46 protein-coding genes (2 of these 46 running past the window's edge) are annotated in these 57,671 nt (G+C 42.5%); 19 read left to right on the forward strand and 27 right to left on the reverse strand.

Features of this window, described 5'->3' with window-relative positions; genetic code table 11:
- Nucleotides 1–100, forward strand: the 3' end of a protein-coding gene (gene yfbR, locus Q4561_RS11385) for a 5'-deoxynucleotidase (protein WP_303460431.1). The gene continues 557 nt to the left of window position 1, outside the view; the window shows 100 of its 657 coding nt (coding positions 558–657); its start codon lies beyond the left edge, outside the window; its stop codon occupies nucleotides 98–100.
- Nucleotides 101–189: 89 nt separating this feature from the next.
- Here yfbR and Q4561_RS11390 read toward each other — a convergent pair whose 3' ends face one another.
- From Q4561_RS11390 to Q4561_RS11430, 9 genes are all read right to left on the reverse strand, one after another.
- Nucleotides 190–741, reverse strand: a complete 552-nt coding sequence (locus tag Q4561_RS11390; RefSeq protein ID WP_303460433.1) for a hypothetical protein — start codon at nucleotides 739–741, stop codon at nucleotides 190–192.
- 79 nt (nucleotides 742–820) lie between these two features.
- Nucleotides 821–1,078 (reverse strand): hypothetical protein, encoded by a 258-nt coding sequence (locus Q4561_RS11395; protein ID WP_303460434.1) that lies wholly within the window; start codon nucleotides 1,076–1,078, stop codon nucleotides 821–823.
- A gap of 58 nt (nucleotides 1,079–1,136) precedes the next feature.
- Nucleotides 1,137–1,625, reverse strand: coding sequence for a hypothetical protein (locus tag Q4561_RS11400; RefSeq protein ID WP_303460436.1), 489 nt, complete (start codon nucleotides 1,623–1,625; stop codon nucleotides 1,137–1,139).
- 2 nt (nucleotides 1,626–1,627) lie between these two features.
- Complete coding sequence (locus tag Q4561_RS11405; protein ID WP_303460439.1) at nucleotides 1,628–1,945, reverse strand: DUF883 domain-containing protein; 318 nt, start codon at nucleotides 1,943–1,945, stop codon at nucleotides 1,628–1,630.
- Between the two features lie 300 nt (nucleotides 1,946–2,245).
- On the reverse strand, nucleotides 2,246–4,231 hold the full coding sequence (locus Q4561_RS11410; RefSeq protein WP_303460440.1) for a response regulator: 1,986 nt from the start codon (nucleotides 4,229–4,231) through the stop codon (nucleotides 2,246–2,248).
- Between the two features lie 245 nt (nucleotides 4,232–4,476).
- The gene (locus tag Q4561_RS11415) at nucleotides 4,477–4,929 is read right to left on the reverse strand and encodes a response regulator (protein WP_013783668.1); all 453 of its coding nucleotides are present in this window, start codon (nucleotides 4,927–4,929) and stop codon (nucleotides 4,477–4,479) included.
- Nucleotides 4,919–6,433, reverse strand: coding sequence for an ATP-binding protein (locus Q4561_RS11420; protein ID WP_303460442.1), 1,515 nt, complete (start codon nucleotides 6,431–6,433; stop codon nucleotides 4,919–4,921). The genes Q4561_RS11415 and Q4561_RS11420 overlap by 11 nt, the downstream gene beginning before the upstream one ends.
- 4 nt (nucleotides 6,434–6,437) lie before the next feature.
- On the reverse strand, nucleotides 6,438–6,662 hold the full coding sequence (locus Q4561_RS11425; RefSeq protein ID WP_303460444.1) for a hypothetical protein: 225 nt from the start codon (nucleotides 6,660–6,662) through the stop codon (nucleotides 6,438–6,440).
- A 17-nt stretch (nucleotides 6,663–6,679) separates the two neighbouring features.
- Nucleotides 6,680–8,011 carry a sigma-54 dependent transcriptional regulator gene (locus Q4561_RS11430; protein ID WP_303460446.1) on the reverse strand — a complete coding sequence of 444 codons (1,332 nt, stop codon included), beginning with the start codon at nucleotides 8,009–8,011 and terminating at the stop codon, nucleotides 6,680–6,682.
- 686 nt (nucleotides 8,012–8,697) lie between these two features.
- Between Q4561_RS11430 and Q4561_RS11435 the strand changes: the two genes are divergently transcribed.
- Nucleotides 8,698–9,303: an exopolysaccharide biosynthesis protein gene (locus tag Q4561_RS11435; RefSeq protein ID WP_303460447.1), complete on the forward strand. Its 606-nt coding sequence runs from the start codon at nucleotides 8,698–8,700 to the stop codon at nucleotides 9,301–9,303.
- On the opposite strand, the gene Q4561_RS11440 is transcribed toward Q4561_RS11435, so the two are convergent.
- Together Q4561_RS11440 and Q4561_RS11445 are read right to left on the reverse strand one after the other, a co-directional pair.
- The gene (locus tag Q4561_RS11440; RefSeq protein WP_303460449.1) at nucleotides 9,300–10,235 is read right to left on the reverse strand and encodes a LysR family transcriptional regulator; all 936 of its coding nucleotides are present in this window, start codon (nucleotides 10,233–10,235) and stop codon (nucleotides 9,300–9,302) included. The genes Q4561_RS11435 and Q4561_RS11440 overlap by 4 nt on opposite strands.
- A gap of 127 nt (nucleotides 10,236–10,362) precedes the next feature.
- Nucleotides 10,363–10,713 carry a rhodanese-like domain-containing protein gene (locus tag Q4561_RS11445; RefSeq protein WP_303460451.1) on the reverse strand — a complete coding sequence of 117 codons (351 nt, stop codon included), beginning with the start codon at nucleotides 10,711–10,713 and terminating at the stop codon, nucleotides 10,363–10,365.
- Nucleotides 10,714–10,900: 187 nt separating this feature from the next.
- On the opposite strand from Q4561_RS11445, the gene Q4561_RS11450 reads away from it, so the two are divergent.
- The gene (locus Q4561_RS11450; RefSeq protein ID WP_303460453.1) at nucleotides 10,901–11,236 is read left to right on the forward strand and encodes a metalloregulator ArsR/SmtB family transcription factor; all 336 of its coding nucleotides are present in this window, start codon (nucleotides 10,901–10,903) and stop codon (nucleotides 11,234–11,236) included.
- Nucleotides 11,237–11,308: 72 nt separating this feature from the next.
- Here the strand turns inward: Q4561_RS11450 and Q4561_RS11455 are convergent, their stop codons facing one another.
- Nucleotides 11,309–12,052 carry a PRC-barrel domain-containing protein gene (locus tag Q4561_RS11455; RefSeq protein WP_303460454.1) on the reverse strand — a complete coding sequence of 248 codons (744 nt, stop codon included), beginning with the start codon at nucleotides 12,050–12,052 and terminating at the stop codon, nucleotides 11,309–11,311.
- Nucleotides 12,053–12,353: 301 nt separating this feature from the next.
- Nucleotides 12,354–12,713, reverse strand: a complete 360-nt coding sequence (gene maoP / locus Q4561_RS11460; RefSeq protein ID WP_303460455.1) for a DUF413 domain-containing protein — start codon at nucleotides 12,711–12,713, stop codon at nucleotides 12,354–12,356.
- 389 nt (nucleotides 12,714–13,102) lie between these two features.
- On the opposite strand from maoP, the gene Q4561_RS11465 reads away from it, so the two are divergent.
- The 4 genes from Q4561_RS11465 to Q4561_RS11480 all read left to right on the forward strand — a co-directional run bounded on the left by Q4561_RS11465 (nucleotide 13,103) and on the right by Q4561_RS11480 (nucleotide 14,898).
- Nucleotides 13,103–13,270: a hypothetical protein gene (locus Q4561_RS11465; RefSeq protein ID WP_303460458.1), complete on the forward strand. Its 168-nt coding sequence runs from the start codon at nucleotides 13,103–13,105 to the stop codon at nucleotides 13,268–13,270.
- A gap of 128 nt (nucleotides 13,271–13,398) precedes the next feature.
- Complete coding sequence (locus Q4561_RS11470) at nucleotides 13,399–14,235, forward strand: LysR family transcriptional regulator (RefSeq protein WP_303460460.1); 837 nt, start codon at nucleotides 13,399–13,401, stop codon at nucleotides 14,233–14,235.
- Between the two features lie 16 nt (nucleotides 14,236–14,251).
- Entirely contained in the window at nucleotides 14,252–14,602 is a 351-nt protein-coding gene (locus Q4561_RS11475; protein ID WP_303460462.1) for a DUF2750 domain-containing protein, read from the forward strand.
- Nucleotides 14,603–14,667: 65 nt separating this feature from the next.
- On the forward strand, nucleotides 14,668–14,898 hold the full coding sequence (locus tag Q4561_RS11480) for a DUF2789 domain-containing protein (RefSeq protein WP_303460465.1): 231 nt from the start codon (nucleotides 14,668–14,670) through the stop codon (nucleotides 14,896–14,898).
- Here the strand turns inward: Q4561_RS11480 and Q4561_RS11485 are convergent.
- The gene (locus tag Q4561_RS11485) at nucleotides 14,895–15,542 is read right to left on the reverse strand and encodes a YceH family protein (RefSeq protein WP_303460467.1); all 648 of its coding nucleotides are present in this window, start codon (nucleotides 15,540–15,542) and stop codon (nucleotides 14,895–14,897) included. The two genes, Q4561_RS11480 and Q4561_RS11485, sit on opposite strands and share 4 nt — an antisense overlap.
- A 103-nt stretch (nucleotides 15,543–15,645) precedes the next feature.
- Between Q4561_RS11485 and Q4561_RS11490 the strand changes: the two genes are divergently transcribed.
- The 3 genes from Q4561_RS11490 (at nucleotide 15,646) to Q4561_RS11500 (ending at nucleotide 23,316) form a co-directional block, all read left to right on the forward strand.
- Nucleotides 15,646–17,019 (forward strand): ribonuclease J, encoded by a 1,374-nt coding sequence (locus Q4561_RS11490; protein ID WP_303460469.1) that lies wholly within the window; start codon nucleotides 15,646–15,648, stop codon nucleotides 17,017–17,019.
- 165 nt (nucleotides 17,020–17,184) lie between these two features.
- The gene (locus Q4561_RS11495) at nucleotides 17,185–21,366 is read left to right on the forward strand and encodes an EAL domain-containing protein (RefSeq protein ID WP_303460471.1); all 4,182 of its coding nucleotides are present in this window, start codon (nucleotides 17,185–17,187) and stop codon (nucleotides 21,364–21,366) included.
- A gap of 270 nt (nucleotides 21,367–21,636) precedes the next feature.
- On the forward strand, nucleotides 21,637–23,316 hold the full coding sequence (locus Q4561_RS11500) for an AMP-binding protein (RefSeq protein ID WP_303460473.1): 1,680 nt from the start codon (nucleotides 21,637–21,639) through the stop codon (nucleotides 23,314–23,316).
- Nucleotides 23,317–23,423: 107 nt separating this feature from the next.
- Here the strand turns inward: Q4561_RS11500 and Q4561_RS11505 are convergent, their stop codons facing one another.
- Entirely contained in the window at nucleotides 23,424–24,077 is a 654-nt protein-coding gene (locus Q4561_RS11505) for a dUTP diphosphatase (RefSeq protein ID WP_063456924.1), read from the reverse strand.
- A gap of 608 nt (nucleotides 24,078–24,685) precedes the next feature.
- Here Q4561_RS11505 and recC point away from each other — a divergent pair.
- Genes recC through recD form a run of 3 tightly spaced genes read left to right on the forward strand, consistent with a single transcriptional unit; the run spans nucleotide 24,686 to nucleotide 34,499 of the window.
- Nucleotides 24,686–28,246 carry an exodeoxyribonuclease V subunit gamma gene (gene recC / locus Q4561_RS11510; RefSeq protein ID WP_303460477.1) on the forward strand — a complete coding sequence of 1,187 codons (3,561 nt, stop codon included), beginning with the start codon at nucleotides 24,686–24,688 and terminating at the stop codon, nucleotides 28,244–28,246.
- On the forward strand, nucleotides 28,243–32,397 hold the full coding sequence (locus tag Q4561_RS11515) for a UvrD-helicase domain-containing protein (protein ID WP_303460479.1): 4,155 nt from the start codon (nucleotides 28,243–28,245) through the stop codon (nucleotides 32,395–32,397). The genes recC and Q4561_RS11515 overlap by 4 nt, the downstream gene beginning before the upstream one ends.
- On the forward strand, nucleotides 32,394–34,499 hold the full coding sequence (recD, locus tag Q4561_RS11520) for an exodeoxyribonuclease V subunit alpha (RefSeq protein ID WP_303460480.1): 2,106 nt from the start codon (nucleotides 32,394–32,396) through the stop codon (nucleotides 34,497–34,499). The genes Q4561_RS11515 and recD overlap by 4 nt, the downstream gene beginning before the upstream one ends.
- On the opposite strand, the gene Q4561_RS11525 is transcribed toward recD, so the two are convergent.
- Complete coding sequence (locus Q4561_RS11525; RefSeq protein WP_303460482.1) at nucleotides 34,500–35,003, reverse strand: hypothetical protein; 504 nt, start codon at nucleotides 35,001–35,003, stop codon at nucleotides 34,500–34,502.
- A gap of 190 nt (nucleotides 35,004–35,193) precedes the next feature.
- Between Q4561_RS11525 and Q4561_RS11530 the strand changes: the two genes are divergently transcribed.
- The 4 genes from Q4561_RS11530 (at nucleotide 35,194) to Q4561_RS11545 (ending at nucleotide 42,082) form a co-directional block, all read left to right on the forward strand.
- Nucleotides 35,194–39,675, forward strand: a complete 4,482-nt coding sequence (locus Q4561_RS11530; RefSeq protein WP_303460484.1) for a hypothetical protein — start codon at nucleotides 35,194–35,196, stop codon at nucleotides 39,673–39,675.
- A 121-nt stretch (nucleotides 39,676–39,796) separates the two neighbouring features.
- Nucleotides 39,797–39,961, forward strand: a complete 165-nt coding sequence (locus tag Q4561_RS11535; protein WP_303460486.1) for a hypothetical protein — start codon at nucleotides 39,797–39,799, stop codon at nucleotides 39,959–39,961.
- 77 nt (nucleotides 39,962–40,038) lie between these two features.
- Nucleotides 40,039–40,560: a hypothetical protein gene (locus Q4561_RS11540; RefSeq protein WP_303460488.1), complete on the forward strand. Its 522-nt coding sequence runs from the start codon at nucleotides 40,039–40,041 to the stop codon at nucleotides 40,558–40,560.
- A gap of 325 nt (nucleotides 40,561–40,885) precedes the next feature.
- Entirely contained in the window at nucleotides 40,886–42,082 is a 1,197-nt protein-coding gene (locus Q4561_RS11545) for a histidinol-phosphate transaminase (RefSeq protein WP_303460489.1), read from the forward strand.
- Between the two features lie 210 nt (nucleotides 42,083–42,292).
- Here Q4561_RS11545 and Q4561_RS11550 read toward each other — a convergent pair whose 3' ends face one another.
- The 4 genes from Q4561_RS11550 to Q4561_RS11565 form a co-directional block, all read right to left on the reverse strand.
- Entirely contained in the window at nucleotides 42,293–42,556 is a 264-nt protein-coding gene (locus tag Q4561_RS11550; RefSeq protein ID WP_303460490.1) for a Rho termination factor N-terminal domain-containing protein, read from the reverse strand.
- Between the two features lie 293 nt (nucleotides 42,557–42,849).
- Nucleotides 42,850–44,718 (reverse strand): peroxidase family protein, encoded by a 1,869-nt coding sequence (locus Q4561_RS11555; RefSeq protein WP_303460493.1) that lies wholly within the window; start codon nucleotides 44,716–44,718, stop codon nucleotides 42,850–42,852.
- A 402-nt stretch (nucleotides 44,719–45,120) separates the two neighbouring features.
- Entirely contained in the window at nucleotides 45,121–46,296 is a 1,176-nt protein-coding gene (locus Q4561_RS11560; RefSeq protein WP_303460495.1) for a trans-acting enoyl reductase family protein, read from the reverse strand.
- 145 nt (nucleotides 46,297–46,441) lie between these two features.
- Nucleotides 46,442–47,674, reverse strand: a complete 1,233-nt coding sequence (locus Q4561_RS11565) for an aminotransferase class I/II-fold pyridoxal phosphate-dependent enzyme (protein WP_303460497.1) — start codon at nucleotides 47,672–47,674, stop codon at nucleotides 46,442–46,444.
- Between the two features lie 273 nt (nucleotides 47,675–47,947).
- Between Q4561_RS11565 and Q4561_RS11570 the strand changes: the two genes are divergently transcribed.
- Nucleotides 47,948–50,413 carry a zinc-dependent metalloprotease gene (locus tag Q4561_RS11570; protein ID WP_303460500.1) on the forward strand — a complete coding sequence of 822 codons (2,466 nt, stop codon included), beginning with the start codon at nucleotides 47,948–47,950 and terminating at the stop codon, nucleotides 50,411–50,413.
- Between the two features lie 78 nt (nucleotides 50,414–50,491).
- Here the strand turns inward: Q4561_RS11570 and Q4561_RS11575 are convergent, their stop codons facing one another.
- The 3 genes from Q4561_RS11575 to Q4561_RS11585 are packed head-to-tail and all read right to left on the reverse strand — an operon-like array spanning nucleotide 50,492 to nucleotide 54,382.
- Nucleotides 50,492–53,290, reverse strand: coding sequence for a response regulator (locus tag Q4561_RS11575; RefSeq protein WP_303460502.1), 2,799 nt, complete (start codon nucleotides 53,288–53,290; stop codon nucleotides 50,492–50,494).
- Nucleotides 53,291–53,319: 29 nt separating this feature from the next.
- Nucleotides 53,320–53,529, reverse strand: coding sequence for a hypothetical protein (locus tag Q4561_RS11580; protein ID WP_303460504.1), 210 nt, complete (start codon nucleotides 53,527–53,529; stop codon nucleotides 53,320–53,322).
- Nucleotides 53,530–53,572: 43 nt separating this feature from the next.
- Nucleotides 53,573–54,382 carry an SAM-dependent methyltransferase gene (locus tag Q4561_RS11585; protein WP_303460505.1) on the reverse strand — a complete coding sequence of 270 codons (810 nt, stop codon included), beginning with the start codon at nucleotides 54,380–54,382 and terminating at the stop codon, nucleotides 53,573–53,575.
- Between the two features lie 314 nt (nucleotides 54,383–54,696).
- Here Q4561_RS11585 and Q4561_RS11590 point away from each other — a divergent pair, with 314 nt between their 5' ends.
- On the forward strand, nucleotides 54,697–54,981 hold the full coding sequence (locus Q4561_RS11590) for a hypothetical protein (protein WP_303460507.1): 285 nt from the start codon (nucleotides 54,697–54,699) through the stop codon (nucleotides 54,979–54,981).
- A 76-nt stretch (nucleotides 54,982–55,057) separates the two neighbouring features.
- Here Q4561_RS11590 and Q4561_RS11595 read toward each other — a convergent pair whose 3' ends face one another.
- The 4 genes from Q4561_RS11595 to Q4561_RS11610 all read right to left on the reverse strand — a co-directional run.
- Entirely contained in the window at nucleotides 55,058–55,522 is a 465-nt protein-coding gene (locus tag Q4561_RS11595) for a hypothetical protein (RefSeq protein WP_303460509.1), read from the reverse strand.
- Between the two features lie 720 nt (nucleotides 55,523–56,242).
- Nucleotides 56,243–56,710 (reverse strand): 2TM domain-containing protein, encoded by a 468-nt coding sequence (locus Q4561_RS11600; RefSeq protein WP_303460511.1) that lies wholly within the window; start codon nucleotides 56,708–56,710, stop codon nucleotides 56,243–56,245.
- Nucleotides 56,711–56,903: 193 nt separating this feature from the next.
- Nucleotides 56,904–57,164, reverse strand: coding sequence for a hypothetical protein (locus Q4561_RS11605; RefSeq protein WP_303460514.1), 261 nt, complete (start codon nucleotides 57,162–57,164; stop codon nucleotides 56,904–56,906).
- 478 nt (nucleotides 57,165–57,642) lie between these two features.
- Nucleotides 57,643–57,671, reverse strand: the 3' end of a protein-coding gene (locus Q4561_RS11610) for a Fe2+-dependent dioxygenase (RefSeq protein WP_303460517.1). It continues 652 nt past the right edge of the window; only the last 29 of its 681 coding nucleotides appear in the window; its start codon lies off the right edge, out of view — the gene reads right to left on this strand; it ends in the stop codon at nucleotides 57,643–57,645.

Consider the following 57,671-nt stretch of genomic DNA (forward strand, 5'->3'; position numbering starts at 1 on the left):
TCTAGAAGACGCCAAAGGCACGTTAGATGAACAGACTAGAGATCTCGATTGGGTAGAGCGGGCTAATACTCTACATTTAGATTCTGAAAAAAGCGAATAGCTTAAACGGGTTTATAAACCAAACGACCGCCTAATGGCGGTCGCTTTGTTTGTATTGCTTAAAAGTCGTTAGCCTAGTGCACACAACCGTTACTTTACGTTGTCTGCCTGCTCAGCAAGAATTTTATCAACAGATAATTCATTTTTACCCAAACTGCCTTGGGTATTGCTCATTCTTACCATAATAGAAAAATACACATCATTTATTTGAGTTTCGGTTACCGTGTTTTGGCCCTGGATTGGCATAGGTTGCGCAACCTCTGAACATCCTGACATGGTGCATTGTTGATTAGTAGGAAAAGGTTTTGGCTTTTCGGTACCGTGTGAAACCGCTCTGGCCATCACTGGCCTTTTATCTACGTCAGTTTTCACTATGGCCAACCAATTGTAATTTTGCTTCTTCGCGATTTCAGCAGCGCGTTGTAGGGCATATTGCTGAATAATATCGGCAGGCGTGCGATCAGTAGCTTTAAAAAGTACTCGATATTCATTGTCGGTAAGTTGAACGCTTGAATATCCATAGCCTTCTGTGGTTACTGCCGATTTATAGGGCGTTGGGGTGGCGGTTGGTGTGGTAGAACAAGCAGTGATGAATAAACTACAAGCTACGGCAGCTATTGTCATTTTTATTGGTAAGCGCATGGTAATTCCCAGTATGAATGTAAGTACTATTCTCATTGAAAATGAGAGCTATCTTACAAGGTCGCTGTATTAAAAAGCGCTATCTTAAGAACGACAGCACAGTGGTACGAATGATGGTCATGATAGCCTGGTTTCTTTTACTTTTAGGGGCGTTGGTATTAATACCCTTATAAGCACCAGCGGCAATTATACCCAATAATACTTCAGGCTTGCCCATAAGTAAGCGACATTCTTGCTTTGCCTCTTCAAAAGATGTTTCTGCATGGTGTTTTTGTGCTAAATAATTATGCTGGCATTGCCTAATTTCTTCTAAGTTCTTCTTAAGAAATATATTCATGATAATGAGTCCTTAGTGAACAATCAGTGCTAATTAATCCGCAAGTAAAAGTAATTGGCTACTTGGTAAGTGAATGCATCAGCGTAATTAAGCGCTTAAAATTGATAAATCGAAATGCACTATTGGCGTACATAAAAGCAACCACACTCAGTACACTGTTCGCCAACAGTAATATCACCATAATCGCAAGGGTAGGGAGGCCTGCATGGTGCAACACCATACCAAAACACGCATTAAGCAATATCCAACTAAACCCGCCTAAGGCAAATGCCGTCAGTGCGCCGAAAATGCTCACGAAAACAGATTTTTTAATGAGTTCAAGCTCTGCATTAATTAAATCTAAAAGTGCAAAACCTTGGTATTTTTTCTGAGTAAATAGTGACTTTAATGAAGATAAAGCGTCTTCAAAACTAGTGTCTGGATGGGGGGAAGGCGCTGATTGGTTATTGGAGCGAAATGTCGCCTGACTTCTCGGAGAAGTCAGGCGAAACGGATTTTCGCTGCTCAGCGTGTATGTGGCACTACGAAAATCTGGTATCGGCATCATTTTTATTTCTTACGAAATAATGAAGTTACTAGCATGCCAGCGGCGAATGCCATACCTGCTGTAGCAAGTGGGTTCTCAATCGCGTAATTACGTACGCTAGATGCTTGCCATTTTTGCTCAGCTAAACGTTTACGCTCTGACATGTTATCTGCAGAGCGGCTAGCCGTGGTGCGAATATTGTCTTCAGCAACGGCTGCACTATCTGCCAGTTTATCAACTGACGAATGAAGTGTTTCTTTTAACTGATCCGTGACTGGATGACTAGGCTCGGTTACGCTATTCACTTTCGCTGTTTTTGGCGTAGTAGTTTGTGTTGCCATAGTACTCTCTCCTTAATTTGCTAGATTGCATATAAAGAGGTGCAACGGCTGTACCAAGATTTTAATTATATATAACATATTGAAAATAAACGATTATTTTTAAATTCAAATATTTTTGTAGATTTCGGAATTTGAATTTACGTAAGAGTTTCAAGATAGGCCGTGTAAGAATTTCGTAATATTTTCTACGAAACTAACACGGTTCGTGAAAATCAAGACTTACACCTAAGCCTGAGGAGCTTGCACGTAAATGTGAGGAAATAGGGGGGAGGTAAAGGTGGGCGTAAATAACGGCTGTATTTACGACACCACACTAATTAAATCATCTTTACTCACGGGCTTTAACAGCGACTGACTCACACCTAAATGCTTCATTGTGTCTTTGTCAGGTTCACTACCGCTTACAATAACGAGTTTAGCTTTAGGTTGAATCTGGTTCAATTCTGCGGCCAAATCATACCCATGGTAATCGGGAAGGGTTAAGTCCATTAGAACGTGGTCAAACACCACTTCATTCATGCGATCGATAGCATCAGCGCCAGTATTTGCCGTTATCACATCATGCCCTTGGTGCACTAAGAATAACTGCAATAACTCTGCCGCATCTTCGTCGTCTTCAATAACCAAAACTTTTTTCGTAGTGGGGATAGGCTGAGTGCTTTGCGTTACTGTTTTAACGCTTTGGGTTTTAGAAACCCCTGGGCCTTGAGAACGTACTAAGTATTTGTCGAGCACTTCTGTAAGTGCCGCTCGCTCAATAGGTTTGCCGATTACATTGTTAAAACCATCATCCATTAACGATTGTTTTAAACCTTTACGGCTTGCCGCCGTTACTGCAACAACGGGTACGTTGCTATGGTGTCTTCTTATTGCGTGAAGCGCTTCAATGCCATTCATCACTGGCATGTGAATGTCCATTAGCACTAAATGAAACGGATCGTTATCTTCTTCGGCTTGTAGTACTGCCTCTAGCGCTTTAACTCCGTTTTCAGCATAGGCCACTGTGGCATGGCATTGACTGACTAAATGCCCAGTCAAACGACGAATCTCACGAATATCATCAACAATGAGTACTTTACCAGTCACTTGTAAATCTAAATTATTAGACTCAGTCTTACTTGGTGGCTTGAGCACTAGGTGGGTACGATTTTGATGGCTAATATCGCCAGGATCGACAGAAAATGAAAAGCGACTGCCTTTGCCGAAGACAGAATCAACAGTAATGCTACCACCCAGCTTAGCCACAAGTTCTCGGCTTATCGCTAAACCCAAACCAGCACCACCATGGTTGGCACGCATAATATCTTCAATTTGTTCAAACGGTTGGAATATTTTTTCTAACTTATCAGGTGGCATTCCAATACCGGTATCTTCAACAATGAAATGCAGTCTTTCGTTGTCTTTTCCCGGCGCAGGAGGACGTACTTCTACGGTGACAGTAATTGTCCCTGTGTCGGTAAACTTCACTGCATTGCTGACTAAATTAATTAATACCTGACGTAGACGTGTTGGGTCGGTATTAATGACCTCTGGAATTTTTGTTTCAGCAAGTACATTAAAACTTAAGTCTTTGTCTTTGGCTGCTAACCGCATCAATGAGTGTATATCGGTAAGAAACGGGCTTAAATGAACCTCTTTAACATTAAGCTCTAATTTGTCAGCCATAATGCGAGACATATCAAGCAAGTCATTTAACAGACTTAATAAATGCTTCCCGTTAGAGTAAATAATAGAAAGTTCTTGTTCTAGCGGATCGTTGCCTTTGTCGTCTAACAGCAGTTCGGTATAGCCCAAAATAGAGGTAAGCGGGGTACGTAATTCATGGCCTAAATGGGCTAAGAACTTATCTTTGGCTTTGTTCTGCTGTTCTACTTTGTGTCTTTCTAACCGCTCGTTTTCGATTTCTCTACGCACCATGGCGTAGCGAATCGTTCGCATGAAACGAGGGGATTCAATTTCGGTCTTTTGCAAGTAGTCAGCGGCACCAGCACGCATCACCAACTCATCAACTTGGGAGTCTGATTGCCCGGTTAAAATAACTACAGGTAAATTGAACTGGTTCGATTTTAGAACTTCTAAAACATCTACCGCGTTTTCGGCACCAAGAAGATAGTCTAGTAAGCACAAATCAAAATTTCGTCGCTGTAACGCATCGACGGCATCTGCACTGTTGGTTACCCAGGTAAGCTGGAAACGGGGCTCTTCACATTGAAGTAAATAATCTGACGTTAAAAAATAATCGTCTTCGTCGTCTTCAATCAGCAAAACCCGGATAACTTCGGTCACTGCGCGCTCCATAAAACATTTGGCCGAAAAACTGGCGCTGTGAAATTTAGCGCCTTGACTATAGCGGCCCTAATAACAAGTACCGTATAACGTTAAGTCAGTAAACTTTGATGCTCAAAGCACTCACTCATATAAGTGTGTTGACCAAAGCTCTGTATAACAAAAATTTGTTTAACAAAGCTCTGTTAACAAAAATATCTCTCGTAAAGCGTTAACCAAACCCGTTACGATGAATAAACAAGAATTTAATCGTGAGGTAATTCTACAAACTCAATCCAGTAACGACCCAAGGCACGCATGAGTTCTACTAACCCTTCGAAATTCACAGGTTTAGTAATATACGATGCACAACCTAAATCGTAGCCGCGAAGCATGTCTTCTTCTTCTTTAGAAGTAGTAAGAATGACCACGGGGATACCACGTAATTTAGGGTCGGTTTTTAACTCTTGTAGAGCTTCTCTGCCGTCTTTACGTGGCATGTTAAGGTCTAACAGAATCAGGCTAGGGCGAGGCGCTTTGCTTGCATCAGTATATTTACCTTCATGGCGTAAAAACTCTAATAATTCTACACCGTCTTCTACGCAGAAAAGGTTATTCAATACACGGCTTTCTTTGAGCGCATCTACGGTTAATAAACGATCATCTTCATCGTCATCTGCCATAAGAATATTAATTGGTTGGGTTTGTTTACGCGTCATGTGACGTATCTCCACTATTATTTATAGAGCCAAAAGGCTCACTATTTGTTGGCAGAAGGATAGTAAAGGTTGCGCCTTCTCCTGGCGAGCTTTTTGCCGAAATTTGGCCGTTATGACGTTCAACAATACGTCTGCATACTGCTAGACCAATACCCGTTCCTTTATATTCGCTTCTTCCATGCAAGCGCTGAAACGGAGCAAATATCTTCTCTGCAAATCCTTGTTCGAAACCTATACCATTATCTGACACTTGAATCTTAATCCACTCATATTCATCAGCTAAAAGAATACCTTCCATGTCAGCTTCATCAGGGGTTGTTGCTTTAATTTCTATCAGCGGTTCTTGGTCTACGGTTTGAAACTTAAGGGCATTAGATAACAAGTTTAGAAACAGCTGATCAATTTGTGACTTATCTGCACGAATAGTAGGAATTTCTTGCACGCTAACATTAGCGCCTTTTTCCTCTATGGCTATTTCTAAGTCGCCTAAAACACCGTTAATCACTTCGCTAACATTAACATCTTCAAAGTCTTTGCCTCGTGTTGAAACCCGAGAAAAAGAAAGTAGGTCAGAGATTAACATAGACATACGTTCTGCTGCATTGAGCATTCGGGCAAGGAAGTCTTGTCCGCGCTCATCCATCACATCTTTGTAACCTGAATCTAGACGGTTACCAAAGGCACGGATTTTTCTAAGCGGCTCTTGCAGGTCATGGGAAGCAACGAAAGCAAAATCTTCTAACTCTCGGTTACTTCGAGCAAGTTCATCTGAATAAACTCGCAATTCTTGAGTTCGCTCTGAGATTTTATGTTCTAAATCTTCATTTACGTCCACAAGGGTGTCTTTGTGTTTCTCGTTTTCTCGAATGTTTACTTTCAACAACAAGAAAATTGAAATAATGAGAAATAGTGTGGTGCCTGAGGATATTAAAAGGGTATTCACCGAGTCTCGTCTAAGTTTCATTAAGCTGGCTAGATGAGTGCCTTGAATGTCTCTTTCTGAGGAATCGATAACTTCAAACATATCTTCGAAATCGTTGTACAAATTAAGCCCGCGGTCGCTCTCAAGTAGCGTGTATGCCTGCTCAACATCTCCCACTTTAACGAACTCGACTATACGCACCATAACATTTATTTTTACGCGAGTAAGGGCCAGCAACTTATCAATTCGTTGCGATTGTTCGGGTAGGTCAGACGCTAATGCACTCACTTCAACTTCATCTGCTAGGGAAGTGAAGTTGTTTAGGGTTTGGGTGTATTCCTCTAGGTAGGCTTCATCTTCGGTAAGTAGAAATCCTCTTTGGCCAGATTCAGCACGCAATACAGCAACATGCAATTTATTTACTGCGCTAATAACGCGGCTAGTGGTAAATAAACGGGCTTCTAAGGCCGACAAATCATCTAGGGTTTGAACCACATAAAAAGAATTCGCAGTGATAATGGCAATCACGAATACCACCATGATCACCCAACTGTATAGCGAAGACACAACTTTGTTTAGCATTACTTCAATCCAATAAAGTGTCGCCAAAATCTGATGTCATATCAGATAGGGAGTCACTGCAGTCTTTAGCACTGGTTATTATTTTATCCAGTGCAGCCATTGCTTTTTGGGCGGGGACTTCGCCATTAAGCGCCATTTTTACCAATTCAGCTTGCATAGAAATGCGATTTAGCGGTTTGCGAGCATCGTGTACATAGGTGCTCAAGCGGGCAAACTCATCTTCAGTCATAAATTTTGTCCTGCATTTTAGTCTTCTTTGACCAAGTCGCCATACGCATGAAGCCGGTTGTATAGCGTTTTAGTGCTTATTCCCAACATGTCAGCAGCCATGGTTTTGTTTCCGTTAACCTTTTCAAGGGTGGCGTAAATAAGTTCTTTTTCAACGTCCTCAATTGTACGGCCTGCTTGAAGTGCAGGGGCAGTACTCTGCTTCTTGGCAAAAGGGGATTCTATAGTTTTGGGTAACTCTATAACTTGTTTTGTTGGGTCGCTCATAATAGCGGCGCGGTGAACAAAATGTCGCAATTCACGCACGTTGCCCGGCCAGTCATAGGCCTGTAAGGTATTCAACTGGCTTTCTTGCCAGCTAAATTTAGATCCATTGTCTTTATTAAATTCTTCAATAAAGGTCTTTGCTAATAAAGGAATGTCTTCTTTGCGTTCGCGTAGAGTAGGTATGGTGATAGGGAATACTGCAAGCCTGAAGTAAATATCTTCACGAAGCACCTTGCTTTGTGCAATTTCTTCCATGGTTCTGTTGGTGGCAGATACCACGCGACAGTTCACTGGAATTGTTTTCGTTCCACCTACACGGATCACGACTTTGTTTTCTAAAACGCGTAGCAGGTTAGGCTGCATGTCGATAGGCATTTCTGTAATTTCATCTAAGAATAAGCATCCGCCTTCGGCTTGCTCAAAAACACCTTCTTTTCGACCGACTGCGCCGGTAAATGCGCCTTTTTCATGGCCAAATAATTCGCTACCAATTAGCTCTTTAGAAAACGCACCACAGTTAGTCACTACGTACGGGCCTTCGCTTTGCGAAGCACGGTGAATGGCTGCAGCTACTACTTCTTTACCTACACCACTTTCACCTAATAGCATTACGTTGGCACTGGTTCTGCTAACCCGCTCAATGAGTTTATATAACTCTCGCATGGGTGCAGACTCACCAATAAGTAGGTCAAAGTGCTTTTCAATTTTTTCGCTAGTATCTTCAACTACTTTGGGCTTTCCGGTTAAAACCGCTTCTATGTCTTCACGCTGAATAGGTTTAACAAGATAATCGATATTAGGACCGCATAAGCCTTTAATTACACCTTTAACCGAAGGATGTCCGGTAATCAAAGTAATACGAGGGCGCTTTGGAAGGGCGTTTAATTCGTCGAATAAGTGGGCTCCACTGCCATCGGGCAACATGAAATCCAGTAATACATGGTCGAAAGTTTCTTTCTTTAACCAGTCTCGCGCTTCTTCTAACGTGGCTGCCGTTAGTACTTCGTGACCGAGAAACTCAATAATAGTGCAAGCAACCTCGGTAAACTCGGCATCATCATCTACAAGTAAAACTGTTAACACTTGGATATCCCTTTTTTATTGATTAACTGCTACCCATACGTTGGCATGTTGCCAAAGGTACACAGCTGACCAGATTTATAATTATTTATGCATTATTACATTCAAACGTAGATCTTGTCTTGTTCATAGCCAATCAAAGTTAACCATGAAAACAAAGCCTAACATGTTAGCCCGAATGCGTTCCTCGCATTGTTAAATAGAGCTAAATTTCACAGTAATCGGTAATAATGACGCTAGGGTTACTTAATTCTATACATAAATTTATAAGTAAAATAATAACTAACCCATACCGAATTTACGGTAATAGTAACTTGTTAAAGCACATACTGTGCCGATTGATACGAAAATGTGACTCAATCATTTCATGTTTAACATCAGTGGCACATATATCGCATTGTTTTCTACTAACACCGCCTTCGATTTGGTAAAAATTACAGCAACATTACTGGTTAACGTGGCATCAAAGCAACGAATTCTGCCAATAGTGACACGCTGAAATAAGCAAGATATCAATCATTTGCAACCGGATTTTGTGCAAATAATCCACAATTTGGTAGGTGTCGATTTGGGTAAGCTAAGGATAGATTTCGATATTTAACCCGTGAAATTTATCGTTAGGGCTTGCCACATATAGGGTTTAATGGATTTAAGGACTTTGTCTTTAACCATATTTAGGGAATGAAGAAATGTTCAAGGAAACTGGCGCAAGATCAATGACACTCTATGAGTTATTGGGCAAGATGCAGCCTAAAAATACCACCGACGTGATGGCGTTCTCTGAATTTTGGAATGCGATGGAAAAACGGGGCTTCGGGCCCATGTTAGCCCTACCTGCATTCATTGCTGCAACACCTATTGGCGCCATCCCAGGTGTACCCACTATTACTGGTGTGACAATTTTACTTATCGCAATGCAAATATTACTCGGTCGTCGTCACCCTTGGCTTCCAGCTACCATCATGAATATAGAACTTGATGCTGAGCGAATTGAATTTTTAGTTAATAAAATGAAACCCGTGGCTGTAAGGTTCGACCGGTTTCTAATGCCCCGTTGGTTTTTTATGCGAAACTCGGTTTTCCGTTCGTTAATCGCAATGAGTTGTGCCGCGTGCGGGTTGCTAATGGTGCCGCTAGAGCTGGTCCCTTTCATGGGGCTTATACCTGCTTTTGCAGTATTAATAATGGCGATTGGAATGGCTACCGATGATGGTGCGGTGGCATTATTTGGGCTTTCTATTGCAATGTTTGGTTTTCTATATGGGGGGCAGCAAATCGCGCTAGGCATTGGTTAACGCTGCAAGCACTCTTCGGTTTGTACCAGCATCCCATCTGCTGAAGGTAGCTGCATAGACTGATATCTAAGTTCACCAATAAAGCTTCTCGCGGCAGGGCCTAGGCCGTCGCCATCTTCAAAGGTTAAATACAGCATGGCTCGGCGTAAGCCGCTGTTACTGTCTAGCGGCAGTGGCAACAAGGTGCCATTTTCCAATTCTTTTTTAATAATGGCGATAGGAAGCCATGCAAAGCCCAACCCTTGGGAAATCATATCCACTGATGTTCTAATATGACTGACGGTCCAGCGCTGCTCGGCGCCAAGCCAGCCCGCATCAACTTTGCGTTCTGCAGAAGAATCTCTTACTACAATTTGCCGATGAGACTTTAAATCTTCAAGGGTTAATGGTCTATCAAGAGCATGCAGGGGATGATCGGCATGAGCCACGGCAGCAAAATCGATTTCACATAAATCTTCACAAAACCCACCAGGGTAGGGAAAGGGTGAAATAGCAATATCAACATTACCACCATCAAGCAGAGAGTTAGCGCCACTTAAAACCGTTTCTTCAATTTCAATGCGTAGCAAAGGAAATTCATCCGAAACTTTACTCAGTACATTGTAGAGCAGGTCGGAAGGAAAAATAATATCCACAGCAATGCGAAGAAGGGTTTCGGTACCTGCTTGTAAGCTGGCTGCGACAGCCTCTAATTTTTGCGCCTCGTTTAAAACAAATGCAGCGCGGCGATACATGAGCTCACCTTGAGGAGATAGCTTTACCTTACGACCACTGTTTTCAAACAGCGTTACACCAATAGCATTTTCTAGCTTTTGCACAGCATGATGTACACTAGATTGGCTTTTGTGAACCAATGCCGAAGCTTGATTAAAGCCGCCAGCATCAACTACTGCTTTAAACATACGCCATTGTTCTAATGTAGACTTTAACATCTCAAGCTCGAATAAATAATGTGGTCATGGTATGGCGCAATTTATATCACAATTAGCCAAATACTGTCAGCGATTATGGCGCATGGGTAACTCGTCAGGGCTGGCGGGCTGCGGCTATAGTAAAAATTTAAGCCTCAGCAGCTACATTGATGTCGCTGATTGAGCAAGTCACCACACTAATATTTTCATACCCCATACTCATCAATTGCTCTGCAGCTAACTTAGCGCGAATACCTGACGCGCAATGAATGTATATCGGGAATTTAGCATCCTTACATTTCTCAAGCACTTTCATCTCTAATACGCCACGAGGAATATTAATTGCAGCGGGTACGGGGCTTGAAGTTGCTTCAGCGGGTTCTCGAACATCAATAAGCAAGCCGTGGTTAGATGATATTTCCTGTGTCGCCTCTTTAGCGGTAATACAACGAAGGGGAAAAGCAATATTTGCAAGTCTAGTGGGTATGTCAATTAACATTAAAGCACCTTAAAAAGAAATATAATCACACTATATAAGGAAATGGCTATATTTTCTAGCACCTACTTTCACTATATATTTTCTAAAAAAGTATCATTGAGTTTTGGCGTTCGTCGCTATAGTAGTATACTTTAGTATAAGGTGGCAGGTTAGTAACCTGTTAACGTAAATTTATAAGTGAGTTGTTATGACTGATAATCTAGCCGTTGATAATCTTTTTGTTGATACTAGCGAAATGGCTCAATATACAATGGAAGCCGAGCTTTATTTGAAACAGTTGGCTAATAAAACCCGTTTGATGGTTTTATGTTCATTAGTTGATAAAGAGTTATCTGTTACACAAATGTTAGACCATGTTGATGTTTCTCAGCCGGTAATTTCACAGCATTTGGCATTGTTAAGAGAGTCTAAAATGGTGGCTACCCGTCGTGATGGGCAAACGATTTACTATCGCTTAGCAGATGAACGAGTGAAGCAAACTATAGGCTTACTTCACAAGTTTTTCTGTGCTCAAAACGACTAACCACTTACCTTCACACTCTCGTTAGCTGAAAAGTAACGTTAGCTGAAAAGTAACGTTAGCTGAAAAGTAACATTAGGTGAGCTTTGCATTTGCCACTAGCGCTTCAATATAAGTAGCATCACCTAGCTTCTCAAGATCAACCTCGGGTCTACCCATTAGCGTCTCTTGTGTCAAATCAACGGTGACATTGTGAGATGACCAATCGATATTCTTTATATCAGAGGGAAGTACAACCAGTTTTTTCCCTCCTGGTAACCAGTTGTTTGTGTCCACTACCATAAGTTGAATGTTCCAACCTTCAGTATCAAATATAAAATCGCTGATATGACCCACATTGCTATCAGAGGTCTTTACTTCGTACCCGTTTACTTCACCACAGGCTCTTAGGTGGTTATCTGGTTTATTCTCTAATTCTTCCCTACCCATCGCAGTAAGTTCAGGATCGGCAAGTTGATTCGGATGGGCGAAGTCTCCCCAAGCGCCGGGTCCAATCCAATAATAGCCATAACCAAAATAGCGGAACAAGGTTTCTTCGAATTCTCTCGACACCGGCTTGTGTTCATCGATAGATGGGCTGTTTTTAAGCGTATCTGCACTCATGGCCACATCAACTGTTTCTTCCTCTTGATTAACAGCTGTCACCGATATAGGCGATATAACCACTTTTCTGCTTAATGGAAGCCATGTATTGGTGTCTGCAACCACATATCTAACAACAAAGCTTTTATCATCAAATAGAATATCTTTCACGCCACCAATGTCCTTATCGGTAGCATGTATGGAAAAATGTTTAATCTGTTTATATGACACCATCATGGTTGCGCCTCCTTTGCCTGTAGGCTTGGGTTATTCAATAGATGTTGCTCTACAAATATTCATCAGCGTAATTGGCATTAAATAGCAATATCAAAACGCTACGTTATTAATATAGAGCCAACTATTTGAACATTACAAATAAGTAAATATTTGTTCGCGCGTCAACTAGATATGGATCAATAAAAGACTGGAAAGAAAGCGTAATAACAGGAAATACACAAAAAGGTAGAAAACCTTAATAGACAGGATTGTTAAAATAAAAAGCAACCAGCCCGAATTTAATCGAGCTGGCTGGAATAGGTTAGGCTACGTCAAATTCCTCATCGCTATAATCTTCATCGTAATCTGATTGATTACTTGCAGCAGTGCTATGAAGTGTATAGAAGTGCTTTTTACCACGAGACAAACGAACGTATTTTGCCCATGTACGCTCGATAGTGTTAGCAGCTTCAACTTGTCCGTTAACGAAACTAACAAAATGATGCTCATCGTCGGTTTCTGGTGATAGCTCACCACTTTCTAATGCAAGCAACGTTTTTCCATACCCGGCTAGGATATCGGCCTCACCAATACTGAAATCTCCAGATTTGCGAAAGCCATAAGGGAATTTTTGTCTATCTATAAATGGTTTTTGAGATGCGCGAATCGATAAGTTATTCATGGTTATACCCAGCATTGAGTTGTCTTCAAACGAACTTTTAAGACAAAACAGGATGAACATAAAACAAAAGATTTTTTCCTTATCAATAAAAAATTTTGTTGGTAAAGAAATTGACGAAAAACACATAAAAATTACGTTATTCAGCTATGAAAGAAGGTTTGTTGGATAAGGTGCTTGGAGGGTTTAAGTGGATGATTTTAATTTGGTTTTTTGGGTTTCGTTGTAGGGGTGATAGCAAGGTGAAGATTTACCGGTCGTATCCTATTCGAGCTTGGTCACGATGACGAACACACTGATAAAAAATTATTGTCGCAACGATGATAAAAATTCGTTTTCTATTTTCGGTGCTAAGACAATAATGACGAAGTGGCAATAACCTAGAGATAGACATGAGTAAAGACTATCGTTACCAAAGTGAAGAATTGGACTCGGTAGAAGAGGAAGACTTTCACACCAAGAAGGTGGGCGCTAAGCGTCACCAAAGCGTAAAAACTAAACAAGATCGTGACTTACAACGACGAGAGAAACAGCGACGTTTAATGCATGAAGGCAGTTAATACGCTTCTTAGTTGAAAATAAATACAGCGCACTGCTTTTATAGCAGTGCGTTGCTGTGCTTTTGTGTTTACATGCCGTATCATCTGTGACAGTTTACATTCACTTATTTATCGGTTTTGTAAGAAGCATGGATATACGCTTTCTCACCACATTTATTGAAGTTGCTAAAACGCGCCATTTTGGCAAAGCAGCTGAAAATTTATATCTAACGCAATCTGCGGTAAGTGCGCGGATCAAGCTGTTAGAGGAATACTTCCACACCACGCTTTTCATTCGACAGCGCAATAGTATTCAGCTAACTCAGTCAGGCGAAAAGTTGCTACCTTACGCTCGCCAGCTATGCAGCACCCTTAATGAAGCCAAGCAAGAACTACAAATTCAGTCTTCAGAATATGTGGTGTGCGGCGCAACTCAACTCGCCAGCGAATTAATGTTGCCAACAACCTTAAGCCACCTACACAACACGTTTCCTGATTGGTCGGTAAAAGCTGAAGTGCTTTCACTCGATGGCTTGTCTCGTCAATTGCACGAACGGGTCACCGATTTAGCTTTTTCTACAGAGCCTTTAAAATCAGAAGAAGTGAAAAGTGAAGTGCTTTTGGAAAACCAATTAGGTTTGTATCGCATTGGCGAAGGTAGTAACGAGGTCGATGCCGCAGAGTTTGTTGCTATCGATTGGGGCAGTAAGGCTCGCGATTTATTACTTACCTTATACCCACAACTAAGAGACGCGAAACTGCGGACAAATTCACTGAATTTAGCACTTAATAACCTACAATATGAAGGTGGTGTTGCGGTACTTCCTGAAGGAACAGTGAATCAACTTGATCCAACGACGCCTATTTCGCTAATACAGCCTTTAGAAGGTATAACGATGAAAGTGTATCTTCACACCATGAAACAAGTCAGGCGTGTAGGGCTTGAAGCGTTAATTACTAGCGTATCTTCTTTACATCCAGCCTAACAGCAAAGAGAAAATTATGACGATACAACACCCATTATTACAAATGAACGCCTTTGAACGTTTAGAAGCCAGCGTTGAATTAATTAAAACCTCGGGCAAACTTTTCATTCTTAAAGATGAACATGGTTGCGTGATGTTAACGACAGACGATGAAGATGGCATTCCTGTTTGGCCAGAATCATCTCTAGCTTTGCTATGGGCAACTGAAGATTGGTCAGACTGTGAAGCGATGGAAATCTCTACCAAAGACTTTCTTACTAAATGGGTGGGCGGCATGACACAAGATAACCTTACGGTTATGGTTTGTCCGGTACCAGGAGAGGAAGGTGAAGTGATGGAACCAGAGGAATTTGCACAGCAAATTTAATGATCCCATCATTTGCTTTTAGCGTTTCAATATTAACGGATTATCATGATTGAAGAGGAGCTACCATGTTTACTGAACAACCGACTATGAGCAGTTTGTTTGAACAGTTAGGGCTAGACAGTAGCGATGAAGCGATAGACAGTTTTATTGAAACGCACAAAGGTTTAAATAAGAGCCAACATATTTTTGAAGCGCCCTTTTGGTCTGAAAGCCAAGCGACTTTCTTGAAAACGGCCATCGAAGATGATGCTGATTGGGCCGAAATTATCGACCAACTCAATGTACGTTTGCATTAGTCGCCATTTTCGAGTTTATTAATTCTGGTTTCTAAAACAGCTACTGCGGATTTCACTTCTTGCAAAGACGTTCTAAGTGCTTCGACGGTGTCAGTTTTTTGCGGCTCACTGTTATGCTCTTCCTGCTTTCCATCAAAATCGCAGAAGGTGTGGTTGTAACGTATTTCCCTTTTACCAGCTTCTCTGGGTAAAGCGTAAATTAACGGATCGGGTTGGTAGGCAAGTAAACTGCTAATAGTGGCTTCTACATCACTTATATCAGCAAATTGTGCTAATCGTTGACAGCGACCTCGTAGTTCCCCCGGTGTTTGTGCACCGCGCAGCAATAGCTCGGTAATAATAGCTTGTTGATGATCACTGAGTTTAATGTCACCAAATTCAGTGTTACAAAAACGATGAGAGTATTTATCTACTCGACTACCATAGCCTGAAGAGGCTTGAACAATACGCTTGCTTTTTAATCCATCGAGTAAAGCTATTACCTCATCCTCGGTAAATTGAGTGATGGGAAATCGGTTACTTTTTTGATTGCATCCATTGGTGAGTGCATTTAGCGACAAAGGGTATTGCTCAGGTGTGGTGACAGACTTTTCGAGCAATACGCCAATAACCCGTGCTTCCATATCAGATAACGTCGTGGCCATATTAGAAATTCGGTCTTTATGTATTTGCGTATGAAAGTATAGTAACAACTCTAATGGAAGTTTTATATTCTAACCTGTAAGTAGTTTAAGGAGTGGTTAAGGTTTGATAACGCCCAAAAAAGAGGAGCTTTGGTTTTTACCGTTAGGTGGAACTGGAGAAATAGGCATGAACTTAAACCTTTATGGGCATGACGGGAAGTGGTTAATGGTCGATTGCGGTGTATCGTTCGACGAACCGCTTATCCCTCCATATCGCTACCATGGAACCGGCAAGCAAACTCATCACAGAGTCGTTGCGCCAGATCCCACCTTCATTGCCGCACAAAAAGAAAATATTGCAGGCATTGTTATCACTCATGCTCATGAAGATCACGTGGGTGCGCTACCTTATATTTGGGCGCGGTTTCAATGCCCAATTTATACCACGCCTTTTACTGCCGAAGTGCTACGCCGTAAACTTGCGCAAACCAATTTAGTGAATAAAGTGCCTATTGTAGAAATAGCCACAGAGCAAACTCTAACACTAGGGCCTTTTGACGTTAGTTGGCTTTCGGTTACTCATTCTCTACCCGAACCCTATGCATTGAGAATAACAACCTCGGCGGGCACGGTTTTGCACACTGCTGACTGGAAAATAGACGCCCAACCCATAACCGGTAAGCCCTTTGACAGCAACACTTACCGTTCACTTGGCAGCGAAAATATTCTGGCCATGGTTGGAGACTCGACCAATGCCACAAAGCCGGGGTTTTCTATTTCAGAACGAAACTGCTATGACGGGTTATTGAGCACGATAAAACCGCAACAGGGCAGGGTAATCGTTACCTGTTTTGGGAGTAATATCGCCCGGCTTATTACCCTTGCGCGGGTGGCCCAAAAAACCGGGCGCTATATGGCTTTATACGGGCGTTCACTTATCAATATGTACAGTATTGCCCGCCAACAGGGCATTTGGCCTATCGATTTACCGGTTACTGATCCGTTTCATTTAGGCTATTTACCCCCTAATGAAGTGTTAGCGGTAGCAACGGGCAGCCAAGGTGAGAAAAACACCGCGCTTTCTCGTATGGCCAATGACAGCCACCCTCATCTACAATTAGATAAAGGCGATACTGTTATTTATTCCGCTATTGCCATTCCAGGCAATGAAGATAGCATTAAGCGGATAAACAGTGTGCTAAGTGCTCGCGGGGTTAAGGTGATCATGAGCGAAGATAGCCAGTTGCCTATCCACGCAAGCGGGCACCCATGCGCCGAAGAACTTAAACTCATGTATCACTGGGTTAAACCACAAATTGCTATTCCGGTACATGGCGAGGAGGTACACCTTAAAGCCCACGCCATGATTGCAAAAGAATGCGGTGTGAAAAAACATTATGTGGGCCAAAATGGTGATTTGTACCGGTTAGCACCACAACCCAGTATTCGCAGGCAAGTGGTCAAAACAGGGCGCATTCCAGTTCAACAAGACCGCTAATCTATAAGTTGAGTAAATTAAGACGAATAGAGAGATTACAGCAAGCAGAGGTGAATTGAGGCAAAATGAGACGACGCTTATCTTACGGCAACTGGCTGCAATTTGTGCAAACATTCTGATACACTATAAAAAATAATAATAACGCATCATTTACGACGAGCTACCATGCGCTGGTTTCTAATTTCGGTTTTATTTACAGCTTTTTTTATTAGTACTGGTAGCTACGCTGAGCCTCCCCGTCTTTCTAATCCAGTGTTTCAATCACTCTCCACTAAAAATGGCCTGCCGCAAGATGTGGTTAATGATATTGCTATCGACGAAGATGGCTTTGTTTGGATAGCCACAGACGGTGGCGTAGTGCGCTGGGATGGGGTTCACACCAAAGTGATTAAAGGCCCGAATGATCTTTTCGTTAACGCTGCAATCAATAAAATTAGCGTGGAAAGTGACAAGGCGTTGTGGATAAGCACATACGCATCGGGTATCTACCGCCTCGATTTTGAAACTCAAGCCATTAGCATAGAAGTTGCCCTACCTTACTCAACGCAGCCAGATTGGTTTCAAGAAGTCAGTCAGTTTTTTTGGCAAGACGACACTACCTTGTTTATCGCCATGCCAGAGCGAGTCATTCGTTTTGATACTCAAAGCATGGGTTACAAGCAGGTATTTACGTTAGATGAAGCGCTGATTGCCCAAAGAATTTTCATTCGAGATATTATTATCTTGGATAATTGGCTTTTACTGGCCACTAGTAATGGGCTGAACGCCCTTGATTTATCAAACCCCAATGGGGAAGCGATACCAGTTGATTACCTTAACAATATTCAACCAGATGATGACAACCTGAATGCTAAATTCTTGATGCAAGATGGTCAAAATAGAATTTGGGTAGGAACGGTAAATGGTTTATTTCAAACCACAAAAAGCGAATTATTCTCTCACCTTTTAAATGAAAAACCGTCAGGGTTTCAACGAGTGGTGAAAAGCCGCAATGTTTGGACGATGAGACAGCGAGACGACAACGCATTTTGGTTTGGCACTAATGAAGGTTTGTTCGAGCTGCAACTGCAACAAAATACGTGGGTCAATGAGCATATACTTGAACCCCACAATGGGAGAACTGAACTCTCAGACAAGCAAATCGTAGATATTGAAACCGACCATTCAGGTAACCTTTGGTTAAGCTCTGTTTACGCGGGCGCACTTTACTTTGGGGTTAAAAGCGCTGAAATATATGCTATTCAAAATAACCGTAATGATACCAGCACAACGTTAAGCGACAGTGTAGTGTGGTCGTTAGCGCAAACTGACAAAGACACCCTGTGGATTGGCACAGAAGATGGGCTAAATCGATTCAACCTTAATACCAAAACATCGCAGCAGTTTATTACTTCTGATGATGAGTTTGTGGCCGAACGAGAGTGGCTAGTTGAAAAGTTAGTGCCCACCGGTGATGGTAGGCTGTTTGTTCAAACGTATATGGGAATTCGATTGTTCGATCCTAGTACTGGAAGGCTAACTGTTCCGCCACTTACAGCACCGGCCGAAGATGATGTGTTCGATGCATGGAATTCAAGTATTGCATTAAGCTCAGATGGCTATTTGTATTTTGTCGGAAACCACTATTACCGCTATAGCCTAGAAGCGCAAAAGTTAGATATTATTCAATTGGATGAAAGCATATTTGATATTAATTTCGCTATTGGCTTTCTTGGCGCATCGTCATATCACGACAACCGGTTGTTTCTTGCGATGGCGGGTGGGTTGTGGCTTGTAGATCCTAATACCTTAGAACACGAGCTTGTATATCGATTTACAGAAAAACAACGGGCCAACGAACGTTCAATCACGTCTTGGGTTATCGATGATGCAGGGGTACTCTGGCTGGCATTTAGTGGGTATGGCTTGTTTGGCGTAGATGCCGACACGTTCGAACCCATCTATAAGCTGAACGAAAGTAATTTATTGCTTTCGAATATCGTCTACGGCCTACAAAAAGACAGTAATGGGGATATTTGGTTTAGCTCCCACTCGGGTTTGCACCGGTATTCGCCAGCCTCAAAAAAAGTACAAAATTTTATCTATGGCCGAGAGCTATCGGTATCCGAGTTTAATGAAGGCGCATCTGCCGAACTCTTTGATGGGCGATTAGCCTACGGCTCTACTTCCGGCGTTGTGGTGTTTTCACCCGCGTTGCTGAAACAGATAGGCAATAATTCCAATCTCATTTCCAGACAAACCGCCATTACTGACGTTAGTGTTGACTCTCGGGAATTACCGCTGCGATTAGGCAATTTGAATGGGCAACATATTGACCTTGATTATCTAGATTATGGAATGACCATTAACTTTTCATCATTATCGATGAATGGCGTGGGAAACCCTAAATATCACTACACATTATTACGCAATAACCAAGTGGTGAGTGAAGGGGTATCAGAAGATGACAAGCTAACATTAACCAACTTAGAGCCCGGTAAATACCGTTTTACAGTGGGGCCGTTGGCCAGCAGTGTTGAATATACAATATTGCCTGCTACGTTAACCTTCGATATGCCTTACGTTCCTTGGCGCTCTCCCTTCGCTTATGCCAGTTACGTGATAATCATACTATTATTCATTATTGCTTACGTTGTCTCTCGCCAACGTCAGCTATTTCGTTTGGAAAAAGCACAGCAACAGGCATTGCTGTTTAACGATGCGTTTCGGCAAACCCGCGATTGGGTGTTAATTTTCGATAAAGAGAAATCGCCCGTGGCAGCCAATCCAGCCTTTGAGAGTGTATTTCGTTTCAACGCCAAAGAGCCGTTAGCAAAGCAAATTGAACGGCTTTTCACTCAGTACCCCACTCTTGAATCGCAACTATGCGGAAAACTGTGTGACCTAAAAGGCGGCGAGTTTTGGAAAGACGAAGCGGTTATCGAAGGCGCGGATGGTAAAAAATACGATGTACTGATAGACGTTAGTGCTGTAGAAGGCGATAGCGAAGGTGAGCAAGCGGCACATTATTTAATTGTTGTGTCTGACATCACTGAACAAAAAACGGCAGAACGTAAACTATTAAAACTCGCGAATTACGACAGCTTAACAGGGCTAGTTAACCGTAGTTTACTGTTAGATAGGTTAGAGCATGCGATTGCGGGCGCACGCAAACAAAACACGTACGTGGCAGTATTATTTGTTGATTTAGACCGCTTCAAAGGTATTAACGATTCACTCGGCCACGACTATGGCGACAAACTGCTAAAAGTCGTAGCAAATCGTATGCGCAATTTAGCATCTGATGCTGGCACTGTGGCCCGTTTAGGCGGCGATGAATTTGTTATAGTGCTTGAAGATATGCAGTCTACAGATGGGCTGAATTCATTTGTGACACAGTTGATAGAGTCGGTTGAAACACCTATTTCGTTGGCAAACGAAGTATTAAGAGTCTCGTGTAGTGTGGGGATAGCGTTTTACCCAGATGATGCAACAGAGCCTGCCGAGCTGATCAAACAAGCTGATGTTGCTATGTATTCTGCAAAGAAAGACACGTTAAGTGGCTTCACCTATTTTACAAAAGACATGAACGACAGAGCAAAACAACGGTTGGTGACAGAGAACCTCATTAAGCGAGCATACTCTGAAGGTAACTTTTTCAACCATTATCAGCCCATTATCAATACCCAAATAAGCAAAACCATAGGGGTAGAGCTCTTACTGCGGGGTGAACTAGACGGCAACCCTATTTACCCTGATGTGTTTATTCCTGTCTTAGAAGAGCTTAGGTATATCATCGATGTAACTCGCGCCGCAATGCGTCGAGCGGCCTACGATCTTTCCACTTGGTATGATGAAGGGTTCAGAGGGTTTGTTTCAGTTAATTTGTCGGCACTTCACTTTAAAACCGAATTTGATTTAGACAGTGTGTTTGCACTGCTAGAAGAATTTAACTTACCTAAAGAAGCGTTTCGATTCGAGATAACCGAAGGCGTATTAATGGATGACAGTGACAATGCGTTACGTCAGATTAAACGGTTTGTCGACGCCGGGTTCATTTTGGCATTAGATGACTTTGGTACAGGCTATTCGTCATTAAGCTATTTAAAACGTTATCCGCTTTCGGTACTTAAAATAGACAAGAGCTTCGTGAATGATATGGCACCAGGCAATGCAAATGATGCCCTAGTGACGACCACCATAACCCTCGCCAGTAGTTTAAAAATGTTAAGCGTGGCAGAGGGAGTAGAAACCCAAGAGCAAGCATTGAGCTTAATCAGTAAGGGGTGCGTGTTACATCAGGGGTACTTATACGCTAAGGCTGTGCCCGCGAGCGAAATTTCACCCTATTTGTTTAAAGAATGGTGAAGGCCTAACACGTATTTTCGCTAATAATTAGGCATTAGTTTTCCTGCAAAAATGGCGTATTTGCCCAAAATTTCTGCGTATTAGATCATCATAGAAGTTAAGTCTAAACTATAAGAAATATAAATTTCAGCCTCTACGCCCCGCCATTCATCGCATCAAATGTAAACGTGCGTTTAAAAAGCTTGTCATTCACCAGAAAATAAGGCTTATTAGGGCATCTGTGAAATGATTGTAAATATAAGCTACATTATAACAACATATGAGTGACCTATGCCGCTAGACATGACAGCAAATGCAAACAGCACTGAAGTGATAAAATCGCCATTAAGTATGTTGTACCACTGGGAGCAAACCAGTGGGGACGACGTTTTCCTTACTCAGCCCATTAATGGCGAATATCAAGATTATTCGTGGAAGCAGGTGGGCAACCTAGCTCGCCGCGTGGCAAAACGCCTTGAAGAAATGGCATTGCCTGCGGGCAGCCGCATCGGTATATTTTCTAAGAACTGCGCCGAATGGTTTATTGCCGATTTAGGTATTATGATGGCAGGGCACGTTTCAGTGCCAATTTTCTCTACTGCCGGGCCAGACACCATTCAGTATGTGCTTAAACATGCTGATGTTCAGTTATTGTTTGTGGGTAAATTAGACAATACTGCTGAGCAAGTCGCCTCTATCCCATCAGAATATAATACGGTTGCCTTTCCTTATCCGAACATTGATACCAAGCAACAATGGAAAGAGTTTATCGATTGTTCACCTATAGATGGTTCGCCAGTTCAAGATATGAACAGCATTATGACAATCATCTATACCTCGGGAAGCACGGGCCAACCAAAAGGGGTAGTACATAGTTATTACACTATTTGTTGGGCTGCACAGCAATCGTTAGAGCAACTTAGCGTTAACCGTGACGATAGACTGTTAAGTTATCTTCCTCTCGCGCACATTACCGAGCGTGTACTGGTTGAATTAGCCAGCTATTACAGTGGTGGTAAAATTCATTTTGTTGAAACGCTATCGTCGTTCCAACGTGATGTACTTCATTGTGAGCCTACTTTGTTTATTTCTGTGCCTCGTCTTTGGACAAAGTTCCAGATGGGCGTATTGGCTAAAATGCCACAGAAGAAACTAGATACCTTATTGAAGATCCCAATTATCAATAAATTGGTGGCGAAGAAAGTACGTAAAGGAATTGGTATCGACAGTGCGCGATTATGGGCCAGTGGTTCAGCGCCGTTAGCGCCAGCTGTTATTGAGTGGTTCGCGAAAATTGGTGTTAATATCTCAGAAGGTTGGGGTATGACAGAAAACAGTGCCTACGGTACTAGCAGCGTGCCTTTCCGCCACGACAAAATTGGTTGTATCGGTAAAGCGTATCAGGGCGTTGATGTTCGTATTTCAGAAGAAGGCGAAATTCAAGTGAAAGCGCCTTGTAACATGCTGGAATACTATCTTGAGCCAGACAAAACAGCAGAAGTTTTTACTGAAGATAAGTACCTTCGCACGGGCGATAAAGGTGTTATTGATGCAGACGGTTACGTTAAGATTACCGGCCGATTGAAAGATATTTTCAAAACAGCCAAGGGTAAATACGTAGCACCAGCGCCTATTGAAGCTAAATTCATGGAAAACCCAATTGTAGAGCAGGTATGTGTTACGGGGAATAACTTGCCTCAACCTGTCGCCTTGTTGGTATTAAGTGAAGAAGCGCAGAAACATGATAAGGCAAGTGTTGAAGCTAGCCTTAAAAAGACCTTTGAACAAATCAATGCGAAGCTAGAGAGCCACCAAGTGATGGATCGTGTGGTTATCATGAAAAATGAGTGGAGTATTGAGAACGACTTACTTACCCCTACACTCAAAGTAAAACGTCATGTGCTTGAAGAGCGTTTTGACATTGTAATTCAAGGTGAATACAAAGAAAAATTAGTATGGGTAGACGCTTAACTTAATAGGTTAGCAGCGTGAATAATGATAAAGCCGAGCATAGTAATATGCTCGGCTTTTTTGTAGTTACAGCTAGTTAAAAAGCAACTAGCGCAATGTCAGTTAAATTACGCGGTGTATCTTGCTTGAAGCCCTTTATACACGTTATCACTGAAACTAGCGTCTGACAGGTTCAAGTCATTCATGACTTCCACTAAATGTTCGTTGTCTTCACGACCTTGCCACTCTTTTTTGTAGGTGCCTTCTTTATAACCGTTGTCTTGACGAAAGAAGTTTAAAACATTCTTACCCACGTATTGACGATAAAGTTCGTCGGCATGCATATCGCACTGTTCAACTATTTCCATGAAAAGCGGCACACTAAAACGTTTAGCGGCACAGAGCCCTGTCATTAATTCTAAGTTGTCTAACAGCGATTGCTGCTTTGGTTGGTAGTCTCTACCGTCGAAAGTGACGATAACATCACCTAAAGCTAATTGTGCGGCAATACTTTCAGCAGCAGTACTGACTTCACCTTCAGAATCGATGATGCAAGCAGATAGGGCAAAGTGCCAAATATCGACCAATTCCATTTGAAGCTGTGGCAAATCTTTTTGCTGAGCTTTCCACCACTTCCAACCGTGGTGCTCAATCGCTTCAACGGATTCCACCATGGCTGCTCGCAAATAACCATATCCAGCGTTAATCCAATCGGGATTAACTTTTGTGTTCATTTTGTCTTGCAGCGCAAGCATAGTGGCAAGTTGTTGTTGTGTAAGCATTTACATTCCTAAAAAGGTGTCTTTATTACATTAAGCATTGGGTTGCCGAACACTTAACTTCTTATAGGGGAAATTGTACTGCAATGTGCAGATGCAGTGAATGCCTAATAAATACTTATTTAGCATTATGTATTTGTAGTTGAGTTGTAGGATGTCAGTTGCAGGTTTAGTATGTGAAAGTGATTAATTTTGCAGTGCATAAATGGTGCATCTGCACCATGAACAACCTAAGGAAAGACTTATATAAAATACAGGTTTAGCTAAGTTGTTGTATTCATTATATATAAAAGTTGGCATCTTATCTGCAAAATAAAAATTGTTAACTGTGTTATGCAGTAGCGCTAACGTGAATGAGCGCCAGGCAACGCTTATTCACGTTGCTACTGGGTAGCCCGTAAACCTTACCCATACAGGTTTTTCGTGTCCTGAGGCCTGTATGGGTTTTTTTTCTTTTATTCTCCACTCCTTTCAAGAAACAACCCAAACGCTCAGCTCTTTCGCGCCAAAATATTATCCCTAAAATCTATTTAATTTCAGCTTACCTAAGCATTGAATTACGATACACTCATTATCATAATGCCCGCTGAATACGACAAAGGATTTTCCGATTGCTCGCGCTTTATCCATCGAACAAACTTGAACACCTCAGCTTCCTTCTTACTACGCTAATCAAGCATCAACCTAATGGCGTTTTCACTCCTGAAACCATACTGGTAGAAAGCCCAGGCATGCAGCATTGGGTAAGTATGCAACTTGCTAAAGAGCAAGGCGTGGCGATGAACCTTGATTTTCCTTTACCGGTTCGCTTTATGTGGAACACGGCAAGGTTAGTGTTGGGTAAAGATAAAGTGCCTAAGCAGTCGCCTTACCGACGTGAAGTGCTTGCATGGCGTATTGATGCCATATTACTAGAGGCGGCGGGACAGGAACCATCTCTACAATCTACAGCAGCGTTCGAGCAGGTAAATAAGTACTGGTTACAAGCGGGAAGTGAGCAAGAGCAGGGCGTACAGCGATTGCAATTGGCAACCGCATTAGCCGATGTGTTCGAGCAGTACTTGTTATATCGTCCAGATTGGTTGTTTGCATGGGAAGAAAACCAGCGCAAAACCAATGATGAGTCTGAAATTTGGCAAAGTGAAATATGGCGTCATCTCGCCAAGCAAGAACCTTTGCACCCAGCAAGGCTGCACCAACTTACCCTTACCGCGTTAAATAACGACGGTCATCTTGAAAGCGGCGTTAGCGAATTACCCAACCGTATTGTGGTGTTTGCTATTAACACCATGGCGCCGCAGTTGATTGCCTTTTTCGATGCGCTAGCGGCGCACATTGATATTCATATTTTTCATTTGAATCCCAGTGTTAATTACTGGGGCGATGCGAAAAGCGATAGCGAACTCGCAAGGCAGCTGCGCATGGACGGGCTAGAGAAATGGATGCAGACGGATCAAAGTAACCCGTTATTAGGTAATTTGGGCCAACAGGGTAGAGAGCTTTTTAATTTGCTCACCGATTTAGACACGTTTGAAGTCAGTGCCTTCGATGCCCCCATTCCAGCTGATAGTGAAAGCGGTGAAATCTTATTACTGAACCAAATTCATAACGATATACTAGAAGCGTTACCGGCAACGCCTTTCGCAAGTATAGAGAGCGCAAAAGCAGACGCCTGTGAAAACAATGATGACAGTGTCACCATTATGTGTACCCATTCAGCGCTACGTGAAGTTCAGGTGCTGCACGATCATTTACTGCACTGGTTATCGCAAGATGCATCAAGAACGCCATCAGATGTACTGGTGATGTGCCCCGCGATAGAAAACTATGCCCCGTTTGTAGACACGGTATTTCATCGTGTGGGAACCAAACCGCTAGGGGGCAATGGGCCAGTGCGCTTGCCATGTTCTATTGCCGATAGAAGCCCCATGGATGCTGAGCCTCTTATTGCCGCTTACATGACACTCCTTCATTTGCCAGATAGCCGCTTTGGCGTATCAGATATTGTCGATTACTTGCAACTAGATGCGGTACAAAAGCGCTTTAGTATTGCACAAGACGATATAGATCAAATGACAGTGTGGCTTAAGCAAGCTCATATTCACTGGGGGTTAGACGGCAGCCACAAAGCCAATGTATCGGCAGGGGCCACCCATGAAAACACCTACAGCTGGTGGTGGGGAATTAGGCGTTTATTGTTAGGCATGTTAGCGCCTGATAGCGAAGGCATTATCGATGACATGCTAACCATTCCCGATGTGGAGGGGCAGTCGACGGTAACTCTAGGTAAGCTTATCCATGTTATTGAGCTACTTGGCAGATTTGCCACTGAGCTTAATACGCCGCGAAGCCCTAATGCGTGGGGTGCCGATTTATTAGCACTGCGTGATACCTGCTTTACCCCAACCAAAGAGCAAGAGCACAGCTGGGATCTTATTGCTAAAGTGGCCGCTGATTTGGCTGCTCGATGTGAAGAAGCAGGTTATACCTACGAGTTAAGTTTACGTCAGGTGAGGGAATTACTGCTAAGTCGTTTTTCATCTCCTGATGCAGGTAACCACTTTATGACGGGGCAAGTCACGGTGTGTTCCATGCTGCCAATGCGTAGTATCCCGTTTAAAAAAGTGTGCATATTAGGGCTTAACGACAGCGAGTTTCCTCGTAAATCTACGCCGTTAGGTCTCGATTTAATGGCGGGGCCTGATAGAAGAGTGGGCGACCGTTCCCGTCGTTTAGAAGACCGTTATCTGTTTTTAGAAGCGATTATCTCGGCCAGAGAAAGCCTGTATTTAAGCTACCAAGGTAACGATGTAAAAAATAACAGTGAGCGTCAGCCTAGCTTGGTGTTAGGTGAATTTCTGGATATGTTAGACACGGGCTATCAGGTAAACATTGGTCAATATTTAAAGTATGCGCCATTGCACCCGTTCAGTGAAAGTGCGTTTACCGGCACACTTCCTAGTTATGAAACGGGTTGGTTGCGCTTAGCCCAATCACTGCGTGATGCTGTTTCGACTGCCGCCGAAACCGTAAGCTCCGACAAAAAAAGCCCTGAAGTAGAAAGTTCACTCACGCCAATAGCGGTAGACAGCACACCTGAAAACACCAGCTTTCAGTGTATGCAGGTGGCACGGGCGTTTCGCGACCCACTAGAATTCTTTTCTCAGCAGCGATTAGGGGTAAACTTATCCCAGTCATTCACCTTGCTAGACAATAGCGAACCTTTTGAAACAAATGCGCTAGTACGATACCAAGTACTCGATGCTATGTTTTCTTCCAGTGCTTCATTTGATGATGCGAATGCGGCAACCCTTCAGCACAGCGATAAAGTAGTGCAATTCGCCGCGCTTCGTGGTGACATTCCCAATAATCCTGTGGCTCAAGAGGAGCTAGAGCTGTGGAAGGAAAGCGCGGTAGCCCTTACCCAAGCGATGGGGCCTCATGATGCCGAACCGAAAAGAGCGCAATTTGCAGGCAACCATTTTACCTTTACTGCCAGTGCGCTTGAAGGCGGAAAAAGCTTAATGCAGCCGTGCGCAGGTAAGGTGAATGATATAAGAGCCTTAGGGTACTTTATGACCCAGCTTGTGTTTAGCGCAAGCGATGAAGTAACACCCCACACTCAATACCCGCTAGATATCTTTTACTGCGATTGGGTAAAAGGTGAAACTAAGCTAATGAAACGCACGTTTCCAGCAGTTGACAAAAACACTGCCCGCCAAATTTTGTTAAGTATTGAATCATTATTCGTTGGCATATTAAGCGCCCCTACGCCTGTGTATAGCTCATTAATGAGTTCTGTAGTAAATGGCACCAAGAAATCACCTGGCACCCTTTTGGCAAACAAAGTCACCTTACCCACATTTCTTGCTAACCTTGAAGCCCAAGGTACACAAGATATTGGTGATCTAGGCAGTGTTGATACTGAAGACACGGAAGAACTTGGCAAGTCGCTCATACCTGATATACGCGCATTTTTTGCCAGTGATGATGCCCAGCGCATACTTAAAAATTGGCTACAGTCATCAGGGCAATTTACCGCTGATATCGCGAGTAACCCTTATGTTAAATGGTTATTTCCTGATGGCGTGAGTTGGGAAAATGTGCCAACCACACCCGCTTTTTTATTGTTTGCGTTGGTCGTTAACATTTCATCAGAGGAGCAGTTATGAGCTTTTCTAACAGTGAAGCATCCACAAGAGCTTCGTCCACAAAAGCTTCGTCCACAAGAGCCTCGTCCACAAGAGAAGCTAAATTGCTAAACGTGCCAGCCATGCCGTTAAAAGGAAGGCATTTAATTGAAGCCAGTGCGGGCACGGGCAAAACCTATAACATCACGCGTTTATACTTACGCTTATTGTTAGAGAAAAAACTTAACGTAAAAGAGATATTGGTGATGACCTTCACCAAAGCGGCCACCGAAGAAATTAAAGGCCGTGTGGCCAAAACGCTACGAGAAGCCACCGCGTTTTGGGAAGCGTGCCTGCAAGTCGATAACTCTGAACCAGGTGACAGCAGTACAACTGATGAGAATGACAATAGCGCTGGAATAGGTGATAGCGGTTCAAATGAAAACGCTGACTTAGCTGCGCTATTAAACAGTACCGATCCCGTCTATGCCCATTTATATCGGGCCTGTTCACCTAAAGACAGTTTGGCTCTGCTAAAAGCCGCTCAATTAGAACTCGATGATGCATCTGTCTTTACTATTCATGGTTTTTGCCAGCATGTAATTGGGCAACTCGCGTTTAATAGTGGTTTTGCAATGGCGCTGAACTTAAGCAAAGACACTAGCGACCTTTATTTGCAAGCGGCGCAAGATTGGATAAGAAAAGTCTCACAGAATGAAGCCGACTTCTTGTTGTTGGCTGAACAAGGCTGGCATGTGCCAGACAGCCTATTAAATGAATTTTCTTCAAGTGTAAGAAGCGCGCTTACACCGGTTTTGTTAGATGAAGAAACCATAGAAAAGGCGTTTACCGCTAGCCTGCACGAAAACGAGAGTACTGCGCCTGCACAGTTTACGTTCCATTTTAATAATATTGTGGATAACGAAACGCTCATACATGAGCAATTACTTAAAAAGCCTGATCACAAGGCAGTGCGCACACCTGAACTCGCTGCGCTCAAGTCTTGGCTTGAAAGCGCTGAATATGAGCCGTTACAGCCAGAGGGCGCCGCGTTTCTTGATGGCCGCCGGTTTGGTCGAAACAAGTCTGGGGTAAAAGAAATTCTTGCGCCTATTAAAGGCTTTGCCGATGCCATATTAGCGGCATGCAAAGAAAAGCAAGATAACCTAGATAAAATTCCCGTTTTTACTCTGGTTAACGACGCCATTAGCTTTATTAAAGCCAATGTGGCGGCGCAAAAGCAGCAACTTGGGGTTATCGATTTTGACGACCTTATTCGTATGCTCGCCGATGAAGTGGTTAAGCCTAATAACAGCTTAGTGCCCGAGCTTAGAAAGAAATTCCCCGTTGCCTTAATTGATGAATTTCAAGATACCGATGCCAAGCAATACGCCATTTTAGATGCGGTCTACCCCAAAGCGGACGCCAATGGCGGCGATGTGAATGCTACAGAAGACATAGGCTTCGAGTCCAGCCTGTCTTTCGAAGAGACTGCTAGTGTTGAATCAGGCTCTGGCGTTGAATCAGGTGCTAGCAAGCGAAACAGTGACAACGCGCTACTTATGATTGGTGACCCCAAACAAGCGATTTACCGCTTCAGGGGCGGCGACATTTTTACTTATTTAAAAGCAGGGCAGCAGGCGGATTATCGCTGGGTAATGAATACCAACTGGCGTTCGGTGGCCGGTATGGTGAAGGCCTATAACCGGTTGTTTTACGGTGCGCCGGTTCCGCAATCGTCCGAAGTACAAGCGCCTAGCGCTAGCCCTAGAAATGTGTTCGGCTTTAATATTCAATACAATCCAGTGGAATTTACACCCAAAGCCGCGGCAGCAACTCACCCACTTCACGATCCTAATGATGAACGTGATGCAATGAATTACGTGAGTTTTAGTTTAGATGAAAAAAGTGATGCGAATACGCTACGTCGTGGGTTAGCGCAGTGGATAGCTCAAGAGATTTACCGTTTGTTTAATGAGGTGACTTTTGTAGATGAAAAGTCACCCGCTAGGCCAGTAAAACCTGCCGATATTGCCATATTGGTAAAAAACCGTAACGAAGCCTCGGTAATTAAATATGTATTACAGCAACAGGGTTTAGCCTGCGTTTATTTAAGCGATAGAAGTAATTTATTTGCTACCCCCGAGGCCAAAGATGTATTGCGGTTACTTAATGGTGTGTGGCACAACACTGATACTAGTAAGGTGGCCTCTAGTTTGGCTTCACCTTTATGGGGATACACTCCGCAAACCCTCGTTAACTTGTTGTATCACGAAGACGATGCGCTATGGGATGAGGCTTACGACAAGGTCACCTCATTACGTGATATGTGGCTGCAAAAAGGCTGTATGAGTGTATTGCTGCACCTGATGCAAGAAAACTACACGCCATATGGTGCTGAAGTAGAGCGCGCTCTTACTAATTACCAGCATTTAGCGGAAACCTTAGAAAAAGCGGGGGCAACTCATCAGCGCCCCGAGCAGTTGCTTGATTGGCTACACAAGCAAATTCATCAGCCTGAAAGCGATGAAGAAATGACCCTTAGACTAGAAAGTGACAGCCAGTTAATACGCTTGGTGACTCAGCATGGCTCTAAGGGCCTAGAGTATCCCATTGTGTTTGTGCCCTTTGCTACAGGTTATCGAGATCCAGCGAAAAGCGGAAAGTCTTACTCGCAAATATTCACCTATTACGACGAACAGAGCCAAGAATTGCAGCTGCAATTGGGCCGCACTAATACGGCAATTGAACGGGTACGCAAAGAGGGCGCCGCAGAAGAAATGCGATTAGCCTATGTTGCCGTTACTCGTGCTGCTCATCGGTGTTATATGGGCGTATTGCCATTAGACGGGCATGAAAAAAGCGCTCTTGCCCATGCACTTAACATCAATGACGATGAAGGGCGTGATTGGGGCACTATGCTAGACGCCATTGCTAGTGAACCCGATGCTCACGCCACTCATATTAGTGCCGATTCACTAGCGCAAAAGTACTCAAGCTTTGACAGCACAGAAACGGTTGTCCCCTTAAGTACGTTGACCTTTGAAGGGACAAGTAGCGAAGATTGGCGATTGTATTCTTTCTCGGCCATTAGCCGCATGACGGTGATGTCAGCAAGCCAAGCAGCAAAAGAGGTTAGCCAAACAGTTCCTAGTATTCCTGTTATGCAAACAGTGCGAGACGAGGAGATAACATCAGATGATGGTTTTGAGGTTGTCTCTGGTGAAGTCGTTTCTGAGAACCAAATACGCTTTACCTTACAAAAAGGGGCGAGCGCCGGTAATTTACTACATGACCTACTTGAGCTTAACGACTTTTCAGCGCCCAATTGGGATGAAAATGGTGCTGAACTCGCCGTTAGATTTGGGTTAGAAGCATCGCGTACTGAAGATTTATATACCTGGTTAGACGAAGTACTGGCTACGCCATTGGGTACAAAGCAGTCGCCAAGTTATTTAACCCTGTCAGACCTTTCACTGGGGCAAACCCTTCGGGAAGCAGAGTTTTACTTTCCCATGAACGACAGTAAATGGAGTGAACTAAAGCACATATTGTTTGAACATAGAAAGTCTGTGGCAAAGCAGCTTGTATTAGATAACGGTGGCCAATCCGCAACCAGTTTATCTATGGCAGAGCCTATTCAGGCCGAGCCTGTTCAGGCCGAGCCTGTTCCTTCTTTAATGATGTCGGCTCTTGAAGGCATGATGCACGGGTTTATCGACTTAATATTCACCCATGAAGGTAAGTACTATGTTGCCGATTATAAATCTACGTGGCTGGGCGATAGCGTATCGCACTATATGCCTCAAGCATTAAACGCCAATAATCAGCATCATTTGTACGACTTACAGTATTTAATCTATTGCTTAGCACTGCACAGATATCTTAAGAATGCGATTGTTGACTATACACCCGAAGCGCATTTTGGCGGCGTATATTACTTGTATTTACGGGGCATGCATCCAAGCAATACGAACGGGGAGGGCGTCTTTTTCACGCCGATAGATTCCATAACACTGCAAGCTCTAGATACCTTATTTTTAGGCCAAGAGATTGTGGAAGACGAGGCTTCAGGGCAAGAACCCTCAGCCCAGAAGTCTTTAAATAACGAAGCTTCAAGCGAAGCGCTTTCAGACGAGCAAGCCTCAAATGACCCATCGCCCGATGCAGTACAAGGGGAGTTGGACCTATGATAAATAGTAACGAGTATTTAGAACAACTTTTCGGTATTGAAGCAATCGATCGTTTTGTAGCCCTGGAGTTCGCGCATTGCGAAAAACTAACCGACGCTGAGCAGGTCGTCTGGTTACATTTGCTGGTGACATTGTCATTTATGCAGCGAAGCGGCCACAGTTGCTTGTTACTGACTGAAATCGCAGGGACTCGACTGTTTGTTGAGCCCGAGAGCCACACAGAGAGCCACATAGAGAGTGACCCAGAGGGCGAGCCCGAACTTGAACCCAGCACTGTTAATCAGTCACAAGCAGAACCTGAACCTGCTCCTACAGAATCAAGTACAGATACATCATCTCGCAAATTAGGTTACGTATTTCCGAGCCTGACCGAAATGATCAGTGTGATTAAAAAAGCACTGGGTAGTGAAAAAGATGACAAGAATAACAAGCTATTCCCGCTATTTGTTTATCAATCAGGCAAATTGTACAGCCGCCGCTACTATAACTTTGAACAAGAAATTGCTGCCAGTATTGCAAGTCGAACGCATGTAACAGCGCTAAGCGAAGACGGGCTATCTCGGGTTAAAGCGTTATGGCCAGCTATGTTTCCAATCAACACCACTGATGAGCAAGACTGGCAACAAGTCGCGGTGGCGAAAAGTTTAGTGCAACAATTTAGCGTAATTAACGGTGGCCCTGGCACAGGAAAAACCTATACCGTACTCAGGCTGCTATTAGCGCTGCAAGCATGTAACCAGAATGAGCGCATAGTACTGGCTGCGCCAACCGGAAAAGCGCAGCAGCGCATGACCGAATCTATTGTGGGTAATTTGGAAACCTTACGGGGTAAGGTAGATGACAAGCTGTTAAACAGTGTACCTACCGATGCGGTTACGCTTCATAGATTGTTAGGACTGCGGGAACACACCATCGCCACGCGCTACAATCAGCAAAGCCCGCTTATGCTGGATGTGCTTATTGTGGATGAAGCGTCCATGGTCGACTTGGCGCTAATGGCTAGAATTATTCGCGCTTTACCGCCTCATGCCCGTTTGTATTTTATCGGTGATGCCGATCAGCTGCCTGCTGTAGAGCTAGGTAACGTACTTGAGCAACTTGTACACGATAGTGACGAAGCAGAGTTTGCCGAAACAGGTGTACATGACAATAGCCATAGCTTAGGCGCAGTCACTAGCGAGCTACGCCAGCATATCGCCACCCTTTGCCCACATCTGCCTTTGCTGCCCGTGAACGAGAATGCTAAAACCTGGGTACATACCCTGCAAGCGCCTCAGCGATTTAAAGGGCAGGTGGCTGAAGTTGCTACCGCTATTCAGGCCGGAAAAAGTAAACAGGCGCTTGATGCTATGCATTCAGAGGCTTTGACAGATAAGCTTCCCACGGTCAAATCTAGAGTCGCAAGCGAGAAAAACCACTGGCTACAAGATGGTGTATTTATCCAACCCGAAAGCCGGTTCACAACCAGCGCGTTAAAAAAACTGGCACAAGAAAGCTACGAACCTGTGTTTAAAGCGCAAAGCGCCAAAGAAGCGCTCAGTTTACTCAATCGCGTGCGATGGTTAACCCCAGTTCGAAAAGGCGACATGGGTGTAGAAGGTTTAAATACATTGGTGTTCGATGCAATCAAACACAACATTAAACGTCGAGAAGGTTTTTTCTACCAAGGCCAACCCATTATGATTGTCAAAAACAATCATCCACAGCGCTTATCGAACGGTGAGGTGGGGATTATCTGGCCTGATCTTAACGGTAAACTATTGGCTTGGTTTGAAACTCAAGATGGTGGCCTACGTTCAATTTCGTTATCTCGGGTTCCTGCGTTTGAAACGGTATTTGCAATGACAATACATAAATCGCAGGGCTCAGAGTTCAAATATGTGGTGTTATTGCTGCCTAGGCCGGAAAGCGAAAAAGCGGCGGGCTTGTTTCATCGTGGGTTAGTCTACACCGGCCTAACCCGAGCGAAAGATGGGTGTTTGGTTATAGCGAACACCACAACATTTAGCAAAATGGTAGAGCGGCGCGATAAGCGTTTTTCAGGCTTGTCAGAGGCAATTAAGTCAGAAGCAATTAAGAATAATGCGTTGCATGATGAATAATTACACTGGCGTGAAGTAACACAATCCATATTGATGAATGTCTTTCGGCGTTTTCGCTAGCAGGTATATGCGAAGCGCCGATGTAAAACGCAGTATGCCATTTTCAACAGTAATAAATTGTGAAGGCAGCGTTGTAGATGCCTTGTTTCCTATCTCACTACTTCTGTATGAATTTGTTTCCGAGATTTCACCTTTACTAGTTCTTGAATTAGCATTTGAACTAGCATGGGAGTGCCCATTCGCGCCTAGTTCAAAAGAGTGTTGGCCTGAGCAAACACTAAAATAACTAAGCCCTCTCATATCTACCCAACCTATTATATTTTCAGGCTTGGCAATAAAGCTCTCATAAGTAAGTAATTCAGAATGAAAGGTGATACTCGCACCAAAAACTGGCTTACTCGCAACCGCAATATTAGCGCTTCGTTTTACATCAAGTTTATACAAACCATGGCTTTCAGGGCGAATATCTTGATTTGTATTGCTGTTACTAATTAACGAAAGCATACACATTGTCACTGTGGTTTCAGGATATGGGTAGTGTGGTTTAACTCGCGTATTTACGCGTTGATATGGATCAAAATGGGGTAATGTTCCTTCAAACTTAAGCTACCTTGAAATAATTGTTTAATAAATGTACAAATATGGTTGGTTGTTCCATACTTATTCATCTTAATTCGACACGGATGTATGGATTATGCCCGCAAGTAAACATGAAGCCCTTAAACGCTACACCCTTTTTTTATTCATTATTGTTTTAGTGGGGGCAGCCTACTACTTTCTTCGTATTCAGCAGAATGAAATACAACAAAATCATAGTTATCTTCGACAATTAAATGAGGCCGGTAAAAGCTTACAGCAATCTATTAATATGCTTCTAACAAGCGTGAAAGAAGAAATTAAGCCTCGAGAAACTAAAACTAAAACTAAAACTAAAAATGAAAGTGATTTTAAAAAGCGTATCAGTTCGAACGAAAACTTTAAACACCTTGGAATAGTAGATACGCCTGAAAGTGAAAAGAAGAATGGTGTCAGTACTGAAGGTGTCACTAGGAACGAAGGAAGTATAACCAATGTGGAATTCGATGCTAAGTCTCGCACTTTTAAAATTCAAGTAAGGTCTGAAGCAAAGGATAAAACAGTAACAGTACCCATCGCTGACCTTATTTCAAAACACTTGAGCCCGTTTCCATTATTGGTTATCAGTGATGATAAAGGGGAGGTAATAGCGGAAAAAAGGCATAGAAATTTAGCTAAAGCGCTGTCTGATCTTCGCTTTTCAAACGTAGGAGAATTACTGGGAGAAAACGAAGAAAGCGGCGAAGCGACCGGCCAAGATGAAAAAGTTAGAGGGCGGGGGGTAAAGGCGAGTGATTCTGTTGATAGGAAAATCGCCGGGCTCTATCTTCGAGTTTATCGGCAACCCATTACAATTACTGACCTAAACGCTGGAGGTAAAGATGATTCGAAGACCCTCTATCTGCTAGCCTTCGTAGAAAAAAAAGAGGTGGTTCTCAATAACCTTAAAATTGGAAACAATACCGCACTATGGATAGTGCTTTTTTTAACGCTATTAGTTGCAACGCTCCCTATTCTCAAAATTCAATATTGTGCACCAACCTATAGCTATACACGTTCTGATGTTACTCAATGTATCTTGGGATTATTTATATTATTAGGCGTTGCCACAATAGCGATAAGTGACCAACTGTTTTTTCGATATTGGCTCCAACAAAAAGCGGTTGATACAGAAAATATACATAGAGCAATCAGTACCGATTTTTCCATAGAGTTAGCACAACTTCTTAAGTTAGATCATCGTTATTTTGACAAAGCTTCAAAGGGAGATAATTCAGGGTGTACATCTTTTGAGGCAATTTCCAAAAGCAACGAAACTACTGATTTACTCAATTGTCGATTAATCAACGAACAAAAAGAAGCCAACGGTCAAGCATACTTTATTGAAAACTGGTTTTTATTAAATAACAAGGGGTTTGTGACAGGTTATGAAGACACGTCGCCGCCCATGATTGTTCGTCCCCACGAGAATTTGTATAGCGCCAAAAAAACGAACTTACAAACACGAGAATATTATCAGCGTGCATGGCATGGCTCGATGTGGCGCTTAGACACATACCTAATTGGTGAGTTTTATAAAAAAAATTACCCAATAATTTCATTATTCGAGAAAAGCGCTAATTTAGTAGGCAAGGGCGAAGTGTTCAAAGGTTGCTGTGAAAAGCTTCTAATAGACGCTATTACAATGCCCCAGCAATTTTTCATTGAACGTATACGTAATATTGATGATGCGAGATTCAATAGCCAATTGGTGTTCAAACGTACATTTAACGGCGACAAAGAAGGAGGGGGAGAAGGGGAAAAAGAAGCTAAAGTGCATGTCAGTTCAATCGGAACATTATTAACTAGCTTGAACCGCAGAATATTACCAAAAAATATCGGCTACGCGGTGATTGATACTACAGGAAAAGTGCTTTATCACAGTAATGAAGAGCGAAGCTTAGTAGAAAATTTTGTAGCGGAAAGCGGTCATGATTTACAACTATTGACCACAATATCTAACCTAAAAAATATCAATGTAGATGAACCCGCTCGGCTATTTTTAGATTATCGAGGGGCAGAACACAGTATGGTGATTGGACCGTTACATAGTGCAATACCAGAATGGGCGCTTGTGGTGTTTTATAATCAAGAGGAAGCATCGCAAGTCAATATGTTACTTGTCTTCCTTGCGGTCATACTCTACCTGACCATATTAATCCCTTTGCTATTAATATGCCGGTATGTGAGCTCTCAGGGGGTATGGGCAAGATTGTTTCATTATCAAAATGATGACAATGACACGATTAAAAGCTCTCAAAACGCTAATACATCAATTGTAAGTCGAACCACCTACCGTTGGTTGGCGCTGTGGATTTGGTCTGCTTGTACTATGCAACTTTTCACCATTGGAGTTATTAACTCGGTTTTACCACGGTTAGCATTTTTGTTTCTTATGCTTACAGTCATACTAATTTTTCTACAATTCATATTTGTGCCCGTTGAAGCTCAGGGTAAAAAGGTGTCATTTACTGCGTTGACTTGCCGGTATTTATTTAGGCCTAGCACCTTAATAAAAATGCCTTTCTTCATACCTTTTGTATGTTTCCTTATGTTGACAGCCTTGTCTGTTTTTTCTGGAGGGGAAAATACTTCACATAGTCACGTCCCCCACGCAAATGAGCATTCGTTAATTTTTCCATGCATTGGCATAGGGCTATTCGTTGTTTTCACTATCTTGATGTGGATGAAGTCTGTTGCTGGAGGAGTTGATGATACGCTATCAAATAAAAAGCCCCGTAGTTTGTCTGAATTGAGTCGTCGAGTCCCAAGTAGCTATATTTGGTACTTAGCGGGAAGTATTTATATTGTCACCGTTGTACCTGCCGTTATTTTAGTTAACAGCGTGAATAGTTATATGCTAGAGGGGCAAGCAACTTTTCAAAATCAGCATTTATTAGAGATGCACCAAAAAGTTTCGGCAGCGAACCAGCAATATCGAGCTTTGATGCACCAAGATCTAACGAGCTACAGAGAAGGCCTGGCAAGCACAACCTCCGCGATCCCTTTTAAAACCATATTTCCTGCTTTGAAGAGGGAGGAATGGGTGACCCTTGATAGTGCTACAGCATTTTCGTCCGTACTTAACAACAACACAGATAATTTTATCAACGCTATTATCAGTAGTTTAAATTTACAAACGAATTCTGCTGCCGAGTATCGATTTAAAGCGGGCACGGAGTTAACCACAACAAGTGACAAGATGCTTCATTACTCTGCTCAAAAGTTCATGCGAGCATCTAGCGCCAGCTATTTTTATCAGTTGGTGTTAATCACCACGGTGTTCATTTTCAGTGTCTTTTGTGCTGCGCTATTGCTCATAAGCCGTAAATTGCTTGGAGAACATTTATTTGATAGTTACCGGTTGCGGCCTCCATCTGAAGCAGAAGAAAGCGAATATATTTGGAAGCAATTGTCACCCCTCCAATCAAAGAATATGCAGATACAATTTATTAGCCAACTGAGTCAAACTGACTTAGAAAAAGCTTTTAAAAAACAAAATCATACTATCTTCAAAAATAGAGTGGACGACATTCAAGGTTGGCTTACTCGAGAAAAAGAAATAAATTTTCGAGAAATAGCAAAGATTGATAGCCATAAAGATACGCCTACTATAGTTCTAAAAGGTTTAAACAAAGCGCTACTTGATCTCACCGAACGTGAAGCCGCATTCACTTTAATTCAGTCCTTGCAGCAGCGTAAATGTCATCTGATTTTGGTATCAGAAATGTCGCCCATGCAGTTACTCAGCCATGCGGCACACTTTCCTGCCTTCGAGGCGGAACACCTACCGAGTAAAAACGAGTTGTGGCAGTGGAGTAAGTTGCTTCGAAGTTTTTCTATTCATTATCATTGGGTGGCAAGTAAGAAAAATACCCTCACCACATCGCCCACCGCGTTTTCTGTGCTGTCGCACGAGTCCACACATTGGCATGACCTACAATCGGTGCAAAAGTCATTTTTAATTTATCACTTAGAAATAAAGCAAAAACGTAAAGGTGAAGATATTGATGAATTACTCAATAGGCTAAACCATACGAATATCACCGAACAAAAAATGGCGCGACTAGCATTGGAATTAGACAAATACTGGTCACCTCAGCAAATCGTTGAGTATTTTGTTCATCATGCGCGCCCATCTTACCGGTTACGCTGGGAGCAATGTACAACTAACGAGCGGCTCATTTTGTTGCAACTTGCGCAAGGCGCCAAGCTTAACCCTGCAAGCGCTGAAATTATTGGCCATTTACAGCGACGGGGCCTCATTTATCGGGATTGTGGATGGCATTTGATCAATGAGAGCTTCAGGCAGTTTGTGTTAACCGCAGAGCCCGCTAAGCAAATACAGGAATGGCTTGCGGAAACTCGTTCTAGTATTTGGCACAATTTGCGACCTCCTTTGTTTATGTTAGTGGGGCTATTGTTCTTATTAGTGATTTTTAGTGCCAACATCGCCTTCGATTCAATAATCACGACCTTAGCCGCGGTTTTAGGTGTGTTACCTATGTTAATTACAAATTTAACGAGCCTAAGAACCTTAGAGATCCTGCCAAAAGACTAATTATTACAGCAACTACATTCAGACACATCGTACAGTTATTAAAAGGAAGCAAGCAGAGTAGTCTGAAGTCCTCAATATCAATTGAGAATAACAATTTTTAATTTATATAAGGATTATGAAAATGAAAACGTTAAATGCAGATGAAATAAATGCTGTTAGTGGTGGCAGTTTAGATAGATTGATTACTGTTGCGGAAATTATGTATCAAACATTAAAGTGGTCAAGCAGTGGTTATAGTAGATATGTAGAAAGCGGCCGAAGAATTGAGCATTCAATGGTGTGGTAATTACTTAGGATGATAAGTCATGCATACGGACTGCAGAGCCTGTGTGCATTTTCGTAAAAAAAAGATAGGACGAAACTATGATAGGCGCACTTAGCAAAACACATGAAAATCCACTGAATTACCTATATAGGTATATTACAAAATGTTGCTTTCAATATTCACAAAGTCCTATTTTAAGAGTTTTCCAACTCTTTCTAATTATACAAGTTCCCGCCATTGTTTTCGTAGCAATTATAAATATCATATTCAGCGATCGTGTAGCGAGCACTATTGAAAACGGTACCGCCGAACTCATCATGATTACGATTGTTAGCCCAGCTATTGAAACTTTGATGATTGCACTAGGTTATGGGATTTGCCATTCTTTTAGTGTAAGTAAAAGAAGGACGTTAGCAATTAATGCGATATTTTTTGCACTAATTCACGGCTTTTTAAATCCTGTTCGTTTTATCCCCGCCCTCTGGGCCTTTCTATTTTTCTGTTCTGCATATCAAATAGGTAATACACAAAGTTTTGCAAGAGGGTTTTTCTTATCCTTTACATTACATGCAACGTGCAATTCTTTAGTGATTGCAATTTATTTATGCACTATTAGGTAGCAAAAGATAAGGCTGACCTTTTATTGAAGTAAGGCGTTATATTTGCCATAAAAAAAGTATTGTTGTTCATTGTAGATACTGATTTTAGTAGTGTTTTACGTGGTTTATTAAATCAAACCATTGTGGTTTCGCCTTCAATTCGCTTTTAGAAATATCGCCCAAAATTGTAGAGTAAGTGCATAGGTGTATATTTTTGAGCATTTCTGGGTCTTCCTTGCACCAAAAAAGAACAGTAAGTTCAATGGGTTAGTTGAAAATTGGTTCTTGCGCCAAAGAGAATTACCATTTAGTCTAAAAATACTATAGGTATCGGATAAAGTGGCAAATGAAACAAGAAATCAAAAAAGAAGTCAAAGCTAGTCCTTCAGTTAACTCTTCTCGTCGCAGCTGGTTAAAGTCAGTTGGTTTAGGAGCTGGCGCAGTTGCGCTAACGGCTTGTGTAGATTCTAGCGTTAAAGAACTTAGCGCTGCTGGTATGAAAACGGATCATTTCCCTACCGCTACACCGAATGTCAGTGATGGCCTTGTTCGGTTGTCTTCCAATGAAAACGCGTTTGGCCCGTCAGCTAAAGCGGTTGAAGCTATGCAAGGTGAGTTGTTCAACTTGGCCCGTTATTCAGATGCCACTGTTGACGTACTAAAAAGTAAGATTGCTGCTCAGGAAGGAGTATCTGAAGATCAAATTATCGTCACTAACGGTTCATCACCTATTTTGTTTGGTTACGCCGATTGGATAACTAAAAATGGTAATAAGCTGGTGACATCAATGGCTACTTACGAAGGTGTTCCTCGCGGAGCCGAGTTCATGGGTGCCGATGTAACCTACGTCCCGTTAGATGCCGACATGAATTTCGATTTAGACGCGATTGAAGCTGCTGTTACCGAAGATACCACTGCTGTGTATATCTGTAACCCGAATAACCCAACGGGTACCGTGGTTGATGCTGCTAAACTTACTGCATTTGCAAAACGTGTGTCGAAAAAGGCACAGGTGTTTATAGACGAAGCTTATATTGAAATGTCTGATGCTTATCCTGCTAATGTACAATCAAAGTTAGTGGCAGAAGGGCACGATGTGGTTATCTGCCGTACATTCTCAAAAATTCACGCCATGGCAGGTCAACGTTTGGGCTATGCTATTTTACCAGCGGAACAAGCTAAGCAACTAGGTGGCATGCTGCGTATGGGTGGTGTGAACTACTTAGCATTAGTCGCAGGTATGGCAAGCATGGAAGATCATGCAAACCTTAATACCATGCGTTCGCGGGTTAAAGTAGAGCGTGAAAAGTTAACGTCGGCCGCAGAATCACTAGGTCAGGCTTATGCGAAAAACCCACAAGGCAACTTTATCTACATGGATACTGGAATGCCACATGATGAATTCGCGAAGCTAATGAAAGCGCAAGGTATTAAAGTGGTTGGCCGTACATGGCCTGGCTACGATACCTGGTCACGTATTAGCGTTGGTATTCCTGAAGAAACTGATGCATGCGTAAAAGCACTTAAAACAGTTTTAGGTTAGAGACTCTAAAAGGGCAAGCTTACTACACGATAAGCTTGCACGATGCTCTACCACGTTAAATTAAAACGATATGTACAAAAATGCTGGTGGTTTTGTTGGTTTTATTAGTAACAATAACCGCAAAATCGCCTGCGTTATGTAGTACGTTTACTGGTTCACATCTGAAGCATTAACGCCTTGTCTCTTTTAATGTTTGCCGTTATTACAGTACTAATGATTGCGTAATGCATCAATCAATTCGCTTTTGCTCATGCTGGAGCGACCTGAAATTCCTACCTCTTTCGCTTTTTCGTACAACTCTTTTTTAGTGCGTTCTTCATACTTTTTACTCTTACCACCTTTCTTTGAAGGTGATTGTTCGTCATTAGCTTGCGCGTTGGCAATTCTGGCTGACTTTTCTTTGCTGTAGCCTTTATCTCGAAGCGCTTCATATGTGTCGTCGTTTTTAATCTGTGCAGCGTGTTGCTTGGCCATGGTTGTCTCCTCTATTAATTTTCTTATCGGTAGGTAGCGAAAATGCCGATAAGGTTAATTAAGCCTTACTTTGTATACTACAACTTAGCGATTTTGGAGCACTGGGCGGTAGTGCCTTGTCTGTGCACTTGAGCTATAAAATTAAGCTGCACTCCTTGGCGGCAGGCCTTAGCATTAAAACTTGCTGCAAACAGTAGATCAGCTGATAAGCGGATAAACCCTACTTGTTCCTAGGTCGTTGTTACCTTTGACCTCATCCATAAAGGAAGTAGGGCATATCCGCGGTTTACACCTTACTCTACAAAGAACACATCAGACTGTAGTTCTTCACCAATGTTGGTATTTGCGCGAATGACTTCTGCTAGCGTGGTGCCTTCTACCATTTCAAGCTCGTCATCAGTTAAATATCGCTCGTACCAAAACCGGTCGCCTTCGCGGAGCTCGTCGAACTGCTTAACATTAATTGCAGTGAACAATTCGCCTAACTGAGAGCCAGTTTCAATCTGAGGATCTTCAGATAGACCGCCCACCCATAATTCAACATCATCAACCGAATTGTAGGCGTTAGACAATGCAGTTTGCAGGGTAGTATTCGACGTGATATCGCTAAATACTTCAGCACGCTCTAACCCCATGGCTTCGCGAACATCATTATATGATGGCAACCCGTGGTCACGGCCTCGTTGAATATTCAGCGAAATAAGATCAAAGCCGCCACTACCTGGTTGGCCAAACAAGAAGTTACGTAATCCATTTACCACTTTTATATCAATAGCTTGGTGCAGCTGCTTGGCCAAACCGCGTAAAATGGAGTCAATGTCATCTTCTTCTACATATAGTCCTATCCCTGTGAAGAAGGCTTCACGCAGTGCTAAGCTACCTTCGGAAATAGGATTATTATCAGCATCTAGGCGAAGTATATTGTCACTGACCTCGCTATGACCCAGCCGGTAGGCCGCCGTTGAAAATTCACTGTAAATAGTGGGGTTTACGTCGTCATCATAGCCGCGATATTCAGGCATAGTATCGGCGCCTAATAGGGCAGGTAAGTATTCGTCATACGTGATTATCTGCAGTTTGGCGATAACTAGGCGCCTGGTTTGTTCGTAGATATCTTCTACGTCAGCTTGGGGTTGCTGTTCTTGCAAAATAGACGCAATACGATTGTGCTCCCTTACCCAAACCGTATGCATCGCGGTAAGTATGGCTTGTTCGTTTACCCGAACGTCTCCGCCTAAAAATAACACACTCGGATCTGATACAAACCCATTTGCGTTAGGGAGACCGTTAGGGTTACGTGGCAGCAAGTTATTGTCAGAGGTTGCTAAAAAGGGCGACTGATCCCCTTCGCGCAACTCTTCATTACGTTCGGAATCCGAGCCATATATCATCGAGCCATCAATCCAACTCGTGATTTCATTTTCTTGCTCACGAACGTTATTGGTACTGGTACCGGTATCAGGGTCGTAAATGGCACGATTAAATGAAATTGTGACATCACCTGTACTGTTAGGATCGAAAAACACATCGCCAGTAGGCACAATGATATGTTCCGCTTCCAAGGTACTTCCGTCGGTAAGGCTTAGATCGTGGTCGATGAATTGTCCCCACTGCCACAAGTAGTCACTGGTATTGTAGGTATTGGGTATACTCTCGCCCTCAGCCTGCATTACTAGCAAGTTGCTAATTTCACGCGCACTTTTTTGTGCAGAACCCGCCATTTCAGATGCACCGTCAGTGTAAAAAGCAGGTGCAATACGCTGTAGGTGACTAAAAGTGACACCCCATTCCGGGTTATCTTGGTTGTTGCTACTGCCATCATAGGAACGTATTTCTCTACCCCCTTGGGTATTGAGAACAAAATCGTCTCTACCTTCTCTATCACGGCTGTTACGACGTTGTTGATCTACATCTTCGTCGATACCCTGTGCCGACCTACCTCTTTGGTTGTCATCACCATTGTTCCTGTTGTTGTCGGTAGTTTCATCATTATCGTTGCCGTTATTACCGGCATTGTCATTTCCGCTATTGTTTGTATCAGAAATAACATCAACGTCAGGTGTTGTTGCGGTGGTATTTGTTGTTTGCTCATCATCGGTACTATCTGAGCCGCAGCCATATAGGCTGCTTAACGTAACCGCTAAAAACGCTAACTTTTTCATAATATGTCCTGTAATTGTTTATGAGAAAACAATCATGCTCGTTCAATAAATGGGTGAGGTTGATTGCTAATTGAACCTTCAAATCCATTGAAGCATTTATAATTACTCTTTAATTCTTCAGACATTTGCATACCGAGGGCGCAGAATCGGTGAGGGGGCAGGCATCTTGTTGTTCAAAGGTTAGGAGTGAATATGTTGAAATCTGTTCAAACCTTTACGCTTTGTTGACAAATTTTACTGCCTAAGGGGTGGAGAATTAGATGAAATGCAGTTTTTTAATTAGTCGCAGGCTTAGTTAAAACCTAAGCTGACTGTACGGTTGATGAATAAAAAACAAAAAAAAAGCCGTTTGCAGAAGGCGCTACAAACAGCTTTTTATTAAATTATACGCAATGAAAAGTGTTACTTCTCGATGTTAAACGTCAACCCTGCTTTTTCAGTTAAGCGGCCAATTAACTTATCACCTAAAGCAGATGCAGGTGTAAAGAAACCGCCAGAGAGTGAAACATCTTTGCATAGGCAAAGCGCAGACTCTGAAATCATTTTACTGGTTGAGCCATAACCTGGATCTTTATCACCGATTACCGATACGGCAAGGGTTTCGCCATTTACCGCCTTACCAATAAACATCACGTCGTAAAATCCGTTTTCACGTTCTTCTTTATCTGGGCCTTCACCTGGTTTAGGACCGCCGTCGCCACCTAGTGACTTATCTTGTGCCACGTGGTTTGCGATGGCTTCGCCTTTTTCACCTGGGCCTGTTAGCATCATTTCATCATACTGAAAGCTTTTGCCGTAGGCGAAGTTTGCCAAGTAGTTAGAGCGGTGAACGTTTTTAGTATTGATGGCTGCCATAACAAACGGCGCAGCCCATGAGCCTAACGACTCATCATAATAAGGCTTGCTGCCATCGGGCTGTGGGTGGCTTTGACTCGAATCGGCAAGAGAGAAGGGGTTGATTAACGCAGACATAATTGATTTGTCTTTGCGTGCTGCAATCATGGTTTCTCTTAAGCTGGCCGCTGTGCCGCCCGAAAAAGTCCCCTGCATTTTTCTAACGCGGCCTTTCACGTACTCAATAGCTTCACCGGTTTGCTTTTTAGCGTGCTCTTGTAAAAACTGTACGCCTAAATCGAAAGGTACAGAATCGAAGCCGCATGAGAAAACAATGTTGGCACCGGTTTCTTTTGCCTTGGTTTCATACTTATTGATCATTTGGTGCATCCACGCGGGCTCACCACATAAATCGGTATAACCTGTGCCATTATCTACACAGGCAGAGAGCAATTTTTCACCGTAAATTTGATAAGGCCCTACCGTTGTCAGTACCACTGCAGTGCGCTTTGTTAGTGCATCTAACGCCGCTTCATCATCGCCGTCGGCCACAATACTTACTACTGAATCGCTAATACCTAATTCGGCTTTAACATCGGCTAATTTAGCTTCGTTACGCCCAGCAACAGCCCACTTTACGCTGTTGTCACTGCCGTATTGGCTTTGGAAGTACTCAGCTACTAATTTACCGGTAAAACCTGTGGCGCCAAAAATCACCACATCAAATTCCCGTTGTTCACTCATAAATAACGTATCCTGTTCTATCTATTATGGAAGTCTTATGTGCAACCAATATACGCAATCCGTAAACGTTAAATTATTTTTTTAGGTAATAATTGAGTATTGATTTGGGTGTGAGTGCAATTCGCTAGCGACTATTTGAAAATGATTATTCGCAAGTGCAGGTTTCAACAAATCGCTTCATACGGGTTAAGCCTTCTTTCAATCGGCTTATCTCTGTGGCGAATGATAGCCTTACATAGCGGGTGGCGTTGTGATCGCCAAAGTCATCTCCGGGCGTTAGTGCCACATATTCTTCTGCTAATAAGCGGTCACAGAATTCAACAGCAGTTAGGCCAGTGCGTTCAATGTTTATATACGCGTAAAAGGCACCATCTGGCGTAGCATCAATGCTTAAACCCATATCAGCAATAGCCTGTAGCACAAATGTAGCGCGAGCCCGCAATTGCGCTTTTTTCTGCTCACATTGAGCCAGTGATTCGGGAGTAAAACAGGCAAGTGCCGCCTGTTGGGCTAGGGTAGAAGGGCAAATAAATAGGTTCTGCGCCAATCGCTCCATAATGTGAGTCATACCTTCAGGTACTACACACCAACCTAATCGCCATCCCGTCATACCAAAGTATTTAGAAAAACTGTTTATCACAATGGTATTGCTGTGAAGCGTTTCATTAGCCAATACGGTGTTAAGTGGTGCTTGTTTTACCGAATTTGTAACTGAGTTCGTGGAACTTGATGTATCTTCGATACCTAAATCAAGATTTAAGTAAATTTCATCAACAATTAAAAAGCCGTCGTTTTGCTTGCAGGTTTCACCAATACTATACAATTCTTCTTGTGCAATAGCGGTGCCCGTAGGATTAGCTGGGCTGGCGATGAGTACCCCTTTAGTTTTGCTATCCCAGTTGTGGGTTACATCATCATGCGTTAGTTGAAACTGTTGCTCACTAGAGGTAGGCACTAACGTAACTTCGCCACCAAAGGTGTTAAGAAACCGGCGATTACAAGGGTATGAAGGGTCGCCGAGTATCACCTTATCACCGTTTTCAACGAGTGCTGCGCTAACCAATAATAAAGCGGCAGAAGCACCAGCGGTCACCACAATACGTGAAGCCGGAATATCTACGTTGTGTTGAGACTTATAAAACTGGGCGATGGCACTGCGAAGTTCAGGTAACCCTAGTGCTGAAGTATACGGGTAATCAGCTTGAGATAACGACTGCTTCATGGCTTCAACAACGGGAGTGGGGGCACCAAAATCGGGTTCACCTAGGTTTAAACGAATTACATCGTGACCAAGGTTGCTAAGCGCTGTGGCTTTCTCGCCGTAGGCCATGGCTAAAAATGGAGATAGGGTGGTGGCTCTTGAGGCGTACTTCAACATGCTGTCTTTAAGATTAGATGGGAATACCGCGTACTATATCAATTGTGCCAGCCTAATTACCAACAAAGTCGGCATATTCAGTTGCTTCATTTTGTAGCTAAATTCTGTCGCTAAATTCACTAATTAGTGCGCTGAGTTATCGCCACTGAAAATTCACTCAACTGACACCATTTTTCGATGAATAGCCATATGCATAATCAATCACTTACGATAGGGTAGTGGGTGTATAAATATAAAAATTGCGTTTGAGTTATTTTTAAAAGGAAATCAACAGTGTTGGGCCAAAACAAACAATTCAATAAAAGGGTAAATGTAGAGAAACGTCTCTCATTTAGCGCATCTCGGTGGTTAGCCGTTGTCGTTATATCTGTTTTTTTCGCGTCTCCTTCGTGGGCTGCATTGCCTTCCATTGGTGATTTTACCAAAGACATGGCAGCTAAAGATGGGCTGATCCCTGTTTATTATGACGATGAAACTGACAAAGTGTATCTGTCGATACCCAACGATGAGCAACAGTTTTTATTCCAAAGCAGCTTGCCTTACGGTGTAGGCTCTAACGATATTGGCTTAGACAGAGGCCAATTAGGGCGTACTCGCTTAATTACCTTCGAACGCTTTGGTAATAAGTTAATGCTGAAACAGTTAAATACTAAGTATCGTGCAGCCCATGGCGGCGCTGCCGAAAAACAAAGTATAAACGAAGCTTTTGCAAGTTCTGTATTGGCAGGCTTTGTGATAGTTGCGAAAAGTGATAATGCTAATTTAATTGACTACACACCTTTCTTGTTCAGCGATATTCACGGCATCGGCAACAGGTTGTCAGCAAAAAAACAGGGCAACTTTAAAGCAGATAAAAGCCGCAGCGGTGTGTATTTACCGCGAACTAAGGGTTTCGAGAAAAACACAGAACTTGAAGCCTTAGTTACATTCGCTGGCAGCAAGCCTGGTAACTATGTATCTGATGTCACTCCAGATCCTGAGAACCTTTCCGTACACCTTCATCATTCATTTGTTGCATTGCCTGATGATGGCTATACACCGCGTGCCTATCATCCCTACTCAGGGTACTGGAAATTCCGCTATTTTGATTACTCAACGGCAATTAATGAGCCTACTGAGCAGCGTTTTATTACCCGCCACCGTTTAGCTAAGGTATCGCCACATGCACCTATGAGTGAAGCGGTTGAACCTATTGTGTATTACCTAGACCCAGGTATTCCAGAGCCGGTGATGTCCTCATTGAAAGAAGGCGCAAGCTGGTGGAACCAAGCTTTCGAAGCCGCAGGTTATAAAAATGCATTCCAGGTAAAAGTGTTGCCAGAAAATGCCGATCCTATGGATGTGCGTTACAACGTGATTAATTGGGTGCATCGCGCTACCCGTGGCTGGTCTTATGGTTCATCAGTGGTCGACCCTCGCACCGGTGAAATTATAAAAGGCCATGTGACGTTGGGCTCACTGCGTGTCCGCCAAGATTATTTAATCGCATTAGGGCTTACCAGCCCATTTTCAGGTGACAATGCGAGTTCGCCAGAGCAAGAAGCCATGGCGTTAGATCGGATTAAGCAGCTTTCGGCTCATGAAGTAGGCCATACCCTCGGTATAGCGCACAACTTTGCCGCCAGTGAAAACGAAATGGCTTCAGTGATGGATTATCCACACCCTCGAATTACCTTAAAAGACGGAAAAGTAAGCCTTGAAGGGGCTTATGATAAAGGCATTGGCGCGTGGGATAAACACGCCATTGTGTATGGCTATCAAGAGTTCGGTTCCAGCATAGAAGAAACCGAAGGCTTGGCTAAGCAAATTGTTAAAACTCGCAATGAAGGGCTGGCGTTTAAGTCAGATTCAGACACGCGAAGCTCACGCCATAGTTCGGCAAACGGGCATATGTGGGAAAATGGTGCCGATCCGCTAGATGCTTTTGATGAAATTTCTGCGGTTAGACGTCATGCGCTTGATCAATTGGGAATGGATACCTTAAAGCCTAATGCTAGCTTGTCTTCATTGGAAAATGCGTTAGTGCCCATTTATTTGCTGCATCGCTTTCAATTAGAAGCGGTTGCAAAGCAAGTGGGCGGCTTAATATACGAATACGAGCGCAAAGGTGATTACACCACACCACAAGGCCAGCAAGATGTTGCTCCTCAAGTACAGCAACGTGCCATGCAGCAACTTATAACGGCTACTACAGTACCTTATTTAGCTATTCCTGAAGCGGTATTGGCACTTATTCCGCCTACTGCCTATGGTGACGATGTTACTCGTGAACACTTTCAAGGAAAAATGGGGCTAATGCTAGATCCTGTGTCTGCAGCCGCGTCGGCCAGTGATTTTGCATTATCTTTATTACTGCACCCTGAGCGTTTAAATCGTTTAGCATGGCAAAGCAGTCGTACCAAAGAGCTTATTGGTGTGGAAGGGCTGGTACGTCAAATATTAAACGTGCATTGGTATCGGGCTAAGCACAAGCGTGGCGATAAGGGCGACTTGGTTGCCACACGTCTGCAGCTAGTTGCCCTTAATGCCATTATGAAAGCTGCGACAAACCCAGCACTAGCGCCAGAAGCTAAAATGGCCGTGCACAGTGCGTTATTGGAGTTTGATGAATGGCTAGATGATGATAGCGATAGAGATGCTGATGAAGTATTGCACAAATACTTCGACACTTACTGGAAGTCTGGGCATTGGTCTGGGGCGTTCGATGTGAAGCCACTACCACCAGGTTCACCTATCTAGGTACATATTAAATCATTAAAAAAGCGACTAACTTAACCGAGTTAGTCGCTTTTTTTTACTTCCTATACTGCGATAATATTACGCGTTATCCTGCGGCTTGTTAGAAAACTGCTCGCTTAATACTTGGTACAAGTACTCTGGCTTAACCGGTTTTACGATATGGGCATTCATGCCTACCGCAAAGCTTTTCTCAATCTCAGTTTGCATGGCGTGTGCTGTCATCGCCACTATTGGAATGTTTAACGTTAGTTCTTCACGTATTTTTTGAGTGGCCGTTAAGCCATCCATCACGGGCATTTGCATGTCCATTAAGACTAAGTCGAACGCAGGTTCTTGCTCTAACATTTGCAGCGCAATTAACCCGTTTTCGGCAACGCTAACCTTTGCTTTGGTATCGGCTAAAAATAGCTTAGCGACTTTACGGTTTATTGGATCGTCTTCAACAAGTAGAATGTTTTTCTGTGAAAAGTCGGGTGGGGGCTGATTGTCTTCCTGCATCGCCATTTGAGGTTTGCCCTTGGTTGACATCTTCAATAGGCAATTTTGCAGCGAACTACTATTCACGGGCTTTTGTAGATAATATTCTACGCCAACTGGGCGGCCGAGACTTTTAAGAGACTCAATATCGTACGCAGATAACATCGCAATATTAGGCTTACTTTGACTGAATTCTTGATTAATAATAGACGCCAACTCAATGCCATCAATATCAGCCATCTTCCAATCAATGATAATTAAATCGTAGGGTACATTACTGGCTACAGCGGTACGTAAGTGCATAAGCGCATCTTTACCGCCGGTGGCTAAATCCGGGTTAATATTAATACGTAGCAAGGCTTCAGCGATGGATTGTCTAGATAACATCACATCGTCTACCACTAACACTTTAAGGTCGGATAGTTTTAGATTCCCTATGTTACTTGGCAGAGAAGCTTGATTATGAGGCTTAACTAACACAGTAAAGAAGAACGTTGCTCCTTGGCCTAGCTTACTCTCTACCCATATTTCGCCGCCCATTAATGACACCAGATGCTTACATATGGAAAGGCCTAAGCCAGTGCCGCCGTATTTGCGAGTAATAGACTCGTCAGCTTGGGTAAATGCATCAAAAAGCGTATCTATCTGGTTTTGTGAAAGGCCAATACCTGTATCTTTCACCGAAAACTCTAATAATACCCCGTGATTTGAATGTCTTTTATTTACGGATACGAACACCATGCCTTCATCGGTAAATTTAAGGGCGTTACTGAGCAAGTTATTCAATACTTGCTCTATTCGAAGGGCATCACCCATTACTTCTAAGGGCACATCGCGGGCTACGTATTGTAATAATTCAATTCGCTTCTCTTTGGCACTCAGCCCATGCAATCGAATAACCTGGCCAACTAACTTATCAAGTTCAAAGGCTTGAGATTCAATATTTAGTTTACCAGCCTCAATTTTGGAAAAATCTAGCACATCGTTAATAACGCCTAGCAAGGTTTGGGATGACTGTTCAATTTGGGTTAGATTCGTTTTCTGTTCTTCATTAATGACAGACTTTTGAGTTAGCTTAGTAAGGCCTACAATTGCATTAACTGGGGTTCTAATTTCGTGGCTCATACGGGCTAAAAATTCCGACTTAGCATCGGTGGCTTTTTGAAGATTTAAGGCCAATTCTCGCAACGTACGTTTTTGCTTAAGTGTAATGACAAACATGAGAAATAGGAGCATAGCTACACAGCAAATAGTGGCAATCACATAGATTTGCAGCGTACTTTTTTGTTCAGATAACAGCTGACTAAGCTCCAGTTCAGTAATTTTTTGTATTTTTTGGTCGGTTTCTAGTCGAGCTCGGTTGAACGCTAACTGCTCTGATTGACGAGTATCAAATACCTGCTGTTTTAACTCGGAGTATTCTAAAAGATACTCATAAGCATTAAGGTAGTTACCTTTGAGCATCGCAATACGTGATTTTAGCTTCAATGCCTCATATTGATATTCGGTAATATCTAACTCCCGAGCAATAGATAAAAATTTCGAAACCGTATCCGTCGCCTCTTCAACCCGTTCCAGTTCAAGTAAAACCTCTGACTGTACCGCAAGTCCGGCAACCTCTCGCTGGCGATAGTTCCCTTTTGCTGCATGAAAGATAATTTCTTCAGTAACTGCAAGGGCTTCATCGTAATTACCTAGCCGCAACTGGGTTTTGGCAAGGTAGAAAAATAAGATGGGAGAAAATTTATCAGGGGCCGTATTTATTCTGTTAATTAACGCTTTTGCTTCTTTAACACGGTCTTTAGCTAATAAGCCAGATACGATAAAACCGTAACCTTGTTCTTCATAGTAAGGGTTACCACGTTTAATCGATTCTGCGACCAGTTGTTCGCCAGTATCAATCAAATGATCAGCCCACTGGTTCGATTTAGTATACAAATTACCTATGGCTTGTAAGGTGTTTTGCACATATGAAGTGTCTAGTGATTGATGAATACTAAGGCTACTTAACAGTAGCTCTAGCGACTCGCCATACAAGTCGAAAAAGTAAGTTATTATGCCTTGCCGTCTTAATGCCTCGGCGAGTTGCAATTGGTTGTTAGATTCAGCCGCTAGCTTTTTTGCTAGCGTCGCTTTTTCATAAGCTAATTGGTAATTTCCCGTAAGAATATACGAATGACTTTTAAGGTTATAAAAGTGAGCTTCGTAAGTAGGGAGATCTTTATCTGCGAGGTATATTTCTGCTTGGTCGAGTAGCTTTTTGGCTAAAGTGGGGTTAACGAATACATTTTCATCAGCTGCTTGTAACACCTTTTCAATATCAATGGATGTTTCTTGCGCGCCCACAGCAAAGCAAGGCAGTGCTAAAAGCACTACCCAAAAAAGGTGAAACCAACTCAAGAATTTACATCCATTTATTGAAAATTAACTTATTTAGAGTGACTAATTTCAAGGTTGTCGGCACCTTCGGCTTCACATCTACCTTTAATGGCGTTTACGTCGTTTTTTGCACATAGCTGAACGTCTTCGTCTGATAACCCAAATGCTTTAGCAGTACCTTCAGGATCTTTAAGGTATTGCTGTTTTAATTTGGCGTCTTTATCCATGGTGATAAGAAATCTTACTAATAAATCTTTCATTTTTAATTCCTTTAAATGTTTTATTGCATATAGCTATTTGGTTTTAACCAAATAACTGTTGCTCAAAAATGGCAGGGGTTAGTTTTAGTTTTGTCATTGTTTTCATATCAAACTCGGGTAAGCCTTTCGATGGTATTACCATAGTCGTGATAGGTTTAGGTATCACTGCGGCTAAATCTCTAAGTTCAAGGTATTCTATGCGAGGCGCAGCGATAGGAATAGTTGAAGCTTCATATATTATAATCTTGTGGCTAGGACTAAAGTACTTTAGGAGTTCATCTCTTAGCAGTGTTAAACCTGGGTGCGATGTACGATGTTTGTTGTGCGTAAAATCAGCAATACTGCCAATTTGCCAAATGATTTGCATCATGTGGGGGTCTAGGGTGTATTGCCTTAATAAAAACTGCGTTGCCTCGTAAGACTGGCAACCATAATGTGAAGGATCTAACCCTAAATCAGCAACTAAGCAGTCTTCTGCTGAAATACCCGGTAGCATTTCGGCGCTATAGCCTTCTGATTTCAGCTGCTTAATGGCTACATGAGAGGGATTCACAAATACACCTGGGTGGCCATAAAATGCAGCAACCACTTTTTTACCTGATTTTACTTCATCAACAATGCGCTGAGTCATTTTCTGGTAGGTGAGTGCTCGGGATTTACCTTGTTCATAAAGGTTGCGTAAACACACCACGTTCGAATTTATCATCTGCAGGTTAATTAGCGCTGATTCTGTTACAACACTTAACACAATGTCTGCTGTTTTTAACAGGCTTTCTGTAATTAGGGTCATTTGGCCCGACACCGTAATTCCTGTACCTACCACTACGAGTGACCCTGTTGACTCTGTTTTCATACCCTGTACTTCCATTGTGCATTTACTACGTATAGCCTCATATGAATATAATGGATATTCTACGTGTTGTTAATCACTTTATGGTTATAACGGGTATGATTTTGGGGTTGAGGTTAAGGTCGTGGTTAAGGTTAAGGGAACAGCTTCAGATAAATACAGTCGCTTAAGTAAAAACTACAAGCCCTCAGAGAGAAATATTGTTTATAACAACTTCCTAGTTACTTTAAATTTAGATGTAGAAGCACTATTGTAGCTTTAGTTAGGCCTAGAATTTTGAACCTAAATCGTGAAAATCTTTAAAAAGGGGTGTTAGGATGCTTAAACAACATAAGAGTCTCACTAGAAATTTTAGCTTATGTTTGGGTTCGCTAAGTGCGCTATCTACTCTGTCTGCGTGTACATTAAGTCATAACCCGCGAGCCGAAGTGACGGCACCGGTTTGTGTTGCTGTGCTGACCAATAAAGTCAATTGTGAAAATGAACCTTTGGCCTATAGTGAAACTGATTCCCATAGTGAATTTAACCAACAAATGCTGCCTATTAATCGCCGAGTTGATGTACTGAATAGCGAATTAGAAGATAACCGGCACAATCGGTAAAAGCGCGAATTTACAGCGCATTGCATTTCAACTTAAGGTGAAATGCAACACGATGCGTTTTTATTTAATAGATAACTTATGGCTGATACGGCAACGAAGATTGATGTAAGATAATACGAACTTTGCCGTCTTCACATTGCTTAAATACAAAGCTTTTATTTACAAAAATGTGGCTGTCGTCTTCACCAATGAAATGAACGTTACACTGCACAATGGCTAAATCACTGTGCAAAATAAAGTCTTCCTTGCTGTACCAAACCTTTACCCACGGCTTAAGTTTAAAACCATTATCGTTAGGGTAATCGCTGTTTCCACCAACAAAGTATGAAAGCGCGCCTTCTTTAGTAGGGCGGAACGTTTGTTGACCAAAGGTTAGCGTGGGCTTGAATAACACATGTCCGTTGTCGTAATCGTAGCTTTCAGAAAGTACCTGAAGAGAGAAGGCTTGAACATCGCCACCTTCAGTATGAACCTTCCCAACTTTTACTACATTGTCGCACCAAGTTTGTAATGCCGTATGCACCATTTCTTTAGTAAACATAATGTATACCTCTCCTTAAAAATATCGTGTTGTTGGGCGCTAAAAGCGCTTATTAAATAGTAAACAAGTTTTCACTGTTTAAACAAATTCACAGCAACGCTTTGCACAGTAACATTGCATATTAAAGCAATGCTATTAAAAATAGGATTTTTGTTATGTGATATCATCACGTTCGTAGCTTAAATGCTTGGCTACAGTAAGCAATAGTAATTGGAGATAGCTTTTATCTATCAAGGGTTAAGGCGCTGGGGGGAATGTGTGGTACCTGTTGTTAGTGCTTTACCAACAAAATTATTGCTGTACCAACGGATTTGATAAACGTGTGAGTAATTATATAAAAATGAGTTCAGAAATAGGCCTCTAATCGCCGTCAGGCTGAACGTTCGGCGGGGCGGGGTTGTTAGCCCTTTAACCTGTAAGCCCTGTAACCTGTTTGGACAGGGCAATTGAAACGGATATTGCTAAGGTAAAATGAACAAACAGCACCATTATTAAAACACTTAAAAAACTGAGTTCAGCCAAGGTGTTTTTTACCTATTATGCAAAAAGGACAATAAAGAGCCAGCTAGCATCAATATGGCAAATAAAACCAAAGCAGTTTTAATGTTTGCAAATGAATTAGGCATTGGCTCTTTAGCCCTGAATTTACTATGTATCTATTCACTTTATATTTATTATTACATCGTCGTTAACGATATACATATCACTACTTATGTAAATCTATAGTTTCCTACCAAGCCTTTTTTCAATCTGACGCTTCTCCCAATTTGCACCAAAAAAATTAATAACTTCAAAAGCACTTAAGCCGTGGCTAAGAATACCAATGCCCCAGCCAAAGGCAGGCCATATTGCCCAGATGTAACTTGAATTGGTCGCCAGATTTAAAACGAACAGTAAACTGATAACGATTAAATAAGTGACTAAGTGAGAATAGAAACTCTTAATTGCACGTACTTGATCTATTACCGCTTGCTCTTCATTCGTAAAGTTTATATCGCTTGCCATGGTAGGTTCCTTTTGTAGTTCCGACACGCTTAAGTCAAAAGCAGCGGCAAGGGATTTAAGAGATTCAAGACCTGGTTTTTGACCTCGTTCAATTCGCTGTATGGTTCGAATACTTAAACCACTCACTTCAGCTAATTGCTCTTGAGACCAGCCTTTTTTTAGTCGATATTTCCTAACTATCATCTCTTTTATCCTTATCGCTGTATCAGCCTGAACGTTATCTTCTACAAAACATTTTCACCACGTCATATACCTGACAGTATTGTGACAGTGTATAAATATCAATAGGTTATGAATTCACGGGTGACTTAACTAATTTCAGTTTCGGTAATAAAAACCAAATGGCGTACCATCAATATTCGCCGTTTGTTAAAGGTTACTTGCGACTGAGCTTATTTGACATGCTAAAAGGAGAATAAGTGAAAGGGTTAATACTGAATTTTGCCGCAAACCAGGAGCTCCAAGCTAAATACATTACAGCTACCCCTTTAGATAATTCGAGTAAACTTTGCAGTAAATCAGGCAGAGCAACTAACGAACCTATAATAAGAATACCGCCAAAGAAAAAGAAAGTAGCGGCAGCGAAGTATGCACATGCTTTTGTGACAGGGTGGAATGAAGGTGGTTGCTCGCTCATAAAAAAGTCCTTTTTTAAATTTGTAAATTAACCATTTTTACATCGATTGAATGAAGCAGCAGATTTATTCGTAAGTTGTGCATACCAAGTTTATTAGGTCACAATATGTGATCAATACAAAGGCAGATAAGAAATATTATTATGCGCAATCTTATTAGTTAATATCGACTATAAAATAGGTTTTGTCTATGGGGCTTAGAAAATCAAATGGGTAATACTTTTAATGCAATTGTTCACGCCCTTAACTAATAAACTAATTGCAGATAGAGAGGTAATTAGTAATTACCTTTACTACTTTTCACAAAGAGGGGAGGCCTTTTGAAACCCTGAGGTATTAGTTCTTGTTAGATTTATCTGAACTAAACATGCCACAAAGAGCCGTTAGTACCCCTGACACAGAGTCTTCTATAGCATCAGTGCTTGGGGCACTTTTATTACCATAAACTGAGTTAGGCTCTTGTTTCTATTGGCAATTAAATCAGACTTGCCCCCACTGTCGCAACAGGT

It is taken from the genome of Alteromonas sp. 1_MG-2023 (genome assembly GCF_030547075.1).
Classification (GTDB): Bacteria; Pseudomonadota; Gammaproteobacteria; order Enterobacterales; family Alteromonadaceae; genus Alteromonas.

Bases quoted from the DNA above. Each gene is read 5' to 3' on its own strand.
- Q4561_RS11390 (WP_303460433.1), bottom strand. From the start codon at position 741: ATGCGCTTACCAATAAAAATGACAATAGCTGCCGTAGCTTGTAGTTTA.
- Q4561_RS11395 (WP_303460434.1), bottom strand. From the start codon at position 1,078: ATGAATATATTTCTTAAGAAGAACTTAGAAGAAATTAGGCAATGCCAG.
- Q4561_RS11400 (WP_303460436.1), bottom strand. From the start codon at position 1,625: ATGATGCCGATACCAGATTTTCGTAGTGCCACATACACGCTGAGCAGC.
- Q4561_RS11405 (WP_303460439.1), bottom strand. From the start codon at position 1,945: ATGGCAACACAAACTACTACGCCAAAAACAGCGAAAGTGAATAGCGTA.
- Q4561_RS11415 (WP_013783668.1), bottom strand. From the start codon at position 4,929: ATGACGCGTAAACAAACCCAACCAATTAATATTCTTATGGCAGATGAC.
- Q4561_RS11420 (WP_303460442.1), bottom strand. From the start codon at position 6,433: ATGCTAAACAAAGTTGTGTCTTCGCTATACAGTTGGGTGATCATGGTG.
- Q4561_RS11425 (WP_303460444.1), bottom strand. From the start codon at position 6,662: ATGACTGAAGATGAGTTTGCCCGCTTGAGCACCTATGTACACGATGCT.
- Q4561_RS11435 (WP_303460447.1), top strand. From the start codon at position 8,698: ATGTTCAAGGAAACTGGCGCAAGATCAATGACACTCTATGAGTTATTG.
- Q4561_RS11440 (WP_303460449.1), bottom strand. From the start codon at position 10,235: ATGTTAAAGTCTACATTAGAACAATGGCGTATGTTTAAAGCAGTAGTT.
- Q4561_RS11445 (WP_303460451.1), bottom strand. From the start codon at position 10,713: ATGTTAATTGACATACCCACTAGACTTGCAAATATTGCTTTTCCCCTT.
- Q4561_RS11450 (WP_303460453.1), top strand. From the start codon at position 10,901: ATGACTGATAATCTAGCCGTTGATAATCTTTTTGTTGATACTAGCGAA.
- Q4561_RS11455 (WP_303460454.1), bottom strand. From the start codon at position 12,052: ATGATGGTGTCATATAAACAGATTAAACATTTTTCCATACATGCTACC.
- maoP (WP_303460455.1), bottom strand. From the start codon at position 12,713: ATGAATAACTTATCGATTCGCGCATCTCAAAAACCATTTATAGATAGA.
- Q4561_RS11465 (WP_303460458.1), top strand. From the start codon at position 13,103: ATGAGTAAAGACTATCGTTACCAAAGTGAAGAATTGGACTCGGTAGAA.
- Q4561_RS11470 (WP_303460460.1), top strand. From the start codon at position 13,399: ATGGATATACGCTTTCTCACCACATTTATTGAAGTTGCTAAAACGCGC.
- Q4561_RS11475 (WP_303460462.1), top strand. From the start codon at position 14,252: ATGACGATACAACACCCATTATTACAAATGAACGCCTTTGAACGTTTA.
- Q4561_RS11480 (WP_303460465.1), top strand. From the start codon at position 14,668: ATGTTTACTGAACAACCGACTATGAGCAGTTTGTTTGAACAGTTAGGG.
- Q4561_RS11485 (WP_303460467.1), bottom strand. From the start codon at position 15,542: ATGGCCACGACGTTATCTGATATGGAAGCACGGGTTATTGGCGTATTG.
- Q4561_RS11495 (WP_303460471.1), top strand. From the start codon at position 17,185: ATGCGCTGGTTTCTAATTTCGGTTTTATTTACAGCTTTTTTTATTAGT.
- Q4561_RS11500 (WP_303460473.1), top strand. From the start codon at position 21,637: ATGCCGCTAGACATGACAGCAAATGCAAACAGCACTGAAGTGATAAAA.
- Q4561_RS11505 (WP_063456924.1), bottom strand. From the start codon at position 24,077: ATGCTTACACAACAACAACTTGCCACTATGCTTGCGCTGCAAGACAAA.
- Q4561_RS11515 (WP_303460479.1), top strand. From the start codon at position 28,243: ATGAGCTTTTCTAACAGTGAAGCATCCACAAGAGCTTCGTCCACAAAA.
- recD (WP_303460480.1), top strand. From the start codon at position 32,394: ATGATAAATAGTAACGAGTATTTAGAACAACTTTTCGGTATTGAAGCA.
- Q4561_RS11525 (WP_303460482.1), bottom strand. From the start codon at position 35,003: ATGCTTTCGTTAATTAGTAACAGCAATACAAATCAAGATATTCGCCCT.
- Q4561_RS11530 (WP_303460484.1), top strand. From the start codon at position 35,194: ATGCCCGCAAGTAAACATGAAGCCCTTAAACGCTACACCCTTTTTTTA.
- Q4561_RS11535 (WP_303460486.1), top strand. From the start codon at position 39,797: ATGAAAACGTTAAATGCAGATGAAATAAATGCTGTTAGTGGTGGCAGT.
- Q4561_RS11540 (WP_303460488.1), top strand. From the start codon at position 40,039: ATGATAGGCGCACTTAGCAAAACACATGAAAATCCACTGAATTACCTA.
- Q4561_RS11545 (WP_303460489.1), top strand. From the start codon at position 40,886: ATGAAACAAGAAATCAAAAAAGAAGTCAAAGCTAGTCCTTCAGTTAAC.
- Q4561_RS11550 (WP_303460490.1), bottom strand. From the start codon at position 42,556: ATGGCCAAGCAACACGCTGCACAGATTAAAAACGACGACACATATGAA.
- Q4561_RS11555 (WP_303460493.1), bottom strand. From the start codon at position 44,718: ATGAAAAAGTTAGCGTTTTTAGCGGTTACGTTAAGCAGCCTATATGGC.
- Q4561_RS11560 (WP_303460495.1), bottom strand. From the start codon at position 46,296: ATGAGTGAACAACGGGAATTTGATGTGGTGATTTTTGGCGCCACAGGT.
- Q4561_RS11565 (WP_303460497.1), bottom strand. From the start codon at position 47,674: ATGTTGAAGTACGCCTCAAGAGCCACCACCCTATCTCCATTTTTAGCC.
- Q4561_RS11580 (WP_303460504.1), bottom strand. From the start codon at position 53,529: ATGAAAGATTTATTAGTAAGATTTCTTATCACCATGGATAAAGACGCC.
- Q4561_RS11585 (WP_303460505.1), bottom strand. From the start codon at position 54,382: ATGAAAACAGAGTCAACAGGGTCACTCGTAGTGGTAGGTACAGGAATT.
- Q4561_RS11590 (WP_303460507.1), top strand. From the start codon at position 54,697: ATGCTTAAACAACATAAGAGTCTCACTAGAAATTTTAGCTTATGTTTG.
- Q4561_RS11595 (WP_303460509.1), bottom strand. From the start codon at position 55,522: ATGTTTACTAAAGAAATGGTGCATACGGCATTACAAACTTGGTGCGAC.
- Q4561_RS11600 (WP_303460511.1), bottom strand. From the start codon at position 56,710: ATGATAGTTAGGAAATATCGACTAAAAAAAGGCTGGTCTCAAGAGCAA.
- Q4561_RS11605 (WP_303460514.1), bottom strand. From the start codon at position 57,164: ATGAGCGAGCAACCACCTTCATTCCACCCTGTCACAAAAGCATGTGCA.